Here is a 54779-nt window from a genome sequence, read left to right as displayed (position 1 = left end):
AATATGGCCGATAGCTGACCTATTTGAATTAATCAAAAAGGTCAGCTATCGTGCCCGATATCGTGGGAGAGGGCATTGAGAAAAGCGACAGGATCTGGTGCGGCTCTGCTTGCGCTTGCGGGGGCGATCTTCGCCTTGCCGGCGATGGCGCAGGCAAGTGATGCGCCCCGGCAACCGGAAGTCGTCCGCCAGTATGTGCCGTTGAGCGAGGAACGGCTGAGCCAGATGGTGCCCAAGCATCCCGGCTATCTGGGCGCGCTGGCGCCCGCCAATCTCAATGCGCCGCGCCCGCCTGCTCCGATCAATATCACCGGCACCTGGTTCATCGATCTGTCGGAGGGCTTCCTGCACTTCCTGTTCGGGCCGCCTTATCCGCAGTTCGGCCCCGAAGGGATCGAAGCGCTGATCGAGGCGCCGCTGGCGCAGGCCCGGAACGAGACCTACCGCGATTCGATCGGCCAATGCTACCCGCCGGGTATGCCGATGATCATGACGCGGGTGTGGCCCCATGCCTTCATCCAGCTGCCGACCGCGATCTACATGATTTCCGGCTTCAACAACTCGGTCCGCACGATCTTCCTCGATGGCCGCGAATTCAGCAATCCCGACCTGGTCGTTCCCGGCTACAATGGCGAGAGCATCGGCCATTTCGAAGGCGACACGCTGGTTGTCCGCACCAAATACATGGAAGCCGATAACCACTGGATCGATTACGGCATCCCGGTGTCCTACGATTTCGAGATCGTCGAGCGCATCCGCCTGCTGGAAGACGGCACGGTGATGGAAATCGAATACATCATGACCGACCCGCAGATGTGGGAAGGCGAGTGGCGGTCGACCAAGCGGTTCACCCGACAGGACTATACCGACATCAACGAGAGCAATTGCATCCTTGCCTATAACGCCAACCTGCCCGGCACCGATCTGGGCCGGGATACGGCGGAGGAGCGGGGGCAGAGCAATGTGGAAGGCGTGAGCGATGATGAATAGACGAACCTTTGCCGGCGCCATCGGCGCGGCGGTGCTGGCCGCATTGGCTGGCCCCGCGCTGTCGCACCACAGCTTTGCCATGTTCAACCAGCGCGAGATCATGACCGTGCAGGGCACCGTGGTGGAGTTCCAGTGGACCAATCCGCACGCCTTCATCGAACTGGAGGAGCGGCGCGGCAATTCCACCCGCCACTGGAGCATTGAGCTCAACAGCCCGAACAATCTGGCCCGCTATGGCTGGCGGCGCAATTCGCTGGTTTCGGGTGAACGGATAACCTTGCGGATGAATCCCTTGCGCGATGGTTCGCCGGGCGGCCTGTTCCTCGATCTGACGAAGGCCGATGGCACCGTGCTCGATTCCGGCCTGCCCAAGAACGGGCAGCCCGTGAATGTGCCGCAATTCTGACAAGTTCGGGGGAGGATATTCTGCCATGACGATCACTCGCAAGTTCATGCCCGCCCTGCTTGGTGCAGCCGTTCTCGCCGCTCCGCTGGCGCTGCCCGCATCGGCGCATCATTCCTATTCGATGTTCGATATGCGCCGCACCGTGGTGCTGGATGCAACCGTGGTGCAGTTCCGCTGGCAGAACCCGCACGCCTTCATCCGCGCGACCGTGCAGGCCGGCGGACAAACCGAGGAATGGTCGATCGAGATGACCAGCCCCAATAATTTGACGCAGGAAGGCTGGACGCGCACCAGCCTGCGCCAGGGCGACCGGGTGCAGATTTATGTCCACCCGCTGCGCAGCGGCGCGCGCGGCGGCAGCTATGTCGGCGTGCGCAAGGCCGATGGCACCGTGCTGGGGACTGTCGAATGAGGCGCCTCGGACTTGGCCGATTCGCCGTGCTTGCGGCCCTGTCCCTCGCGGCCGGTGGCGCCGCTCAGGCGCAGATGGGGCCGATCACCTCGGAACCGGCGCAGGGGCTCGCCTCGCCGGAACAGAGCGCCGGCTTTCCCAAGGGGCGTTATCACGAGCTCGACCAGCTGCCCGATTGGGGCGGCATCTGGTTCCTCAACCGGCGCGATCCGGCGGCAGGGCCAATGCCGCAACCCCCGCTGACCGGCGAATATCGGGAGCGGTGGGAGCGGTGGCGCCAACAGGTGCTGGCGAATGACGGCGTGGAGCTTCGCAGCCGTTCCAATTGCAGCCCGCCGGGCCTGCCGCGGATCATGCAGCTGGCGCAATATCCGTATGAATTCCTGTTCACGCCGGGCCGCGTCACGATCAACCAGGAAGCCTGGATGCAAACCCGCACCATCTGGACCGATGGGCGCGGCCATCCCTCGCTCGACGAATTCACCCCCAGTTTCCACGGCCATTCGATCGGTCATTGGGAAGGGCAGACGCTGGTGGTGGACACGATCGGCATTTCCGACGCGCTGGAAGTGGGGGAAGGCGGCAAGCATTCCGACCAGTTCCGTCTGGTCGAACGCATCTATCTCTCGCCCGATGATCCCGATGTGCTGATAAACGACATGGTAATGACCGATCCTGTGGCCTTTTCGGGCCCGTATGCGGTATCGGTGAGTTACCGCCGCGACCGGCATGGCGTGCTGATTGAGTTCCAGTGCGCAGAAAACGATCGCAATCCGATCAACGAGAATGGTGAGACGCTGTATCTGTGAGCGATGAGACAGGGCAGGCTGCGCGGCAGGGCCCGACCGACTCAGGCAATTTGGTTGTCGGGCAGCCGGCGCTGGCCAGCCTGGTGTCGATGCGCGTCATCACGCTGTTCGTGCTGATGCGGCGCAGCCTCAACCAGCGCTATCGGCGCGAATTCAACCTGACCGAACTCGAATGGCGGATCATGACGCGATTGAGCGCCGACACGGCCTCGTCGCTGGGTGCGCTGGCGACCTTCCTGATGCAGGATCGCGGGCAGTTGAGCCGCGCGGTCAAGGGGATGGTGGCGCGGGGCCTGCTCATCAGCCGGCGCAAGAAGGGCGGGCCGGAAATTGCCATCTCCCTGTCGGAGGAAGGGCTTGCCCTGCGGCAGGAGATGGAGCGGCGCGTGCTGGAGCGCGAGGAATTCCTGACCAAGGGCCTGCCCAAGGAAGACCTGGAAATTGTCAGCCAATCATTGGCGCACATGATCGACCGGGCGCAGTCTCTGCTTGACGACAACGGGCCAGGCTGATTGCATCCCTTGCGCGGCACCGTGCGGCTGGCGAGGCAAAGTAGGAGCGTATTACTTGGCACATCTGGGAAATCCGGCCGAACGTTACAGCCGGGGCGCAATTCTGCTGCACTGGATCATCGCGGGCCTGCTGGCGGTGAATATCGCCATCGGTTTTGGCATGGGCGATGATGCCGGTTCCTTTGCGCTGGTGCAGTTCCACAAGAGCCTGGGGATATCGATCCTGCTGCTGACGCTGGCGCGGATCGCCTGGCGCATCACGCACAAGCCGCCGCCGCCTGCGGAAAAGGGCCCGCTGGGCGCGCTGGCGAAGGGGGTGCATTTTCTTCTCTATGTGTTCATGCTGGGCGCGCCGCTGACCGGCTGGGCGCTGGTCTCCACATCATCGCTGAATGTGCCCACCATGCTGTTCGGCGTGGTGCCGTGGCCGCATCTGCCGCTTGACCCGGCGATCAATGACGGCGTGACGGAAGCGCACGAACTGCTTGCTTTCCTTGGTATCGGACTGTTCGCCCTGCACCTTGCGGGCGCGCTGAAGCATCATTTTGTCAACCGGGATGGCGTGCTGATGCGCATGGCACCGGGCGGGTCGGCGCGGTCCGCCTTCGTCTTGCTTGCCGCCGTGCTGGTGGCGGGCGGGGCGACCTTTGCCATGATGCCGGGTGGCGCTGAGCACGATCACGATCACGACGAAGCGGAAGGCGTTGCGGCCCCCTCAGCCCAGCCATCGGAAGCTGTGGCCGCCGAAGCTCTGGAGGACGAAGCCGAAGCAGAAGTGGCCGAAGCAGCCGCAGAGGAGGAACCCAGCGCCGAAATTGCCGCCGCGCCGCCGCCGGACTGGGCCATCCAGCCGGGCGGTTCCCTGCGCTTTGTCGCCAGCAATGCGGGCAGTGCGCTGAGCGGCACCTTCCGCCGCTGGGACGGTTCGATCACGATGGATCCGGACAATCCCGCCGGCTCGCGCATTGCGATCGAGATTGACCTCACCAGCGCGACACTGGGCGATGCGACGCAGGACGGGATGCTGGCGGGCAGCGAGTTCTTCGCCGTGTCGAGCTTTCCAACGGCTGTGTTCCGGTCAACCGATGTGCAGAAGACCGGCGGCAATGCCTACCGTGCGCGCGGCACGCTTTCGATCAAGGGGGCAACGCGGCCGCAGACGATCACCTTTGCCCTGGCAGGAAGCGGAAACAGGCGCTCGGTCACAGGCAGCGCCACGGTGGACCGCAACGCCTTTGGAGTGGGCACGGGCGAGGCGGCCGGCGGCATCGCGGCCGATGTGCGGGTCGAGTTCGCCTTTGATGCCGTGCAGCGTTAGTGCGGCAGACGGGGGTGAGTTTTTCGGAAGGATAATTCCACTGGTCGGGACGACAGGATTCGAACCTGCGACCCCCACACCCCCAGTGTGATGCGCTACCAGGCTGCGCTACGTCCCGTATCCAGTGGAAGCGCGCCTATAGGCAGGGGTTTCGGGCTTGGCAAGCCGCTCGATTGCCCTTGCCTGGCAATGCTGCTAGGCGCGGCGCACTTATTCGGGGAGGAAGTAGGAGCGGCGCTGATGTTCGGACTTGAGGCCAAGTCTTGAACGGGCATGATTTGCCGCCATCTACCGCCTTTCGAACGTATCCATGCCCCCATACCCAAGGATAATCATGAGGCTGCTCCATGCTTGATTTTCTCGCCGCCGGTTCCGGTTCCGCAGGCCAGGGCCTGATCGGTTTCATTCCCATCATCGGCATGGTGCTGATCTTCTGGTTCCTGATCATCCGCCCGCAGATGAAGCAGCAGAAGGCCCACCGGGCCAAGATCGGCGCGGTGAAACGCGGTGACCAGATCGTTACCTCCGGCGGCATCATGGGCAAGGTCACCAAGGTCGATGAGGATTATGTCGAAGCCGAGATCGCGCAGGGCGTGAAGGTGAAGGTGGTCAAGACCATGATCGGCGATGTCCTTGCCCCCGGCGGCACGCCGGCCAACGACTGATCGCCCTGTCACTACCGCCGAAAGCGCTGCCACCATGCTCGATTTTCCGCTCTGGAAGAAGAATTTCCTCTGGGCCATCACGCTGATTGCCGTGCTGGCAGCGCTGCCTTCGCTGGCCACGATGACCAATCTGCGCTGGCCGGCGTCCCTGCCCAACCCGACTGTCAGCCTGGGACTGGACCTTGCCGGCGGCAGCCACATCCTGCTCGAAGCCGATCAGGCGCAGGTGGCGCGCCAGCGTCTGGAAAACATGGAAGAAGGCGTGCGCGCCGCGCTCAGCAGCGCGCGCCCGCAAATCCGCTTCAGCGATGTCTCCACGGCCGATCAGCGCCTGTCTGTCACGCTGGACGATCCTTCGCAGGTCGATGCCGCGCGCGAAGTCCTGCTGCCTTTGATGAGCGGCACCGGATTGACCAGCGAATGGTCGCTCGAAGTGCTCGACGGCAACCGTCTGGTGCTGACGCAGACCGAAGCGGGCGTGCGCAACGCCGTGACGACCGCGATGGACAGCGCCACCGATGTGGTGCGCCGCCGTATCGACTCGCTCGGCACGCGCGAACCGACGATCATTCGGCAGGGCGATACCCGCATCGTGGTGCAGGTGCCGGGCCTGCAAGACCCGGAAGAGCTGAAGGCGCTGCTGGGGCAGACCGCGCGGCTGGAATTCAAGCTGCTCGATACGCAGGCGACTCCGGCGCAGATCCAGTCGGGCATTCCCCGGCCGGGCAGTGAGCTGGTGCCGGGCGCGGTGGGCGGCGATTACGAAGGCACTGTGCTGGCAGTGCGCCGCCTTGGCGGGGTGCGCGGCGATTCGCTTACCAACGCCCAGCAGACCTTCGATCCGCAGACCAATGAACCTGCCGTCTCCATCACTTTCGACACGGCTGGCGCGCAGCGTTTCGCGGCGTTGACCACGCAGAATGTCGGCCAGCAATTTGCGATCATCCTCGATGGCGAAGTGCTGTCCGCCCCGGTGATCCGCGAACCGATTTTGGGAGGCACATCGCAGATTTCGGGCGGCTTTACCCTGCAAAAGGCGACCCAGCTTGCCCGTGCTCTCGCATCGGGCGCGCTCCCGGTCGATTTGACCGTGGTGGAAGAACGCACCGTGGGCCCTGACCTTGGCGCCGAATCGATCCGCACCGGCATGATCGCGATGGGCGTGGGCACGGGCCTTGTCATCCTGCTGATGATATCCGCCTATGGCCGGTTTGGCGTGTATGCGACGATCGCGCTGGTGTTCAACGTGCTGATGATCCTGGGCATCATGGCGATGGTGGGCACCACGCTGACCTTGCCCGGCATCGCCGGTTTCGTGCTGACCATCGGTGCGGCGGTGGACGCCAATGTGCTGATCAACGAACGCATCCGTGAAGAGCGAAAACGCGGCCGCCGGGTGATTGCGGCAGTGGAAAACGGCTACCGCGAGGCAAGCCGCGCGATTTACGACGCCAATGCCACCAACTTCATCGCGGGCGTGCTGCTGTTCCTGTTCGGCTCCGGCCCGGTAAAGGGCTTTGCCGTGGTGTTGATCATCGGCCTGTTCACATCCGTGTTCACCGCTGTCACGCTGACCCGGATGTGGGTGGCGGGCTGGCTGCGCAAGGCACGGCCCGCGGATCTGAATCTGTAAGGGCCGGGAGAGAGACTCATGCGACTTCTGAAACTCGTCCCCGACGATACCAACATCAAGTTCCTGCGCTGGCGCTGGCCGTTCTACATCGTCAGCATCCTGCTGATGATCGCCAGCTGGGGCGCGGTTTATGTCAACGGCCTGAATTACGGCGTGGACTTTGCCGGCGGACAGGAAGTGCGCGTTACCTTTGTGGGCCAGGAAGAAGCTCCGGTGGAGGCGCTGCGCGCGCAGATTGACGGGCTGGGTCTGGGCAGCCCGGTGATCCAGCGCTTTGGCGATCCCAATTCGGTGTCGATCCGCGTGCGCCTTCCCGAAGGCACCGAGGACACGCCCGGCGCCGCCGCTGAAATCGGCAACCGCGTGATTTCCGCGATCCAGTCCGAATACGACAATGTCCGCCGCGATGCGAACGACACGGTATCGGGCAAGGTGGCAGGCGAATTTCGCCAGACCGCGCTGCTGGCCTTGCTGTTCGCGATGATCGCCATCGCCATTTATATCTGGATCCGGTTCGAATGGCAGTTCGGCGTGGGCGCGCTGTTCGCGCTGTTCCACGACGTGTCGCTCACCATGGGGATGCTGGCGATCTTCCAGTTGGAGTTCAACCTGCAGATCATCGCGGCGATCCTGGCGATCATCGGCTATTCGCTGAACGACAATATCGTGGTGTATGACCGGGTGCGCGAGAACCTGAAGAAATACCGCAAGATGCCGCTGCCCGAACTGCTCGACCTGTCGGTGAATGAAACGCTGGCGCGCACGGTGATGACATCGCTGACGCTGCTGGCCGCGCTGTTCCCGCTGCTGATGTTCGGCCCGTCCACGCTGTTCGGCCTGACCGCCTGCATCACGCTGGGCATCTTTGTCGGCACGTACAGCTCGATCTACATGGCAGCGCCGATCCTGATCTGGCTGCGCGTCACCTCGGACAGCTTCGTGCCCAAGGAAGACGCGGTGGACATTCAGGAAAAGAAGGCGCGCGGGGAAGCCTGAGCCTTCAGGCGATAAGCCCTGCGTAATATTCCGCCAGCGCCGCCGCATTCGCTTCCCAGCTGAAGCGCGCGGCGTTGGCGGCCACCTCTTCGGCGGGGAGGGCGGCTGCAAGAACATCGCGCACTCCCTGCGCTATTCCGGCTGCGTTGCGTTCCACAATCCGGCCCGCGCTGTCATCGACAACCAATTCGCGCGCGCCGCCCGCATCGGTGATGACCAGCGGGGTGCCGCAGGCCAGCGCTTCCACCCAGGCATTGGCAAGCCCCTCGCTGGCCGATGGCAGAACCATTGCATCGGCCGCGCTGAGCACCACGGGCAGGCTGGCATGGTCGAGCGAGCCGAGGAAATGCACCCGGCTTTCCACGCCCAGATCGCGGGCCGATTGCTCCAGCATGGCCTTGTCCGGCCCTTGCCCCACCAGCACCAGATGCGCATCGGGCAGGGCGGGGAGCGCCTCGATCACGAAGCGCTGCCCCTTGCGCGGGATGAGCGCGCCTACGCTCGCAAGCAGCGGCCCATGTGCCGGTATGCCGCGTTCCTGCGCCAATTGCGCGCGGCAGGCCGTGCGGCCGAGCGGGTGAAAGCGGCTGCGATCAAGGCCGGTGTAGTGGACGGTAATCTTCTCCGACGGCAGGCCGATCGCCGCCATGTCCTGCGCCAGCGCCCGGCTGACCGCCAGCAATCCGCTTGCCTGATCAGCGGCGGCACGCATCTTGCGCAAGGCATAGGGCTTTGCCCCCCAATGCGAGATATCGGCGCCGCGCGCCTTGATCGAAAGCGGCAGGCCCAGCGCCGCCGCAATGGCAGCGGCGGCGGGCCCATCGGGGTAGAAGAACTGCGCATCGACCAGATCGAAGGGCTGCGCCGCGTGCAAGGCTTGCGCAATCGGCAGAGCGGCGCGGCAGATCATCGCCGGGTTGAACGGCCCGCCCACCGCCGGGATCAGCGTGAAACGCGGGCGGTGAACCGTGACGCCGTTCTCCTCCCCGCTGATCAGGGCATCGAGCAGCGGGGCATAGCGGCCCATGGCAATGGGTGGCAGGCCAATGGGGTTGATCACATCTACCGCCCAGTCCCCGCGCGCGGCCAGCGCCTCCAATTGGCGGGCAACAAAGGTGCCGAAACGCGGGGTGTGCGCGTTGGGATAGAGCGTGGCGATGGAGAGCAGGCGCTTCACGGGAGGTAATCTCGGTGTCAGAGCTTGCGCACCAGCATTTCGGCCACCGCCAGCCAGGCGGGGCGGTCGATCACGATCTGCCGCTGGCCGATGCCCGGCGGCAGCAGCGCCACCATGCTGCCCTGCCGGTCGATCAAACGGCCAAAGGCGTAACGCCCGCCACTGCGCGGGGCGAGGACATCGCGGTTGAGGATGGCCGCGGCCTGTTCGGGCGAGACCTGCCGCATCCACAACTGGTCGCCGCTGCGGTATTCGCCCTGCGGCGATTCCACCGAGAGGCAGACAAGCTGCGCACCATCGACCAGTTGCGTGGGCAGGATGGCGTTGCGCGTCCGGCTGAGCGGTTCGGCCCCCTGATCGGTCAGGCGGGCAACAACCTTGGGCGTGGTTTCCTCCGTCCCTTTTACCAGAAGTTCCGGATCGACGCCAAGGGCTGCACCAATCCGGTTCATCCAGACAAGGGACAGATTGCGCATTCCGGTTTCGAGTCGCCCGATCGTCTGCGCCGTGGTGGGCGGGGAGCACGCGGCCGCCACTTCGGCCAGCGTCATGCCCTTTTCCTTGCGGATGTCGCGGATGCGGTTGATCACGGGCATGGCCTCCTTCTTTAACCTAATCGGTTTTCTCTTTCCTACAGATTGTTCCATCTGGCAAGCCCCGCCGTCATCGCAGCAGGGGAGATTCGCATCCGTGAAGCAGCATCTGGTCGAACGGGAACTGACCGCCGAAGGCCCGCGCCGCCGCGCCGGGGCCACCGGGCCAAGCCGGCATCGCCGCGTCACCGTCAACATTGCCGAAAGCCCGCTTTCGTGGCTGCACGCGCACGGCCACATCGATGAACGGCTGTTTGATGCGGGCGAGCGGCTGCGCGCCGATTACGAGCGCGCGCAACTTGGCCCCAATGTCACGATGCGCTGGGATCCGGTGCGCATCAAGGGCAGCGGTGATCAGGGCCTGTCGGTAACCGAACGCGTCATCGCGGCGCGCACCCGCTTTCACGGCGCGCTGGCACAGGCGGGGCGCGGGCTGGAGGATATCCTCTGGCGCGTGGTGTGCGCGGGCGAGAGCCTGCCGGTGGCCGAAAAGGCGCTGGAATGGCCCGCGCGCAGCGGCAAGCTGGTGCTGAAACTGGCGCTGGACCGGGTGGCGGATTACTACCGCATCACCTGATCGGCCTTACCCCTCCACCATTTCCGCCAGTTCCAGCCAGCGTTCCTCTGCTGCGTCCTTTTCGGCGCGGGCCAGTTCGAGGCTCTTGGTAATGCGCGCGAATTTGTCCGGGTCGCTGGTGTAGAGCGCGGGGTCGGCCAGCGCCGCCTCGCCATTGGCGATCAGCCGCTCCAGCTCCTCGATCCGGGCAGGCAGCAGCTCGTAATCGCGCTGGTCCTTGTAGGAGAGCTTGGCTCGGCCCACCCCGCTGCGACTAGCCTCGCCTGAAGGCTCGTCAAGTCTCGCTCCCCTCCCGCTTGCGGGAGGGGCCGGGGGTGGGTTTTTCGCCTTCGCCGCCGCGCTGCGTTCCTTGCGGCGGGCCACCCAATCCTCGTAACCGCCCGCCACCACGTCCACCGTGCCGCTGCCATCAAGGCCCAGCGTCACGGTGACCGTGCGGTCGAGGAAGTCGCGGTCGTGGCTGACGATCAGCACGGTGCCTTCGTAATCGGCGATCACTTCCTGCAGCAGATCGAGCGTTTCGAGGTCGAGATCATTGGTCGGCTCGTCCAGCACCAACAGGTTGGATGTGCGGGCGAATTCGCGCGCGAGCAGGATGCGGCTGCGTTCCCCGCCGGAAAATGTCCCGATCTTGGCATCCACAACAGAGGGGTCGAACAGGAAGTCCTTGAGGTATCCCTGCACGTGTTTGCGCACCCCGCGCACATCGATCCAGTCGCCGCCTTCGGCCAGCACCTGCCGCACGGTCTTTTGCGGGTCGAGCAGCTTTCGTTGCTGGTCAATCATCACGCCTGACAGCGTCTTGGCAAGCGTGACGCTGCCGGTATCGGGCGCAAGTTCGCCGGTGAGCATTTTCAGCAGCGTGGTCTTGCCTGCGCCATTGCTGCCGACAATGCCGATCCGGTCGCCGCGCTGGATGCGCAGCGAGAACGGCTTGATGATCGTGCGCTCTCCGAACGATTTGGAGATATTCTCCGCCACGATCACCGATTTGGATTTGAACTCGCTGTCGCTTGCCAGATTGAGCTTTGCCGCGCCCGCCGGGTTGATCATTGCGGCGCGTGCGGCGCGCATCTCCCACAGTTTGGCCAGCCGCCCCTGGTTGCGCTTGCGCCGCGCGGTCACGCCGCGTTCCAGCCAGTGCGCCTCGATCTTCAGCTTGGCGTCGAGCCGGTCGGCATTGCGCGCTTCCTCGGCATAGACCTGTTCTTCCCACGCCTCATACCCGCCAAAGCCGACTTCCTTGCGTCGCAGATTGCCCCGGTCGAGCCACAGCGTCGCGCGGGTCAGCCGTTTCAGGAAGGTGCGGTCATGGCTGATGACGATGAAAGCGCCGCGAAACCGCTCCAGCCAGCTTTCCAGCCATTCGATGGCGGCCAGATCAAGGTGGTTGGTCGGCTCGTCCAGCAGCAGCAGGTCAGGATCCTGCGCCAGCGCGCGGGCAAGCGCGGCGCGGCGCTTTTCCCCCCCGCTGGCGGTGGCGGAGAGCGTGTCCATCGCAATGCCCATTTGCCCGGCAATCGCCTCCACCTCGTGCCGGGCGGGCGCGTCTTTACCGGCCAGTGCGAAATCCATCAGCGTGGCATGGGCGGAAAAATCGGGTTCCTGCTGAAGCCAGACGATATTGGTGCCCGGCTTCACCTTGCGCAGGCCGCGATCGCCCTCGATCTCGCCCGTGATGAGGCGCAGCAGCGTGGTTTTCCCTGCGCCGTTGCGCCCGATCAGCGCCAGCCGGTCGCGCGGGCCGATATGCAGGTCGATCCCGGCAGAAGGCGGCGCGCCGAACAGCCAGCCGCCGCCCTGCTGCAAGCCCAGCCCTTCCCAGGAAAGTATTGGTGGTTCCGCCATGATGGCGCTGCACCTAGTGGCCGCAAACCTTGCTGGCAAGGAACCGCGGGGTTCAGCCCTGCGTAATGCGTCCGGGGCCATGAGCTGCCCCCTGATTGCAGGAGATTTTGCATGACCCGTATTGCCCATCCGCTTGCCGCCGCCGTCCTTGCCGCTTCGCTGGGTGCCGCGCCCGCTTCTGCTGCCGAAGTGCAGATGCAGGTGACCGGCCCCGTGGTGGAACTGGCGGTGACCGAAGCGGTGCCTTCCGCGCCCGACATGGTGATGCTGGATGCGGGCGTGACCACGCAGAATGTCAGCGCCACCGCCGCCATGGCCGCCAATGCCCGCGCCATGAATGCGGTGATCGCGCGGATCGCGGCATCGGGCGTGGCGCGCGATGATATCCAGACCAGCGGCATCTCTCTCCAGCCCGAATATGAATGGGACGAAGCGACCCGTGCGCAGCGATTTTCCGGATACCGCGTCAGCAACCGGGTGCAGGTGAAGCTGCGCGCGATCGATCGCACCGGTGAGGTTCTGGATGCGCTCGTGGCGGCGGGCGCGACCGATCTGGGTGGTATCAATTTTGCCCTCTCCGATCCTGCCGCCGCGCAGGATCAGGCGCGCGTGCGGGCCATGGCGACCGCGCAGGAACGCGCGATGCGTTATGCCGGCCTTGCAGGCTACACCGGCCTGCGCCTGCTGGAAGTGAGCGAGAATGTGGAGCCGTTCTTTCCGCAGCCCATGCTCCGCACAGTCTCTGCTCAGGCCGAAGCGGCGCCCACCCCGGTTCTTCCCGGTCAGGTGCAGTCGGGCGTGACCGTCACTGTGAAGTATGAAATGACCCGTTAAGCTTTATCCCAACCTTTCTGAACGGTAAGGCTTGCATTCACAGCTTGTTCAAAGCAGCGCCACTAGGCAAAAGGCCATGATGAACCGGATTCTCGCATCTCTTGCCGCTGTGGCGCTGCTGGCCGGGCCGGCCTTTGGGCCGACGCTTGGGCCATTGGGCAGCGCCGAAGCGCTGGCGCAGGCGCGTTCGCTGCAACCCAATCCCAACGGGCCGGGGGCTGAACAGGCGCGGGCGCGCGAACAGATGCAGGCCGGGCGCAATATGCCCATTCGTGATATCGAACGCCGCATTATCCCGCAGATGGAGCGGGGCGACGAATATATCGGTTTCGAATATGATCCGGCGGCGCTGGCTTACCGGCTCAAGTTCATTCGCGAAGGGCGGGTGATCTGGGTCGATGTGGATGCCCGCACGGCGCGGATCTTGCGCGTGTCGCGGTAAGGGTTTTGGGGCGCTGCGCAGGATGGATGATCCCGCGCACGCAAGACAGGGGAATGATGGATGCGCATCCTGATTGTTGAGGATGAACCCACGCTGGGCCAGCAGCTCAAGAACACGCTGGAACAGAACGGTTATGCGGTGGACCTGTCCACCGATGGCGAGGACGGGCACTTCATGGGCTCGACCGAGGATTACGATGCCGTTGTGCTCGATCTGGGCCTGCCCGAGATTGACGGCTTGACCGTGCTGGGGATGTGGCGGCGCGAAAAGCGCAATTTCCCGGTGCTGGTGCTGACCGCGCGCGACAGCTGGAGCGACAAGGTGGCCGGGCTGGATGCAGGCGCGGACGATTACCTTGCCAAGCCGTTCCAGACCGAGGAACTGATCGCCCGCCTGCGCGCGCTGATCCGCCGCGCATCGGGCAATGCCAGCAGCGAACTGACCGCAGGCGATGTGCGGCTGGATACCCGTTCGGGCCGCGTCACCCGCAATGGCGAACCGGTGAAGCTGACCGCGCAGGAATACAAGCTGCTGTCCTATCTGATGCACCACAAGGGCAAGGTCGTCAGCCGCACCGAATTGATCGAGCATATTTACGATCAGGATTTTGATCGGGATTCCAACACGATCGAAGTTTTCGTGACGCGTATCCGCAAGAAACTGGGCGCTGATGTCATCACCACGATCCGCGGCCTTGGCTACAGTCTCGACGACCCGGCCTGAGGCTCTTGCCAGTGATGGCAATGCCAATGCCGGCACCGGCGTGATCGAGCCTTCGGTCGCGCCCTTGCCGCATACGGGCAGCATTTCGCGCCGCATGATGCTGATCGCGGCGGGGTGGATTTTCATCCTGCTGAGCCTTGGCGGTGTGGCGTTGGATCGCGCCTTGACCCGGCTGGTGTCCGACCAGTTCGATGCCGAACTGGAACAATCGCTCACCGCGATGATCGCCTCGGCGGAAATCGACCCGCTGGGCGAGGTGTTCTTCAACCGCATCCTGGGCGATCAGCGCTTTCTGGAGCCGAACAGCGGCTTTTACTGGCAGATTTCGGGCGGCGGTTACCAACCCTATCTTTCGCGGTCGCTGTGGGACAGCACGCTGGATATCCGCGAAGATGTCAACGCGGCCGAACCCATATTCTACGATTCCGACCAGTTCCCCGAAGAACGCCTGCGCATTGCCCAGCGCACGGTGGGACTGCCGGGCAGCGATGTGCGCTGGCAATTCGTGGTGGCCGGATCGCGTGAGGAGCTGGATGCGCGCCTGAACGAAATCCGCGCCATTCTGGCCTGGTCGTTCGCGGTGCTTGGCATTGGCCTGCTGCTGATGGCGATGCTGCAAAGCTGGTATGGCCTTGGCCCCTTGCGCCGCATCCGCCGGGCCATTGCCCGCATCCGCACATCGGGCGTCAACCGCGTGACCGATCCGCTGCCGCTGGAAGTGCAGCCCATGGTGGAGGAACTGAACGCGCTGCTTGCCCATTCGGAACGGCAGGCAGAAGAGGCGCGCACCCATGCGGGCAATCTGGCCCATGCGCTGAAAACGCCGCTGACGGTGCTGACCAATGCCGCATCCGCCCATTCACCCGATCTGGACGAGACGGTGCTGCGCGAAGTTGCCGTGATGCGGCGGCAGGTCGATCACCATCTGGCCCGCGCCCGCGCGGCGGGGCGGCGCGCGGTGGGCCTTGCGCGCACCAATGTGATGGACAGCGCGGTGGCGGTGCAGCGCGCGGTGTCGCGCCTTTATCCGCAAGTGCGCTTCGATATTGACGGATCGGCCGAGGCGCGCGTGGTGATCGAGCGGCAGGATCTGGAGGAAATGCTCGGCAACCTGATCGAGAACGCCGCCAAATATGGCGGCGGCAGCGTGTTTGTGACGGTGGACGCCGAGGCATCGGACGAAGCGGGGCGCGATTTCGTCTCCATCTGGGTGGAGGATGACGGCGTGGGCATCCCCCCGGAAAAGCGCGGCGAATTGTTCAGCCGCGGGGCGCGGCTGGATACCGAAAAGCCGGGCACTGGCCTTGGCCTTGCCATCGTGCGCGACGTAGCGGAAATCTATCAGGGCAGCGTGGAACTGGCCGAAAGCGAGGATCTGGGCGGATTGCTGGTCAAGCTTCGCCTGCCGCGCGCGAAGGCGGAGTAGGCGTTACAGCACCCGGTCGGGTAGCCCGTCGAACTGGGGCAGGGCATTGTCGAGCTTGTCCCAGGCCACACGGTCTTTCACATAGATGATGTTTTGCGGGCTGACCTGTCCCGGATCGTCCAGACTGCCCGCCTGCACCATGATGTGATCGCCCGGCAAATCGCCCGATGTGTAAAGCCGCCCCGCGCACCGCCCGCAGAAATGGCGTGTGACCTTTCCGCCGGTCGCGCCCGTATTGGTGAAGGTGGCGGGCGTGCCGTGCAGCCGCAGCTGATCCTTGTGGATGCCGATGATCGTGGTGTGGCCGGTGCCGGTCGCCTTCTGGCAATCCTTGCAGCAGCATTGGCTGACGAACAGCGCCGGCGGGGCGATTTCGTAGCGGATGTCGCCGCACAGGCAGCCGCCGATCAGGGGTGCATCGCTCATTTCATCTTGCCCCTATTTGCCCTGTGCCCGCTGATGGTGGCGGATCACCTCGTCGATCACGAAACGGATGAACTTTTCGCTGAATTCCGGGTCCAGTTCGGCCTCTACCGCCAGCGCGCGCAACCGCTCGATCTGCCGCGCCTCGCGCCCCGGATCGCTGGGCGGCAGATTATGCGCCGCCTTGTGCGCGCCCACCGCCTGCGTGATGCGAAACCGTTCGGCCAGCATATGAATCAGCGCCGCGTCGATATTGTCGATGCTCTTGCGGTAACCGGCCAGAACCGGGTCAGGCGCAGCGGCGGGAGGAGGGCTGGGGGAAAAGCGGGCGGGCGGTTGCGTCATGCTGCCCTGACTAGCAGCAAATGCAAACTTGCCAAGACGGGCCTGTTTGCCCATGGGTTTGTGCACCATGAACGGCAATGTCGTCCCCCTGAAGCGCGGTTCTGCGCCCGCTACACCCAGTCTGGCCCCGATCCTGTCCTTGACGCAGGCGGCGATGAACAGTGTCAACCAGGTCATTCTTGACCGGATGCAGAGCGAGATTCCGCTCATCCCGGCGCTGGCCGGCCATCTTATCAGCGGCGGCGGCAAGCGGATGCGCCCCATGCTCACACTCGCCGGGGCCGAGGTGATCGGGTATCAGGGCACGCGCCACCACAAGCTGGCCGCTGCGGTCGAATTCATCCACACCGCCACGCTGCTGCACGATGATGTGGTGGACGGCAGCGAGACGCGCCGGGGCAAGGAAACCGCCAATATCGTGTTCGGCAACCCGGCCACCGTGCTGGTGGGCGATTTCCTGTTTTCGCGCGCGTTCGAACTGATGGTGGAGGATGGCAGCCTGAAAGTGCTCAAAATCCTCTCCAGCGCCAGCGCGATCATCGCGCAGGGCGAGGTCGATCAGCTGGTCAGCCAGCGCCGCATTGAAACGAGCGAGGAGCGCTATCTCCACATCATCGGCGCCAAGACCGCCGCGCTGTTCGCCGCCGCCAGCCGCATCGCCGCCGTAGTGGCCGAACGCGGCGAGGAGGAAGAGCGCGCGCTGGACGATTACGGGCGCAATCTGGGCGTGGCCTTCCAGCTGGTTGACGATGCGATCGATTACGATTCGTCGGCCGCCGAGATGGGCAAGGAACGGGGCGACGATTTCCGCGAAGGCAAGATGACGCTGCCGGTGATCCTCGCCTATGCGCGCGGGAATGAGGAGGAGCGCCGGTTCTGGCGTGACGCCGTGGCGGGCTTCACCAATTCCGACAAAGACCTCGCCCACGCGGTCGAATTGATCCGCAAGCACGACACAGTCGCCGCAACCCGCGAACGCGCCCGCCATTTCGCGCAGCGCGCCTGCGATGCGCTGGCGATCTTCCCCGACAGCGAAGCGCGCCGGGCCATGGTGCAGGCGGCGCAATTTGCGGTGGCGCGGGGGTATTGAACTGACGCGTCCGCTCACCCTGAGCTTGTCGAAGGGTGCCTGCGCCAGCTAAGCGCCAGACGTGCTTTGACTTCGCTCAGCACGAACGGATTTCCGCTATTGTCGTCAAACCTCCCCATCCACGCCGTTCTGCCCGATCTGCTGGCCGCCCTGCGCACGGGCAATTCTGCGGTGCTGATCGCGCCGCCGGGCGCGGGCAAGACCACCAGCGTCGCGCCGGCCCTGCTGAGTGAGCCATGGTGCACGGGGCAGGTCATCCTGCTCTCCCCCCGCCGCGTGGCGGCGCGCGCCGCGGCGGAGCGCATGGCCGAATTGCTGGGCGAGGAAGTCGGCGGCACGGTCGGCTATCTGACCCGGCTGGACAGCAAGACCTCCGCCAGAACCCGGCTGCTGGTGGTGACAGAGGCGATTTTCGTCGCCCGTATCCTCGCGGATCAGGAGTTGGCAGGCGTGTCCGCCGTGCTGTTCGACGAAGCGCATGAACGGCATCTCGACAGCGATCTGGGCCTCGCGCTGGCGCTCGAATCGCAAAGCGTGCTGCGCAATGATTTGCGCCTGCTGGTGATGTCCGCCACGCTGGATGGCGCGCGCTTTGCGCAGCTACTGGGCGATGATGCGCCGGTGATCGAAAGCGAAGGCAAGGCCTATCCCCTGGCGATCACATGGCTGGGCAGCAGCCCCGAAAAGCGGCTGGACGAGGCGATGGCGAGTGCCGTGCTCACCGCGTGGCGCGAGCAGGAGGGCGATATCCTCGCTTTCCTGCCCGGCGTGGGGGAGATCGAACGGCTGCGCGAGAGGCTGGTTGAGCGCCTGCCCAACGTGCCGATCCTGCCGCTGCATGGGCAGGTGCTGCCCCCCGATCAGCGCGCCGCCATCCGCCGTGATCCGGCAGGCCGCCGCCGTATCGTGCTGGCGACCAGTATTGCGGAGACCTCGATCACGCTCGACGGGGTGCGCGTGGTGGTGGATAGCGGCCTGTCGCGCCGCGCCCAGTTCGATGTCGCGGCGGGCGTCACACACCTTGTCACCACCCGCGCCAGCCAGGCCAGCGCGGCGCAAAGGGCGGGGCGCGCGGCGCGGCAGGGGCCGGGCGTTGCCTATCGCCTGTGGGAAGAAGCCGGCCATGCCGGGCGCGAAGCCTTCGACCCGCCCGAAATGCTTAACCGCGATCTGGCGCCGCTGGTGCTGGCGCTGGCGCAATGGGGGGTGGAGGATGCCGCCACCCTGCCATGGATCGACCCGCCGCCTGCGCCTGCACTCGCCGCCGCGCGCGAACGGCTGCGCGCGCTCGATGCGCTGGCCCTTCGTCAGGCTCAGGGTGAGCGGCGGTGGGAAATTACCGAAACCGGGCGGCAGATCGCCGCGCTGCCGATGGAGCCGTGGCAGGCGGCGATGCTGCTTTTCGGGGCGCGGCATGGCGCAGGGCGGCAGGCGGCGCGGCTGGCTCTGTTGCTCCAGGAACGCGGGCTGGGCGGGCGCGGAGAGGATCTGGCCGCGCGCCTGCAACGCTGGGACGGCGAAAGATCGGGCCGGGCGGAGGCCGCGCGCAAGCTGGCGGATGGCTGGGCGCGGCGGGCAGAGGGGCTTCGACAGGCTCAGCCTGAGCGGCTTTCCAGCATGACCAAAGGCACCGCTCGCCCTGAGCCTGTCGAAGGGCGCGAACCACCCCTCGGCATCCTGCTTGCCCATGCACTGCCCGACAATCTGGCGCGGCGGCGCGATGCGTCGGGGGAAAGCTGGCTGTCGGCGGGCGGGCGCGGCTATGCGCTCGACCCGGCATCGCCGCTGGCGCGCGCGGAATGGCTGGCGATTGGCGATGCGCAGGGGCGCGCAGGCGCGGCGCGGATTACCGCTGCAATTGCGCTCGACACCGCCGAAGTCGAGCAATGGCTGGGCGAGCGGATTACCCGCCGCCACACCGCGCGCTGGAACGCCAGCGAAGGCCGGGTGGAAGCGCGGCTAGAACGGCGGCTGGGCGCGATCACGCTGGCGAGCGGCCCCGATCCGCAGCCTGATCCGCAGACGATTGTGGATATCCTTGTGGACAAGGCGGTGGAACAACTGGGGGAAATCCTGCCGCGCGGCCTGATTGCGCGCGCCCGCTTTGCCGGGCTGGCGGCGTTGTCGCCGGATCGTTTGGCGGCAGAGGCAGGCGATTGGCTCGCCCCCCTGCTCACCGGGCGGCGCGATCTGGATGTGCCGAAAGCTGCTCTGGTGGAGGCCCTGCTGAACCGCCTTTCGTGGGAGGAGCGCCAGACGCTCGACCGGCTGGCTCCGCGCGATTTTGCCAGCCCGGCGGGAACGCACCACGCGATCGATTACGAGGGCGATGATGCGCCAAGCGTGGAGGTGCGCGTGCAGGCGGTGTTCGGGCTGGACGCGCACCCGATGATCGGCAGCACGCCGCTGCTGCTCAAGCTGACCGATCCGGGCGGCAAGCCGATGCAGGCCACGCGCGATCTGCCCGGCTTCTGGCGCGGATCGTGGCGCGATGTGCAAAAGGACGGCAAGGGCCGCTATCCCAAGCACCGCTGGCCCGATGAGCCGTGGGCGGAGAAACCCAGCCTCAAGACGAAAAACGCCTTCAACCGCACTTGATTTGCGCGCCCGAAATCCGCAAAGGAACCACCATGCAGGCACGCATCTATCAACGTCCGAAAAACGCGATGCAGAGCGGCAAGGCTCTGACCGATCAGTGGATTCTCGATTTCGCCCCGGCGCAGGCCAAGCGGCCCGATCCGCTGATGGGCTGGGCGGGCAGCGGCGACACGCAGGCGCAAGTGCAATTGAAATTCCCCACGCGTGAAGCGGCAGAAGCCTATGCCGCCAAGCACGGCATTGATGCCGTGGTTCACATCGTGCCACCCAGGCGGCTGAAAATTCAGGCCTACGCCGACAATTTCCGCTGACGATCCACGCAGCGGGCGTTCTGGCCCGTTGGTGGTTGAACTCCGCCCGTTTTCGCGCCATATGCAGCGCGGGAGTCGGGTGGACGTTCGCGTCTGCTCACCTGGTCAGGTCCGGAAGGAAGCAGCCAAGGTAGATTGCAGCGGGTCGCCCGGCTCCTTTTTCATCCACATCGCAGGGTTTCCTCCACGTCGCGCAGGCCATGACATTCGGGGCGCGAACGCCTACCTAGATGCGCATGGGTGATTCACCGGATGACGAGACCCCGCCTTGGGCTTTGGGCGAGGGTGAGGGCGAGGGCAATCCGCCTTCCGCTGCCGAATTGGAAGCGGCGGGGCAGTCTGCGCTGTTTGGTGCGCTGGATGTGCCGGCAAAACCTGCTGAGCCGGCTTCTGCGCCTGTTCAGGCCCCTTCAGTTCTCGCCACTCCACCCGACTCGCCTGCGCAGCCTTACCGCGTGCTGGCGCGCAAATACCGCCCCCAAACCTTCTCCCAGCTTCTGGGGCAGGAACCGATGGTGCGCACGCTGGCCAATGCCATTGCGCGGGGTCGGCTGGCGCACGCTTTCCTGATGACCGGGGTGCGCGGGGTGGGCAAGACTTCTACCGCCCGGCTGATCGCCAAGGCATTGAATTGCATCGGGCCAGACGGGCAGGGCGGCCCCACGATTGATCCGTGCGGCCAATGCGAACCCTGCCGCGCCATTGCCGAGGGGCGCCATATCGACGTGATCGAGATGGACGCCGCCAGCAATACCGGCGTGGACGATGTGCGCGAGATTATCGAGGCGGTTCGCTATGCCGCCGTGTCGGCGCGCTTCAAGATCTATATCATCGACGAAGTGCATATGCTCTCGCGCAATGCGTTCAATGCCTTGCTCAAGACACTTGAGGAACCGCCGCCGCACGTAAAGTTCCTGTTTGCCACCACCGAAGTCGACAAGCTGCCCGTCACCGTCCTGTCGCGCTGCCAGCGGTTTGACCTGCGCCGCATCCCGGCATCGCTGCTGGCGGAGCATTTCGGGCGCATCTGTGCAGCGGAAGGGGTGAGCGCGGAAGACGAGGCGCTGGCGATGATCGCGTCCGCCGCCGAAGGGTCCGCGCGCGATGGGCTTTCCATCCTCGATCAGGCGATTGCCCATGCCGATATGGACGCGGCCGAGGACACGCGCGTCACCGCCGCCAAGGTGCGCGAGATGCTGGGCCTTGCCGACAAGGGCGCGCAAAGGCGGCTGTTCGCCTGCCTGCTCGATGCCGATCCGGCGGGCCTGCTGGATGCGGTGGAAGACCAGTTCGCGCTGGGGGTGGAGCCGCTGGCGCTGATGCGCGCGCTGATGGAACTGACGCACCGCGTGGCCTTGGCGCAATTGGCCAAGGGCGAGGCGGCGGGCGTTTCGGAGGAGGAGCGGCAGGCGATTGGCGAATGGGCCACGCGGCTTTCCGCAGGGCAGGTGCACCGCCTGTGGCAATTGCTGCTGAAAGGGCATGACGAAGTGCGCGCGGCCCCTGATCCGCTGATGGCAGCGCAGATGGCGCTGCTGCGCGTGCTGCACGCGGTGGAACTGCCCGATCCCGGATCGCTGGAAAAGCTGCTGAAGGATGCCGCCTCGCGCGGCGTTGGCACGGCGGCTCCTGCTGCTGCTGGCGCGCCCTCAGCCGGCACTGCCGCTGCCGCGCCCGCCGCGCTCTCGGCGGACATTGCGATGGAATGGAGCATCCTGTGCGACAGGGTTGAGCAGGAAGGCCTGCTGCGCGTCACGCAGATCATGCGCGATTATGTGCAGGTGATAGACCTTGCGCAGGGCCGCCTCACCTTTACCACGCCCGCCGATTTCACCGACGATATCACGGGCGAAGTGCGCGATGCGCTGCGCCGCGCCACGGGCGAGATGTGGGAGGTGCAGCGCGGCAGCGGCGCCGCCATGCCCTCGCTACGCGAACGCGAACTTGCCGCTCGCGCTGCCGAGCAGGCACGCATCCGCAACCACCCGCTCGTCACCGCTACGCTGGCCGCCTTTCCCGGTGCGGAATTGGTCGAGGATGGCGAGGTGGCCGAAGTCAACCGCTACAGGCAAAGAAGGTAATCCCCCATGCAATCGATGGAAGAAATGCTCAAGGCCGCGCAGGCTGCTGCGGAAAACATCCAAAAGCAGATGAACGAAGCGCAGGTGAAGCTGGATTCGGTGGAAGTCGAAGGCTCCTCCGGCGGCGGGCTGGTGAAAATCCGCGCCACCGCCAAGGGCCGCATTCTGGGCGTGGCGATTGACGACAGCCTGATGGTGCCATCGGAAAAGCAGATCCTCGAAGACCTCGTCACCGCCGCCTTCAACGACGCGCGCGACAAGGCCGACCGCGCGGCGAATGCGGAAATGCAGCAGATGCAGGCCGGGCTGGGCCTGCCGCCGGGGTTCAAACTGCCGGGGATGTGAGGGGATAATGCGTCGTGATATGGATCTTGTCCGTTCCATACTCCTCAGGATTGAAGAGTCGGAATTACCATATCACGACGGCATCTTGGAGATCGAGGGATGGTCGGAAGGTGAGATAATCTACCATCTGAATCTCCTTATCCAAGCGGGTTTCGTGAATGCTTTGGAATTGGGTGATGTAAACACGCCATTTGGTTATCAATTTCAAGATGCGTCGCTGACATGGTCAGGACATGAATTTTTGGACAAAGTGCGTGATCCTGAAATTTGGAAAAAGACCAAAGAGGGTGCGGCAAAGGTCGGAACATGGAGCGTTTCGATCATCGCCGAAATCGCAAAAGGTTTGATGTTTCAGAAGGCGAGAGAATTGAGCTTGCCAATTTTGTAGGTGGTTCGAAGAGATATTTGGGTCACTTCCGGATCCCTCTGATCATGGAGAGCGCAGTCTCGCAGTTTTCCTTGCCTCCATACCCGCCCCAAGGCCCCATCCACACCCTTGCATCGCCCCTGAGTTGCACCCGCGCGAGTGCCTCCCCATATTCCCAACATGACTACACCTGCACCTGACAGCCCGCTGGCTGTTCTCCCGCTTCTTCCCCTGCGCGACATTGTCGTGTTTCCCGGCATGGTCGTGCCGCTCTTCGTCGGCCGCGAGAAGTCGGTTGCCGCGCTCGAAGCCGCGATGGAGGGGGACAAGGATATCTTCCTCCTCGCCCAGCTTGATCCCGCTTGCGATGATCCCACCAAGGATGACCTCTTCACCATGGGCGTGGTGGCGCAGGTGCTGCAAATGCTCAAACTGCCCGATGGCACGGTGCGCGTGCTGGTGGAAGGCACGGCCCGCGCCGAACTGGTCGAACTGCGCCCCAGTGAAAATCTGGTGCTGGCGCAGGTGCGTCCCGTGGCCGAAACCGCCGCCATCGGCAGCGAGGCCACCGCGCTGGTGCGCACAACGCTGGAGCAATTCGGCGATTACGCGCGCCACAACAAGAAGCTGCCCGATGATGTCGAGGCCGATCTGGCGCAGATCGAGGATGCGGGGCGGCTGGCCGATGCCATTGCCGGCAATCTTGCAGCCAAGGTTTCGACCAAGCAGGAAATCCTGAACGAGACCGATCCGGTCAAGCGGCTCGAACTGGTCTATGCCGCGATGGAAGGCGAGTTGTCTGTGCTTCAGGTGGAGCGCAAGATCCGCGGCCGCGTGAAGCGGCAGATGGAAAAGACGCAGCGCGAATATTACCTCAACGAACAGCTGAAAGCGATCCAGAGCGAACTGGGCGGCGGTGAAGGCGATGGCGACGAGATTGCCGAGCTGCAAAAGAAGATCGAAAGCCTCAAACTGCCCAAGGAAGCGCGCGCCAAGGCCGATGCCGAGCTGAAGAAGCTGCGCACCATGCAGCCGATGAGCGCCGAGGCGACAGTCGTGCGCAATTACCTCGATGTGCTGCTGGGCCTGCCATGGGGCAAGAAGAGCAAGCTCAAGAAGGATATCGCCAAGGCGCAGGCGATCCTCGATGCCGATCACTACGCGCTCGACAAGGTGAAGGACCGGATCATCGAGTATCTGGCCGTGCAGGCGCGCACCAACAAGCTGAAAGGCCCGATCCTGTGCCTTGTTGGCCCGCCGGGCGTGGGCAAGACCTCGCTGGGCAAGTCCATTGCCAAGGCTTGCGGACGCGAATTCATCCGCCAGTCGCTGGGCGGGGTGCGCGACGAGGCCGAGATCAGGGGCCACCGCCGCACCTATATCGGCTCCATGCCGGGCAAGATCGTGTCGAACCTGAAAAAGGCGGGCACGTCCAACCCGCTGTTCCTGCTGGATGAGATTGACAAGCTGGGGCAGGATTTCCGCGGCGATCCCGCCTCGGCGCTGCTCGAAGTGCTCGATCCGGAACAGAATGCCAAGTTCCAGGACCATTATCTGGAGCTGGATCTGGATCTGTCGGACATCATGTTCGTCTGCACGGCGAACAGCCTCAACCTGCCGCAGCCGCTGCTCGACCGGATGGAGATCATCCGGCTGGAAGGCTATACCGAGGACGAGAAGGTCGCGATTGCGCAGCGCCATCTGGTCGCCAAGCAGGTGGAAGCGCACGGGCTGAAGGCAGGCGAGTTCACCTTGACCGAGGAGGCACTGCGCGACCTCATCCGCTATTACACCCGCGAAGCCGGCGTGCGCACGCTGGAGCGCGAAATTGCGCGCCTGTGCCGCAAGTCCTTGCGCCGGATTCTGGAAGGCAAGGACACCGCAGTAACCGTGACAAGCGAGAACCTTGCCGATTTTGCCGGGGTGCGCAAGTTCAAGCACGGCGTATCGGAAGCCGAAGCGCAGGTGGGCGCGGTGACGGGCCTTGCCTGGACGTCCGTTGGCGGCGAATTGCTGACCATTGAAAGCGTCACCACGCCGGGCAAGGGCGAAGTGCGCACCACGGGCAAGCTGGGCGAGGTGATGAACGAAAGCGTTGCCGCCGCCTTCAGCTTCGTGAAAGCGCGCGCGCCCGCCTATGGGATCAAGCCGTCAATCTTTGCCCGCAAGAATGTGCATATCCACTTGCCCGAAGGCGCGGTGCCCAAGGATGGCCCCAGCGCGGGCATCGGCATGGTCACCTCGATCGTCTCCACGCTGACCGGCGTGCCCGTGCGCCCCGATGTGGCGATGACCGGCGAAGTGACGCTGCGCGGGCGCGTGCTGGCGATTGGGGGCCTCAAGGAAAAGCTGCTGGCGGCACTGCGCGGCGGCATCACCACGGTGCTGATCCCGGACGAGAATGTGAAGGATCTGGCCGAGATTCCGGACAATGTGAAGCAGGGGCTGGAGATCATTCCGGTTTCCCATGTCGATCAGGTGCTGGAGCACGCGCTCACCGCCATGCCGCAGCCGATCGAATGGACCGAGGCCGACGATCTGGCCAGCCAGCCTGCGCCTGTGCCTGCCCCCGGCACCACCGCGCATTGATCGCGCGGTGGCGACCGGTTTTTTGCGGCGCAGCGAATCGTCTGCCCTCTGTTAGCGCTATCGCGCACGGCAGGCTGCCGGCAAGAGCGGGCAGGGGGCAGGGCGGCTGCAAAGCATCCGCTGGCCCGCAAAATTGCAGCATTTGCCTGCCACAGGCGGTCAAGGCCCTAGACATCGGTGTGAAAACTCGCTCAATTCCCCGCCCATCGCAGCGCGAATGCACAGGCAAGGCAAACGACAACACGATTGAGGGGGATTTCCAGGGCCATGAACAAGAACGAACTGATCGGCGCCGTCGCGGAATTGAGCGGCTTGTCACGCAATGATGCCACCAAAGCGGTGGAAGGCGTGTTTGAAGCAATCACCACCACGCTTTCCAAGGGCGACGAAGTGCGTCTGGTCGGTTTCGGCACCTTTTCGGTGGCGCGGCGCAAGGCGTCCACCGGCCGCAATCCGCGCACCGGCGCGCCGATGAAGATCCCTGCCTCCAGCCAGCCCAAGTTCAAGGCGGGCAAGGGGCTGAAGGACGCGGTCAACTGATCCGCATCAGGTTTCTTCCGTAAGGTTGAGGCGAACAAAAGGGGCTGCTGCATCACGCCGCGGCCCCTTTGCCTTGCTCATTCCGGGCGCGTTGCCACCGCATAAAGCGCAATGGCTGCCGCGTTCGATACGTTGAGGCTTTCCATCGCGCTGCTGATCGGAAGCCGCGCCAGCGTATCGCAATGCGCGGCAATGTTGTGGCGCAGCCCTTCGCCTTCCGCGCCCAGCACGATCGCCACCGGGCCGGCCGGCAGGACGGATGCGAAACTGGCATCGGCTTCACCGGCAAGTCCGATGCGCCAATATCCCGCCTCGGCCATTTCTTCCAGCGCACGGGCCAGATTGACCACGCGCACCCAAGGAACGATCTCCAGCGCACCCGAAGCCGATTTGGCCAAGGCGCCGCCTTCAGCCGGGGCATGGCGGTCCTGCGTGACGAGGGCAGCCGCGTCGAACGCGGCGGCAGAACGAAGGATCGCGCCCACATTGTGCGGATCGGTAACCTGATCGAGCACCACGATGGGGCGTCCGTCATCCTCGTCCAGCACTTCGGACAGGTGCAGATCCTCCAGCGGATCGCATTCCAGAACCAGCCCCTGATGCGGCGCATCGCGCGGCACCATGCGGGCCAGATCCTCTGGCCCTGCATATTCCAGCGGGAAACCGGCAGGCAATTCGCCGTCGAGCGATTCGATGCCGTCATGCGTGGCCCACAGCTTGCGATGCTGGCGCGCCGGGTTCATCAGCGCGGCCTCCACCGCGTGGCGCCCCCACAGGCGCACCGCCCCGCCGCCCGTGCGGCCCGATCCGCGCCCGCCCTGGTTGCGGCCCGCCCGGCCGCGCAGTGCGCGCTTGTCGCCCTTGCGGCCTTCACCCTTCCTGTTCATGCCCGATATCCTTCGCTGTTGGCGCGCTCCTGCCAGCCAGACCATTGACAGGCAAGCGCAGCTTCGCCATTGGGGCGCCTCTCGGCTGGACCGGGCCCTTTACGGGGCTCATCCCTTGCGGGTTTTATCCCGTTTCCGGCACCGGTGGACAGGTGGCCGAGTGGTTAATGGCAGCAGACTGTAAATCTGCCCGCGAGAGCGTACGCTGGTTCGAATCCAGCCCTGTCCACCACCGCCGCCTCTTTCGCGAAGCCAAATCCAATCGTTTTGCGCAACGCTTGCGCGGAACCAGCCTAGAGCGGTTGCGAAGCAGACGCACGCTGGGGCGGGGCCGGAGCGAAGGGCAGGCGGCCAAAGCAAAGCGGCGGCCAATCCAGCCCTGTCCACCGCCGCCGCCGTCAAAACCTTGCGCCTTGCCGTTGCCACAGCCCGCTTTGCGGCCCTCCAGCCTTGTGCCGCGCGGCCTCAGTCCCTAGAGGAAGGGCATGGCCGGAGAACTGAAAGACAATCGCGGGCGCGGCGAAGCACAATGGCGCTGGCCCTCCATCCACCCCGAAGGCCGCAAATTCGGCCTGATTGGGGTGGCGCTGGCGCTGCTGGTGCTGCTGTGGCTCGATTGGGAGATCATCGGCTGGCCCCTGCTGGGCCTCGCCATCTTCACCTTCGCCTTTTTCCGCGATCCTGAACGCGTGGTGCCGCAAGGTTCCAACCTGATCGTGTCGCCGGCCGATGGTCTGGTGTCGCTGATCGTGCAGGTGCCGCCGCCGCCCGAATTGCAGGGCGATGACGAAGGCGGCCGCGGGCTGGGGCTGGAGCCGGTGACGCGCGTGTCGATCTTCATGTCGGTGTTCGATGTCCACATCAACCGTGCGCCGGTGGCCGGAACGGTCAAGCGCGTGGTCTATATTCCGGGCCGTTTCCTCAATGCCGATCTCGACAAGGCGAGCGAGGAGAACGAGCGCCAGCACATCCTGATCGAAAGGGCTGACGGGCGGGCGATTGGTTTCACGCAGATTGCCGGATTGGTGGCGCGGCGCATCATTCCTTTCGTCAAGCCGGGCGATCTGGTGGCCAGCGGGCAGCGCATCGGCCTGATCCGCTTTGGCAGCCGGGTGGATGTCTATTTGCCGGCAGGCACGGATTCCAAAGTGCTGCTGGGCCAGAAGGTCGTGGCAGGGGAGACTGTGCTGGCCGAAATCGGGCAACAGGCCTTGATTGAAGGTGTCAGCCTGTGACGCAAGCAGGCGGTTCAGGTCATCCGGAATCCCGGCACAGTGCCGAGGACGAAGCCTGGATCGGGCCGCGTGCCAGCGAGGAAGATCTGCCTGAACCGGTCGTGCGGAGCGGGACGCGCGGGCTTTCCGTCCGGTCTGTCATTCCCAATGCGATTACCGCGGCGGCGCTGTGTTCGGGCCTTACCGGCATCCGCTTTGCGATTGTGGACGATTGGGAAAAGGCGCTGTTCGCCATCGTGCTGGCAGGCGTGCTCGACGGGATCGACGGACGCATTGCCCGCTTGCTCAAGGCGCAATCGCGTTTCGGGGCTGAACTGGACAGCCTGGCTGATTCGCTGAGTTTCGGGATGGCGCCGGCGCTGGTGCTGTTCCTGTGGGCCTTGCAGGATCTGCCGCGCTTCGGCTGGTTCGCCGCGCTGGGCTTTGCGATCTGCTGCGCGCTGCGGCTGGCGCGCTTCAATGCCCAGATCGATACGGAGGATCAGCCGCACAAATCGGCTGGCTTTCTGACCGGGGTTCCCGCGCCGGTAGGGGCGGGGCTGGCGTTCCTGCCGATGTTCCTGTGGCTTGCCACCGGCAATGACTGGTTCCGCGAACCTGTGCTGGTTGCGGTCTGGACGGCGCTGATCGCCTTTCTGATGATTTCCAATCTTGCCACGATGAGCTGGAAATCGATCCGGCCGGGCAAGAATCTGCGGCTGGGCGTCATCGCGCTTGGCGGCCTGATTTTTGCCGCGCTGCTGACAGAGCCGTGGTGGACGCTGGTGATGATCTGCGCGGTCTATCTGGCGCTGATGCCGCTGGGTGTTGCCCGCTATGCCCGCGTCAGGCGGCTGCGCGAACAGGCCGCGAAATAGCGAAGGCGGCGCGGCTGCTGCCTGCTTCACGAAGGGTCAGGCGCGGCTGCGCCGGACGGAGCCGCATCACCACCTTTGCTGGCCGGGCTTGCCGTGCAGGCGCTGCGTCCAAGGCCGCAAGTTCGCGCAAAATGGCGCGGCCGCGCGCCACCCCCGTGATCACCGAATGGCCGACCACGCCAAGAGCGATCAGCCCCATGGCCGAGAAAAAAAGCGTGATTGCAAACGCAGAAAGCATGGGCCTTGACCTCTCGCATGACGTCCGGCGTGCGTGACCCGGACAAACGGGAAAAACGGGAAACCGGGAAACGTTCCTAAGTTCGCTATATGTTCTCTTGTTCTCATTTCGTTCCGATGCTGTCAAGTGATTCGGCAAGGCGCGGCTGCGGAGTGCGGGCCCCGACGCATTTTCGGGGTAGCTTTTGCGCCTTCTTGGCATTAAGGGCCGCGGCGTCGACGGGGGCGTGTCGCAGCGGCGCGCATCCTTCGGCGATTTCGCATGGAAGGCACACATCACCGGTGCCGTTCGCAACAGGGTTCTCCCACCTGCGTCCGGTTCCCCGTCTTCCAGAGGCATAACCGGAAAGGAATTATCTATGGCGGCACCTGTCGTCACCATGCAGCAATTGATCGAGGCCGGCGCGCATTTCGGCCACCAGACCCACCGCTGGAACCCGCGGATGAAGCCGTATATCTTCGGCGCCCGCAACGGTGTTCACATCATCGACCTGTCGCAGACCGTGCCGCTGTTCGCGCGTGCGCTGGATTTCGTGCAGGCCACTGTCCGTTCGGGCGGCAAGGTGCTGTTCGTGGGCACCAAGCGCCAGGCGCAGGAGCCGATTGCCCAGGCCGCGCGCGCCTGCGGTCAGCACTTCGTCAACCACCGCTGGCTTGGCGGTATGCTCACCAACTGGAAGACCATCAGCCAGTCGATCAAGCGCCTGAAGGCTCTGGAAGAGCAGCTGGGCAGCGGGATGTCGGGCCTGACCAAGAAGGAAGTGCTCCAGCTCACGCGTGAAAAGGACAAGCTGGAACTTTCGCTCGGCGGCATCCGCGACATGGGCGGCATTCCGGACGTGATGTTCGTGATCGACGCCAACAAGGAAGAGCTGGCGATCAAGGAAGCCAATGTTCTGGGCATTCCGGTCGTCGCCATCCTCGACACCAATGTTGACCCCAACGGCATTGCTTTCCCGGTTCCGGGCAATGACGATGCCAGCCGCGCCGTGCGCCTCTATTGCGATGCCATTGCGCAGGCGGCGATGAAGGGCCGCGGCGAAGGCGTGGTGGATTCGGGCGCCGATGTGGGCGCCATGGATGCCCCGCCGGCTGAAGCCGTGCTGGCCGAAGAAGCGCCCGTTGCCGAGGAAGCGCCCGCGCAGGCGTAAGCCGCCGGTCACAATTCCCCATTAGCGCGCCGGGCCTTGCAACAGCGGGGCCCGGCGCGGCTCACTATTTGAAGAAGGAACACAAAGATGGCTTTTACCGCCGCTGACGTGAAGAAGCTTCGCGAAATGACCGGTGCCGGCATGATGGATGCCAAGAAGGCGCTGGAAGAAACCAATGGCGATATCGAAGCCGCCGTGGACGCGCTGCGCGCCAAGGGTCTGGCCGCCGTGCAGAAGAAGTCCAGCCGCACCGCTGCCGAAGGTCTGGTGGGCATTGCTGTCACGGGCACCAAGGGCGTGGCCGTGGAAGTGAATTCGGAAACCGACTTCGTCGCCAAGAACGACCAGTTCCAGGATTTCGTGCGCAAGACCACCGAGGTCGCGCTCACCCTGTCGGCAGACGATGTCGACGCGCTGAAGGCCGCGGCCTATCCCGATGGCGGCACCGTGGCCGACAAGCTGACCAACAATGTCGCCACCATTGGTGAAAACCAGCAGGTGCGCCGCATGAAGAGCGTGTCGGTCGCAAACGGCCTCGTCGTGCCCTATATGCACAACGCTGCTGCCCCGAACCTCGGCAAGATCGGCGTGCTGGTCGCGCTCGAATCCGAAGCCGGTGCCGACGTGCTCGAACCGCTGGGCAAGCAGCTGGCCATGCATATCGCCGCCGCTTTCCCGCAGGCGCTGAATGCCGAAGGCCTTGATGCCGATGTGATCGCGCGCGAGCGCAAGATCGCCGCTGAAAAGGCTGCCGAAACCGGCAAGCCCGCCGAAGTGCAGGCCAAGATGGTGGAAGGCGCGGTCGCCAAATATGCCAAGGAAAACGCCCTGCTCAGCCAGGTTTTCGTGATGGACAACAAGACGCCCATCGCCGAAGTCGTGGCGCAGGCCGGCAAGGCCGCCGGCACGCCGATCGTGCTGAAGGACTATGTCCGCTTCCAGCTTGGCGAAGGCATCGAGAAGGAAGTGACCGATTTCGCCGCCGAAGTGGCAGCGGCAGTCAAGGGCTGATCTTTCGCCCAATTGCCGACAGGTTGCGAACCCCCGCTTTGCCTTGGCAGAGCGGGGGTTTTCCTTTGGGGTATTCCTTTGCGGGCCCTTGGCAGGAAAGGCGCGCTGACTATAAGGGCGCATCACGAAATCGCCCTGACAGGATTTGCCGTCCCCATGCTGCTCCCCAACACCAAACGTATCCTGCTCAAACTGTCGGGCGAGGTGCTGATGGGCGACCAGCAGTTCGGCATTGATCCCGCCGTGGTGGCGGCGCTGGCGGCAGAGGTTAAGGCAGCCAAGGAAACCGGCCTGCAAATCTGCCTTGTCATCGGCGGCGGCAATATCTTTCGCGGCATGGCCGGCGCGGCGCAGGGGATGGACCGGGCGCAGGCCGATTACATGGGGATGCTCGCCACCGTGATGAACGCGCTGGCGATGCAGAACGCGCTGGAACAGCTGGGCGTGCAGACGCGGGTGCAGAGCGCGATCCAGATGGACGCCGTGTGCGAACCGGTGATCCGCCGCCGGGCCGAACGGCATCTGGAAAAGGGCCGCGTGGTCATCTTTGCCGCAGGCGTGGGTGCGCCCTATTTCACGACCGATAGCGGCGCCGCCTTGCGCGCGGCGGAAATGAAGTGTGACGCGCTGTTCAAGGGCACCAGCGTGGATGGCGTGTATGACAGCGACCCCAAGAAGAACGCCTCTGCCATCCGTTTCGAAACCGTCAGTTACGACCGTGTGCTGGCAGATAATCTCAAGGTGATGGATGCAAGCGCCGTGGCGCTGTGCCGCGACAACGCCATTCCCATCGTGGTCTTTTCGATCCGCGAAAAGGGCAATCTGGCGCGCGTGCTGGCGGGCAACGGCGTGCAGACACTGGTACAGAAGGAAGGTTGAGCGATGCCGAAATATGACAAGGCCGATGTCGAGCGCCGCATGGCTGGCGCGGTGGAAGCGCTGAAAAGCGATCTGTCGGGCCTGCGCACGGGCCGCGCCAATACCGCGCTGCTCGATCCGGTGGTGGTGGAGGTCTATGGCGCGATGATGCCGCTCAACCAGGTGGCAACCGTTTCCGCGCCCGAACCGCGGATGCTGAGCGTGCAGGTCTGGGACCGCGCCAATGTGACCGCAGTGGAAAAGGGCATAGCCCACGCCAATCTGGGCCTCAACCCGATGATCGACGGCAACACGCTGCGCCTCCCGCTGCCTGATCTGACGCAGGAACGGCGCAAGGAGCTGGCCAAGCTGGCGGGCAAATATGCCGAGCAAGCGAAGATCGCGATCCGCAATGTCCGCCGCGATGCGAACGAAGCGCTGAAGGAAGACGAGAAGAAGAAGGACATCTCGGAAGACGACCGCAAGCGCCTGGAGGAGGAAGTCCAGAAGATGACCGACAAATTCGTGGCCGAGGTGGATGCCGCCGCCGCCGCGAAGGAGAAGGAAATCCTGACCCAGTGATTGCTGGGGCCTCCCAGGACGCGATGCAATCATGACGGCCTCTGCCGAAACCCCCCGCCATGTCGCCATCATCATGGATGGCAATGGCCGCTGGGCTGCCAAACGCCATCTGCCGCGCGCCATCGGCCACCGCGAGGGCGGGGAGGCGGTGCGCCGCGCGGTGAAGGCGTGCCAGGTTCTGGGGATCGAATGTCTCACACTCTACGCCTTCAGTTCCGAAAACTGGAAGCGTGACGAGGAGGAGATTGCCGACCTCATGAAGCTGATGCGCCGCTTCATCGAGGCGAACCTTGATGACATGGTGCGCCAGGGCGTTCGGCTGAAACTGATCGGGGAATGGCGCGCCTTTGCCCCCGATATCGTCGAAAGGCTGGAATATGCGCTGGCAAAGACAGCGGGCGGCACGCGCACGCTGGCGGTGGCGCTGAATTACGGCGCGCAGCAGGAGATCGCCCGCGCGGCGGCCAAGGCGGCGCAAGCGGGCGCGATCACGCAGGAAAGCATCGAGGCCAATCTCGACACGGCCGACCTGCCGCCACTCGACCTGCTGATCCGCACCAGCGGCGAGGTGCGGTTGTCGAATTTCCTGCTGTGGCAGGCGGCCTATGCCGAAATGCTGTTCATGGATGTGCTCTGGCCCGATTTTGGCGAAGAGCATTTGCGGGAGGCCTGCGCGGAGTTTGCCAAGCGGGAGCGGCGCTATGGCGGGCGGTAGTATGTTGTCGGCCCATAGCCCAAGCCCGTTCATCCTGAGCCTGTCGAAGGATGCTGCGCTGACTTTGCCGCTTCGTGGAAAAGCCGCGCGAGGCCCTTCGACAGGCTCAGGGCGAGCGGGTGTGGGTGTGCAGGTATGAACCAAGCTCCCGCCGCGAAATCGGATCTCGCCGTGCGTGCCGCCTCTGCCGTGGTCATGCTGGCCGTGGCGGGCGGGGCGCTGTGGCTGGGCGGCTGGTGGTTCGACACGCTGGTTGTGTTGGTTGCGCTCACCTGCTTTGGCGAACTGGCGCGGCTGGTGATGAAGGCGACGCCGTCGCTGGCATGGCGGGTAATCGGAATTGCAGCGGGCGCGGTCTATATCGGCATGGCCGCGCGCGCGCTGGTGATGCTGGAGCGCGAAATGATCGTGGGCATCCTTGCCCTCGTCATCGCCACCGATATCGGCGCCTATTTCAGCGGTCGCACGATCGGTGGGCCGAAGATTGCGCCCGCCATCAGCCCGTCCAAGACCTGGGCGGGCCTTGGCGGCGGAATGCTGGCCGCCGCGCTGGTAACGGTGGCCTTGTTCTATTCCAATGTCGGCGCGCGCGCCTTCGATGAATTGCGCGTGATGACGGGGGTGGCCTTCGTCCTTGGCGCACTGCTGGCCGTGGTGGCGCAGGCGGGCGATTTTCTGGAAAGCTGGCTGAAACGGCGGGCAGGGGTGAAGGATTCCTCAGCGCTGATACCGGGCCATGGCGGGGTGTTTGACCGGGTGGACGGCTTGCTTCCGGTGGCTATCGTCGCGGCCGAACTGTGGTATCGCGGGCATCCATGACACGCAGCCTTACGATATTGGGCGCAACCGGCTCCATCGGCACCTCCACGCTCGACCTCATCCGGCAGAGCCGCGACAACTGGCGAGTCAAGGCGCTTACCGCCAATTGCAGCGCGCGCGAATTGGCCGCGCTGGCGATCGAATTTGGCGCGGAAATGGCGGTCGTTGGTGACGAGGCTTGCCTGCCAGACCTGCGCGAGGCGCTTAGCGGCACCGCCATCAAGGCCAGCGGCGGCGCGCAGGCCTTGTGTGAGGCTGCCGCTTCCGGCGCGGACGTAACCGTCGCCGCCATTGTCGGCTGTGCAGGGCTTGCCCCCGTCATGGCAGCGGTGGAGCAGGGCGGGACCCTTGCGCTTGCCAACAAGGAGGCTCTTGTCAGCGCGGGCGACATCCTGATGGATGCAGTGGCGCGCCACGGGGCGACGCTGCTGCCCACCGACAGCGAGCATAATGCGATCTTCCAATGTCTTCAGGGCAACGACATCACCGAGGTGCGCTGGATCACGCTCACCGCCAGCGGCGGGCCGTTCCGCGAATGGAGCGCCGAGCAACTCGGCAAGGCCACCCGCGAACAGGCGCTGAAGCACCCCAACTGGGACATGGGCGCCAAGATCACCGTGGACAGCGCGACCATGTTCAACAAGGGGCTGGAACTGATCGAGGCCTGGCACCTGTTCCCCGTCGGGCTCGACCGGCTGCGGATCGTGGTGCACCCGCAAAGCGTGATCCATTCGATGGTGGAATACCGCGACGGATCGACACTGGCGCAGCTTGGCCCCAGCGATATGCGCGTGCCCATCGCCAGCTGCCTTGCCTGGCCCGCCCGCATGGACACGGCGTGCAAGCCGCTCGACCTGCCGACAATTGGAACACTGAGCTTCTTCGAACCGGATGAGGAGCGCTTCCCCGCGACAAGGCTGGCGCGCGCGGCGGCGCAGGCGGGCGGGGCGGCCCCGGCGGTGCTCAATGCGGCGAACGAGGTGGCGGTAGCGGCATTCCTTGCCGGTCAGATCACATTCACGCAAATTTCGGCAATTGTCGCCAGAACGCTGGATGAAGGCGTGCCGCCTGCACCCACCAGCCTTGCAGAAGTGCTTGCGGTGGACGCCGAAGCGCGCCAGCGTGCGTCGCGCCTGATGGAGATTGCCTGACACCATGCCCCACGTGTTTGAATCGGTGCCCGTGTGGATGATGATCGCGGGGTTCCTGCTGGTGCTGGGGCCGCTCGTCACCTTGCACGAATTGGGGCATTACCTCGTCGGGCGCTGGTTCGGCGTGAAGGCAAATGTGTTTTCGGTGGGTTTCGGCAAGGAACTGGCGGGCTTTACCGACAAGCGCGGCACACGCTGGCGGCTTTCTGCCCTGCCGCTGGGCGGATATGTCCAGTTTGCCGGGGACATGAGCCCCGCCAGCCAGCCAAGTCCCGAATATCTGGCGCTGCCCAGGCACGAGCAGGAGCAGTGTTTTCAGGCCAAGCCGCTGTGGCAGAAATCGCTGATTGTGGCGGCCGGGCCGGTCACCAATCTGCTGATCGCGGTCATCATCTTTGCCGGCTTCGCCATGGTCTATGGCCGCCCCGTGGTGCCGCCGGTGATCGCGGATTTTGCCGACAATTCGCCTGCATACGCCGCCGGGCTTGAGGCGGGCGACCGAATCGTTGCGGTAAATGGCGAGCGCGTGACCGATTTCGAACAGGTGCGCGCCTTCGTGCTGCCCTATCCGGGCCGCACGATCACGCTGACTTACGAACGCGAAGGCGTGCAGGCGACCGTTCCGGTGAAGGTGGACAGCGTGGAGATGACCGACCGGTTCGGCAATACTTCGCGTCTGGGCATAATCGGCGTCTATTCCAATCCGGGCGAATTCCAGGCCGCAGGGCCGCTGTCCGCGCTTGGCTTTGCGATGGATCGCAGCTGGAACGCGCTGAAAATGATGGTCACGGGCATCGGCCAGATCATCATGGGCGAACGGTCGGTTGAGGAACTGGGCGGGCCGATCAAGATCGCCAAGTTTTCGGGCGAGCAATTGAGCCTGGGGCCGCTGGCCTTTGTCGAATTTGTCGCCTTCATCTCGCTTAATTTGGCATTCATCAACCTGCTGCCAATTCCGGTTCTCGACGGTGGGCACCTGGCATTCTACGCGGCTGAGGCGATCCGCCGAAAGCCTGCCAGCCCGCGCAGTCAGGAATGGGCGTTCCGCACCGGGATGGCACTTGTGCTTGGCCTGATGCTGTTCGTCACGATTGTGGACATTGCCTCCCTGCCGATATTCGGCAGCTAGGCGGGGAAAAGGATGGCTCTGGCGACACGAAACCCTGCCTGATCGCTTGATGAAGCGGGCCGTATCGGGCAAGGGGCGCCTCTCACCCATGTGGTTGCAGCTTTTCGGCCGGAATGTTCCGGCACGGGCGGATGGTTTCGGGATGGAACCGCACAGTCACACTCACGGGTAAAGGCGCAAAGGCCGCAGGGAATGAACGCATGAAGATTTCAAGCGCACACAGCACGACAGCCTCGCACTTTGCCGCGGCCCTGATGGGGTGCACCATCCTGGCTGGTCTGCCCGCTGTGGCCATGGCGCAGGATGCCGCCCCGCCGGCCGAAGCGGCGCCTGCCGCGCCCGCGGCCGCACCCGCCGAACAGGGCGACGTGATCCGCACCATCGCGGTGTCGGGTGCGCAGCGGCTGGAGCCGGAAACGATCCTTTCCTACATTCAGCTGCGCCCCGGCCAGGTCTATACCGCCGCCCGCGCGGACCAGGCGCTGATCGACCTTGCGGCAACCGAACTGTTCTCGGACTTCTCGGTCACCAACAATGCCGGCAATGTGGTGATCACGGTGGTCGAAAACCCGATCATCAATCGCGTGCTGCTCGAAGGCAACCGCCGCATCAAGGACGACAAGCTGCGCGAGGAAATCCAGCTTTCCCCGCGCCAGATCTTCACCCGCAGCCGCGTGCGCGCCGATGTGGCCCGCATTATCGAGCTGTACAAGCGGCAGGGCCGCTATGCCGCGGTGGTCGAACCGCAGATGGTCATGCTCGACCAGAACCGCGTGGACGTGATCTTCGAAATCAACGAAGGCCCCAAGTCCAAGGTGCGCCAGATCAACATCATCGGCAATTCGGCCTTTTCCGATGGCGATCTGAAAAGCGAAATGGTCACCAAGGAATCGGGGCTGCTGAAGATCTTCAGTTCCAACACCAGCTACGATCCCGACCGCCTGCAATATGACCAGCAGAAGCTGCGCCAGTTCTACCTGACGCAGGGCTATGCCGATTTCCGCGTTGTTTCGGCCGTGGCGGAACTCACGCCCGACAAGCGCGATTTCATCATCACCTATGTGCTGGAGGAAGGCGAACGCTACCGTTTCGGCACAGTGGACGTGGTCAGCCAGCTGCGCGATTTCGACAGCGACCGCCTGACCCAGTCGCTGCGGATCCGGGAAGGCGATTGGTATAACGCCGAACTGGTCGACAACACGATCGAACTGCTGACCGAAACCGCGGGCGCGTTCGGTTATGCCTTTGCGCAGGTGCGGCCGACCTTCACCCCCAACCGCGAAAACCGCACCATGGATGTGCGTTTCACGCTGACCGATGCGCCGCGCGTCTACATCGAATCGATCGACATCAACGGCAACACCATCACCCAGGACAAGGTGATCCGCCGCGAATTCCGCCTGGTGGAAGGCGATGCGTTCAGCTCGCTCCAGGTCTCCCGATCGACCGCGCGCATCAATTCGCTGGGCTATTTCCAGCAAAATTTCGAAGTCGAGCAGGTCGAAGGCAGCACCCCCGACCGTGTGGTGCTGCAGGCCAATCTGCAGGAAACCCCCACCGGGGAACTGACGCTGTCGGCAGGCTTTTCCAGCCTGGAAAGCTTCATCTTCCAGGGATCGATCCGGCAGAACAATTTCCGCGGGCGCGGACAATCGGTGGGCCTGTCGCTCAACTATTCGCGCTATTCGCGTTCGGGCTCGATCAGCTTTGCCGAACCTTACCTGTTCGACCGCAATATCTCGGCCGGGATCGACCTTTACCGGCAGGACTATAACAACGGCTATTTCAACCGCCGCAATGCAACCTATGAGCAAAGCACCACGGGCATCGCGCTGCGGGCAGGTATTCCGCTTACCGAATACACCTCGCTGATCGGTCGCTACACGCTCAACTTCGAAAATGTCACGATCGACGAAAACCAGTTCTTTGCGGATTTCGACGGCGACGGCACGCGCCAGTGCGAGCCCTTGCTGGCCGGGCGCTATCTGTGCGACGCCATCGGCAACCGGGTCAATTCGATCCTCGGCATCTCGCTGGTGCGCGATACGCTCAATTCGCGTCAGCGCCCCACCAATGGCAATCTGCTCAGCTTTACGGTCGATTTCGCAGGGCTTGGCGGGGATACCCGTTACATCCGTGGCCGCCTGAACGCGGCGCAGTTCTTCGACCTGGGCAGCAATTTCATCTTCTCGCTGCGGGGAGAGGCCGGTGCGATTACCGGGCTGGGCGATCAGGTGCGCCTGACCGACCGCTTTTTCCTGGGCGAACCGGATATCCGCGGTTTCGACATTCGCGGTATCGGCCCGCGCGTCGTGCGCCGCTTCTACATCTTCGATGACGACGGTAACCGCGTGCTGCGTCCGCTGGGTGATCGCAACAACCAGGACGATTCGCTGGGCGGCCGCTATTACTATTTCGGCCGGGCCGAACTGGAGATCCCGCTGGGCACCGGCGCGCGCGAAATGGGTATTCGCCCCTCGCTGTTTGCCGATATCGGCTCGGTCTTCGGCATTCGCAGCCCGCAGCTTACCATCAGCCCGCCGCCCGACGGCCTGTTTGTGCCGCAGCGCAATTCTTCCGGCTTGCCGCTGTACACGCAGATCGACGCTGCGACTGTCAACACGGCAGGCAGTTGCGTGCCCACCGCCGTTTCGCAGGTCACCAATCCGATCAACCCCAATCCGCCGGCCTGCCTGACCAGCGCCAACAATTCGCCCATCGGGTTGCAGCTGCCGCCCTTCGTGGAAGAATTCTACGGCAACAGCCCCCGCCCGCGCCTTTCGGTGGGCGCCGGCATCAACTGGAATTCGCCCTTCGGCCCGTTCCGCATCGACCTTGCCTACGCCCTCCTCAAGCAGGAAGGCGATGAAACCAAGACCCTGTCCTTCAACGTAGGAACTGCATTCTGATGTCCAAGATGTCCTTCAAGGCGGCGCTGGTCGCTGCCGTTCTTCCCGCTGCCGCTCTTGCCAGCCCGGCCGCTGCCCAGGTCAACGGCATGGCCGTGACCGAGCCTGCCGTGGCCGTTGCCAGCTCCACCGCGCTGCAGACCGGCTTCCAGCAGGTCGGCACCACCTATGCCGCGCAGATCCAGCAGATCGACCAGCTGAGCCAGCAGCGGATGCAATTGCTCCAGACGCTGGACACCAACCGGAATGGCCAGATTGACGAGGCCGAACAGGCCGCGCTCACCGAAACCAACCCCACCGTGGTGCAGATCAACACGATCGATCAGCAGATCAGCACCGCGCAGGCGCCGATCCAGCTTGCCCGCCTGTATGTGGTCAGCCAGGTGGCCCAGCAATATGCCGCCGCCGTGCAGCAGGTGATCGCGGATCGCGGCATTCAGGTCATGCTGTCGCCCGAAGCCATCGTCTACGCCGCCGATGGCATGGATGTGACCTCGCTTGTCGCCACCGCGCTGAACGCCCGCGTGCCTTCGGTCACCATCACGCCGCCCGCCGGTTTCCAGCCGAACGAAGCGGTGGTGAACCTGTATCAGCAGGTGCAGCAGGTCTTTGCCATGGCCCGCGCGCAGCAGCAGGCGGCTGCCGCCAATGGCGCTGCCCAGCCGGCTGTTGAAGGCCGCTGATCCTTCGCAGGATCGCTGGTTGATCGGGCCATATGGTGATGAGCGAAGCTGACGCACCTTTCGACATTCCGCGCATCCTGAAGGCCTTGCCGCATCGCTATCCGATGCTGCTGGTCGACAGGGTGGCGGAACTGAAGAAGGGCGAGGAGATTACCGCGATCAAGGCGGTGACGTTCAACGAGGGCTTTTTTCAGGGCCATTTCCCCGGCCGCCCGATCATGCCCGGTGTCTTGCAGATCGAGGCGCTGGCGCAGGCGGCGGGGATCCTGGCGGTGGAAACGCTCGACCTCGCCGGATCGGGCAAGCTCGTCTATTTCATGGCGATCGAGGAGGCCAAGTTCCGCGCTCCTGTTGAACCGGGCGTGCTGCTGGAGCTGAAGGCCGGCTTCCTTCAGCAGCGCAGCCGCGTGTGCAAGTTCTGGGGCAAGGCAAGCGTAGAGGGCAAGCTCACCTGCGAGGTGCAGTTCACCGCCATGATCGCGGACGCGCCGCAGAGCTGAACGGCGCGCACGCTCTGGCGTTTGCTCTTGATCTTGAAGGGGGTGGCCGTTATGGGCCGCCGCTTACCGATTTACCCCAATGCAAGCCGGTCGGAACCGGCAGCGCGCAAAGGATATATGCCATGAAGGCCGATACGCACCCCGATTACCACTTCATCACCGTCAAGATGACCGACGGCACCGAATTCCAGACTCGCTCCACCTGGGGCAAGGAAGGCGATGTGATGACGCTGGATATTGATCCCACCAGCCACCCGGCGTGGACAGGCGGTCAGCGTCAGGTCGATCAGGGCGGCCGCGTGGCGCAGTTCAACAAGCGTTTCGGCGGGCTCAGCCTCAAGAAGAAGTAAGCTTCGCACTGCTTCGGCACGGAAGCGAAAGGGCGGCTCCGCTGGGGTCGCCCTTTTCCATGGCGTTTCAGTCGTCGGCCGCCGGCTCGAACCGCAGCGTTCCGGCAAGGCGCGCTTTGCCGCCGTGGTCCTTCATGTGGTGCACCCCGTCATTGACGCGGATTTCGGGAAAATCCTCGTACACGCGCACCCCATCCAGCGTGGCCGCGTTCAAGGTGTAAATCGTGGGGTTTGATCGCGGGCGGTGATAAATGTGGATGCCGCAATTCGTGCAGAACCAGTGTTCGGCCACGCGCGTGTTGAACTGGTAACAGGCAAGGGCATCTGCGCCTTGCTCAATGGTCAGATCAGCCTGCGCGATATGCACCATCGCCACGCCCTTCATCGCGCAGATCGAACAATTGCAGCGCCCCGCGCGCAAGGGTTCGGGCACGTGGGCGTGGTAGCGCACCGCGCCGCAATGGCATCCGCCGTGGCGTGTCGTCATCTGCCTACTCCCAGCCCCAGGGGCGCTCGCGGTACCATTTGGTGATGACATATTTCACGCCGCTGCGCACCTTCATCCCGTGGTGCAGCGTGTTGGGGTTGAGCCGCCCGTCGGCGCGCTTGTTGTTCCAGCAGACCAGCTTGCCCGTTTCGGGCTGGAAGGTCTTGCCGATCACCTTGAAGCGGGTGGCGCCGCCCGCCTCCACCTGGTTGAGATAGATCATGAAGGTCCAGGTGCGGTTGCCCGCGACCGAGCAGAAGCGCGCGTAATCGGGAAAATCCGGCTCGAAATAGTCGGTATGCGCCTTGAATTCCTGCCCCACGGCATAGCGCTGCCCCTGCACGGGCTCGCCATGCGCGGGATCGATTCCGTTCAGGGCAAACAGCAATGCCTCCAACTCCTTCACCGCCGGCTCCTCTGCCGAAAGATCGCAGGTTTCGCTGGTGCGGAAGGCGTAATCCCCGTTGCTGTCAGCCAGCGTGGAGGGGCGGCGTTCCCGTTCGATCAGCGCAACCAGATCGGCGCACAGGGCAGGCGGGAGGAAGCCGGGGCAATCGAACAGCTCCAGCCGGTCGGTCGGCACGCGCCGCACGCCCGGCCGGGAGAGCAACTGGGCGGCGGATGTCTCGCCCGGATTCGGCAGCACGGATTGCATGGCCCGATTGATACGCCGCGCCGCTGTGCTGGCAAGCGGGAAAGAATCCGGCAATGCGGGCGTGTTTGCGCGCATTTTTCGCTTTGCAAGAGGGCAGGCTTGTGCAAGAGGCAGCCGCCCGCACGGCAGGGGCTTGACCTTGTGCCAAAGCGGCCTATCAGCCGCGCATCCTGGTATGCGTGCTGGGATATGGCGATCGTAGCTCAGTTGGTTAGAGCGCCGGTTTGTGGTACCGGAGGTCGCGGGTTCGGATCCCGTCGATCGCCCCATTTCCCCTGATTTACCGCGCATGACAGGCGCAAACGGGCAGATACTCCTGACATGACAGCTTTCTGGGCCAGCGCCGATTGGGATGAGCATGAGCGCGTGGAGCTGGTGCACGACCGTGCATCGGGCCTCACCGCAATCTTCGCCGTGCATTCCACCCATCTTGGCCCCGGCGCAGGCGGGGTGCGCTTCTGGCATTACGCCGATCCCGCCGACGCGATGACCGATGCGCTGCGCCTGTCGCGCGGCATGAGTTACAAGAACGCGATGGCGGGCCTGCCCATGGGTGGGGGCAAGGGCGTGGTGCTGCTCGATGCCGAACGCAGCCGCACCCCTTCCATGCTGGCGGCGCTGGGAGACGCGATCGAGGCGCTGGGTGGCCGCTATGTCACGGCCGAGGATGTGGGGGCGAGCGAGGCGGATATGGTCGCCATCGCCCAGCGCACCGGCCATGTCAGCGGCCTGCCTGTCGGGCCAGGCGTTGCGGGCGGCGATCCCGGCCCGTTTACCGCGCGCGGCATTTTCCTGGGGCTGAAGGCGGCGGTGGAGCACCGGCTGGGGCGTGACAGCATGGCGGGAGTTCATGTGGCGATTCAGGGCTGCGGCAGCGTGGGCGGTGGCCTTGCGCGGTTGCTGGCAGCAGAGGGCGCGCGGCTGACGCTGGCGGATATCGACCCCTTGCGCGCCAACCGGCTGGCGGCTGAACTTGGCGCGCAAGTGGTGGATGCGGGGCAGATCATGGCGGTGCCTTGCGATGTGTTCAGCCCCAATGCGCTGGGCGCGGTGCTCGATGCGCGCGGGGTGGAGCAGCTCGATTGCGCGATTGTCGCGGGCGGGGCGAACAACCAGCTGGCGCGGCCGGAGGATGGTGCGGCGCTGGCGCGGCGGGGCATCCTCTATGCGCCCGATTACGTCATCAATGCCGGCGGCATCATCAATGTCAGCGTCGAATATCTGGCGCGGCAAAAGGGCGAGGCGGGCGATCTGGCCGAAGTGGAGCGGATGATCGCCGCCATTCCCGATCGCCTGCGCGCCATCTGGCAGGAAAGCGAGGCGACCGGCCTTGGCGCTGATCTGGTGGCCGACCGGATGGCGCAAATCCTGATCGGGCGCGCCTGAAACAGAAAGCAACCTAGAGCGACACAGCGCCCCCGATTGGCCCAGAACCGCGAAAACACGCGGCCTAGGCCGCTGCGTTGCTCCGGTTATGCTTGAGGTTGGGCCACGCACCTGCCAAAGGGACAAACGCAATTTCGCGAGCAGACTTTCGGCACCAGGCCACCCTTTGTAACCATGCATGGCTTTGCCAATCCCGCCCGTTTCTTGAGGCTTGCCCGCTGGCTCACCCCGCTCTTGCTGGCGGGGGGGCTGGTGCTTGTCGCCGGTTCGCTGATCCATTCCTATTTCAATATGCCGCCCGACCGGCTGATGGGCGATTCGGTAAAGATCCTGCCGCTCCATGTCGCCACCGCGTGGCTGGGCATGGGCGGGTGGACCACCATTGCGATTGCCAGCCTTGTGGAACTGGTGTGGCGGCATCCGCTGGCTGCGATTGCGGCGCGCGCGGCCGCCGTGCCGGGCGCGGTGTTCACCTTTGTCTGCCTTGCCACCGGATCGATCTGGGGGCGGCCCACCTGGGGCACATGGTGGGTGTGGGACGGGCGGCTGACATCGATGCTGGTGCTGCTGTTCCTCTATTTCGGCTATATCGCGCTGTCGGGCGCGCTGGCGCGCGAAGGGGCCAGCAGCCGCATTGCCGCTATTTTCGGGCTGGTGGGCGCGATCAATATCCCCATCATCAACCGCAGCGTGGTGTGGTGGAATTCGCTGCACCAGCCGCCCAGCATCACCATGGGCAATTCCGCGATTGATCCTGTGTATCTGTGGCCGCTGTTGGTGGCGGTGGCCGGATTCTCGCTGCTGTTTGGCGGGGTGGTGCTGGCACGGATGCGCACCATATTGGCCGATATGCAGGCCGAGGCGCGGCTGCGGCGCAAGGCGATGCAAGTGGCAGAAGGGCTGGAGTGACCATGCGCGAAGCACCCGACATGATGGCTTTTGTCGATGCCGCCTTTGCGGTGGGCATTGCGGCCACGCTGATCATGGTGGTGTGGAGCTGGATCGCGATGCGCCGCGCGGAAGCGCGGCGAGAGGAGACGCGCGGGAAATGAGCCTTTCGGTGAAGCCCAAACATCAGCGGCTGGTGCTGCTGGTCATCGCGCTGGTCGCGCTGGTGGGTGCGGGCCTGCTGGCGGCATGGGCGCTGCGCAGTCAGGCAAGCTATTTCTATCTGCCCAGCGAAATCGTGGCCGAGGCGCCCGATCCTGATCGCGGCGTGCGCCTGGGCGGCATGGTGGAAAGCGGTTCGATCAAGACCGCGCCCGATGGCGTCACGATCACTTTCGTGGTGGGCGATGGCACAGCCCGCGTGCCGGTCACCTTTGCCGGAATTGCGCCCGCGCTGTTTGTCGAAGGGTCGGGCGTGGTGGCCGAAGGGCGCATGGGCGCGGACGGCACCTTCGTGGCCGACAATCTGCTCGCCAAGCATGACGAGAATTATATGCCGCGCGAACTGGAAGGCATGACCACCGACGACGTCCGCGCGCAGATCGAGGCGACGCTGCAATGATGGCGGAACTCGGCCTTGCCGCCCTGTGGCTGGCCGCCGCGCTTGCGGGGCTGCAATTGCTGGCCGGGTTTATGGCGCTGCGTCCGGGGCACGAAGCGGTGGGCGTGCTGGCGCGCCCGGCAGCATTGGTGCAGGCGCTGCTGTGCGGCCTGTCCTTCCTCGTCCTGCTCTATCTGTTTGCCGTCACTGACCTTTCGGTGAAGCTGGTGGCCACCAATTCGCATTCCGACAAGCCGATGATTTTCAAGCTGTCGGGCGCTTTCGGCAATCACGAAGGCTCGATGCTGCTGTGGGTGACCGTGATGGCGCTGGCGGGCGGGCTGATCGCGGCGGTGGAGCGCCGGCTGCCCGAACGCACCATGCTGGCAACTTTGGGCGCGCAAGCCTTCGTCGCGCTGGGCTTTTACGCCTTCCTGCTGTTGTCCTCCAACCCGTTTGAACGCCTCAGCCCCGTGCCCGCGCAGGGCAGCGGTCTCAACCCGCTGTTGCAGGATATCGGCCTCGCCTTTCACCCGCCTACGCTCTATTTCGGCTATGTCGGCCTGTCGGTCGCGTTCAGCTTTGTCGTCGGCGCGCTGATGACGCGGCAGGTGACGCCTGAATTCGCGCGCGTGATGCGGCCGTGGATTCTGGGCGCGTGGGTGCTGCTCACCATTGGTATCACCGCAGGCTCCTATTGGGCCTATTACGAGCTGGGCTGGGGCGGCTGGTGGTTCTGGGACCCGGTGGAAAATGCCGCGCTGATGCCGTGGCTGGCGGCCACCGCGCTGCTCCATTCGGCCAGCGTGCTGGCCGCGCGCGATGCGCTGCGCGCCTGGACGGTGCTGCTGGGCGTGGTGGCTTTTTCGATGAGTATGCTGGGCACCTTTCTGGTGCGATCGGGCATTCTCACCAGCGTGCACGCCTTTGCCGTCGATCCGGAGCGGGGCACGTTCATCCTCGCGCTGCTCACCCTATACATCGGTGGGGCGCTGGTGCTGTTCGCGCTGCGGGCGGGCACGGTGGCGGAGGGGGAACGCTTTGCCCTGACCAGCCGTGAGGGTGCGCTGGTGGTGAACAATGTCGCGCTCTCCGCCATTCTGGGCATCGTCCTGCTGGGCACGCTTTATCCGCTGCTGACCGAGGCGTTCGATGTGCGCGTTTCTGTCGGTCCGCCCTATTTCAACCCGGTATCCGCGATCTTCTTCCTGCCCATGCTGCTGGTGCTGGCGGTGGGGCCGCTGCTCAACTGGCGGCGCGACAGCTTCGCGCGCATTCGTGTGCCGGTGCTGATCCTGTCGGGCCTCGGCGTGGGTGTGCTGGCGGGCGTGTGGCTGGCCACCGATATCGGCATTCTCCCGCTGCTCGGCCTTGCACTCGCGGCGGTGGTCGCGGTGGCGAGCGTGCTGCCGCTGAAAGGGCGCCGGCTGGCGCGCGTGCCGATTGCGATGTGGGGCATGGTGGTGGCGCATCTGGGTGTGGCGGTGGCACTGTTCGGCATGGCCGCCGACACCGCGTTTCAGCAGGAGCGGCTGGTGGCCGCCAATGTGGGCGATGTGATCGAGGTCGGCCCGTGGACGGCGCGGCTGGAAAGCGTGCTGCCCGTATCCGGCCCCAACTGGCAGGCGATCGAGGCTTCGCTGACGGTCCAGCAGGGGCAGGGCCGCGTCACCATGACGCATCCGCAGGCGCGCGTATTCTGGTCGCCGCCCACCGAAACGAGCGAGGTGGCGCTCGTCACGCGCTGGAACGGGCAGCTTTACGCCGCGCTGGGCAATCAGGCAGAGGATGGCCGCTGGCAGGTGCGCCTGTGGTGGAAGCCGTTTGTCACCTGGATCTGGTATGGGGGCCTGCTGATCGCGCTGGGCGGCGCGCTGGCGCTGCTGGGGCGGCTGTCGGTCGATATCCGCCGCCGCGTGGCGATGCGCAAGATCGCGGTGCGCCGCGCCGATCAGGCCGAACGCGGCACGCCGCCGCCGCCGGAGCCGGCGGAATGAAGCGGCTGCGCATATTCCTCTGGGTGCTGGTAGGCGTCGCCGCGCTGGCTTTTGGTCTGTTCGCCTATCAATTGCGCCAGCCCAAGGATGAGTTTGTAGCCAGCGCCATGGTGGGCAAGCCCATTCCGCCGTTTCAACTGCGTCCTGCCGTGGAGGGGCAGCCGGGCCTTTCCAGCGCCGATCTGGCCGATGGGAAGCCGCGCCTTGTCAACATCTTCGCCAGCTGGTGCCTGCCCTGCCGCGCCGAGGCGCCGCATCTGGAAACCCTGCGCGAACAGGGCGCAGAGATCGTCGGCATCGCGATCCGCGACCGGCCGGAGGATGTGGCCGCGTTTCTGGCGGTCTATGGCAATCCGTTCACCCGCATTGGGGCGGACGACATCAGCGAAGTGCAATTGTCGCTCGGCTCCTCCGGCGTGCCCGAAACCTTTGTGGTCGATGGCAAGGGCGTGATCGTGCACCAGCATATCGGTGATATTCGGGCCGAACACGTGCCGAATATCCTCGCCAAACTGCGCGAGGCCGGGGCATGAGGGGCGCAGCGCTCATCCTGGCACTTGCCATGCTGGTGGCATCGCCCACGCTGGCGCAGGACAGCCTGCCGCCCGCGCCCTATGCCTATCAACAGCTCGACGACCCGGAGCAGGAAGCGCAAGCGACCGCGCTGATGCACACGCTGCGCTGTCTCAAATGCCAGAGCCAGTCCATCGCCGACAGCGATGCGCCAATGGCCGGCGATATGCGCCACCAGGTGCGCACGCGCATTGCGGCGGGCGAAAGCCCCGAACAGATCCGCGCGTGGATGGTCGAGCGCTATGGCGACTATGTCAGCTACGAGCCGAAGCTGGGGGCGAACACCTGGCCGCTTTTCGCGCTGCCCTTGCTGATGCTGGCGCTGGTCGCTTTCGTGCTGCGCGGGCGGTTGGGCCGGGCGAAGGGCGAAGGTGAGACGGGGAGCAAGCCGCAATGATCTGGATCATGGTGGCAGCGCTGGCGCTGGCCGCTTTTGCCGTGGCGGTTCTCGCGTTCCGCCTGCCGCGCGTCACATGGACAAGCCTCGCGGCGGCACTGGTGTTCGGCCTTGCCGGTTACACCTTGCAGGCCAGCCCGCAATTGCCCGGTGCGCCCCGCGCGAACATGGCGGCCAGCTACACCGACGAATGGCAGATGCGCGATGCGCGCGTGCTCTTGGTGGGGGAAAGTCTGAAATCGCGCAGCAATGCCATGGTCACCTCCGATGCCTTTGCGCAGCGGGGCCAATTCACCAATGCGGTGGGATTTGCCGACATTGCGATCCGTGAAAATCCGCAGGATTTCGAAGCGTGGCTGGCGCTGGGCAATGCGCTGGTGGAACAGGCCGACGGCGCGCTGACGCAGCCCTCGCTCTATGCCTACCGCCAGGCCAGCGCGATTGCGCCCGACAATCCGGCGCCGTCCTATTTCCTCGGCCTGTCGCTGATCAGGCAGGGGCGGATGCTGGAGGCCTATCAGATCTGGCGCGGCGCGCTGGAACGGATGGGTGAGGGGGGGCCACCTGCGCAAGCCTTCATGGCGGAACGCGTGGCGCGGCTGGAATCGATGCTGGCCCAGGCGGGGGCGCTGCCGCCTGCCCGTGAAGCGGCTGCGGATCAGGGCGAATAGGCACGCCGAGTCGGCGGCTTGCCGCGCCTCCGGCACACTGCTAGAGGCCGCGCTTTCCGCCCGGCTATAGCGCCGCTGGCGGGCCAAAGGCGGGACAAGGGGCGTAAATCCCGATGAGTGCACCAGCAACCGGCCACAAGCCGCTTTCCGCCAAGGCAAAACTGGCATTTGGTGCCATTGGCATCGTGTTTGGCGATATCGGCACCAGCCCGCTCTATGCTTTCCGCGAGACGTTTCGCGGCGCGCATCACCTGCCGATCGACGATCTGCACATCCTGGGCGTTGTCAGCCTGATCTTCTGGTCGATGACGCTGGTCGTCTCGATCCAGTATGTCTCGATCCTGATGCAGGCGGATAACAAGGGGCAGGGCGGCAGCCTGGCGCTGGTGGCGCTGCTTTCGCGCCATGTCGGCAAATCGCGCCATGGCTGGCTGATCGTGCTGCTTGGCGTGTTTGCTACCGCGCTGTTCTATGGCGACAGCATGATCACGCCCGCCATTTCGGTTCTGTCGGCGGTGGAAGGGCTGACCGTGGTGAATGAGGGGCTGCGTCCGCTGGTCATCCCCATTGCTTTGGGATTGCTGGTGGGCCTGTTCGTGATCCAGAAACGCGGCACGACCAAGGTGGGCAATCTGTTCGCGCCGGTGATGCTGGTCTATTTCTGCACGCTGGCGGTGCTGGGTTCGATCCAGATTTTCCACACGCCGCAAATCTTCTACGCGCTCAATCCGTGGTATGCGGTGAATTTCTTCATCACCGACAAGTGGTTTGCCTTTCTTGCGCTGGGCAGCGTGGTGCTGGCGGTGACGGGCTCGGAAGCGCTGTATTCCGACATGGGCCATTTCGGGCGCGGGCCGATGCGGTTTTCGTGGTTCGGCTTTGTCATGCCGTGCCTGCTGCTCAACTATTTCGGTCAGGGCGCGATGATCATGGGCCTGCCCGATGCCGATGCCGAAGTGGCGATTCACAACCCGTTCTTCTTCCTGGCGCCGGAAAGCCTGCGTCTGGCGCTGGTGTTCCTCGCCACGGCGGCCACCTTCATCGCCAGCCAGGCGGTGATTTCGGGCGCGTTTTCGATCACCCATCAGGCGATCCAGCTGGGCTTCATCCCGCGCCTGTCGATCCGGCATACCAGCGGCGAACATTCGGGCCAGATCTATATCCCCTTCATCAACTGGGCGCTGATGATCTCGGTCATCGTGCTGGTGCTGACTTTTCAGAACTCGTCCAACCTTGCTGCGGCCTATGGCATCGCGGTGACCGGCGCGGTCACGCTCGACACGCTGCTGATGGGCGTATTGTTCATCAGCGTGTGGAAGTGGAAGACGTGGATCGCGCTGCCGGTGGTGGCGCTGTTCCTGATTGTCGATGGCGCCTATTTCGCCGCCAACCTCACCAAGGTGGCCGATGGCGGCTGGTTCCCGCTGCTGGTTGGCGCGGTGGCATTCACCCTGCTCACCACCTGGTCAAAGGGGCGCAAGCTGATGCGCGAGCGGATGACCGAGATCGGCCTGCCGCTCGATATCTTTGCCAAAAGCGCGCACAATTCATCCAAGCGCGTGCCCGGCACTGCGATCTTCATGAATTCCGGCTCCTCCGGCACGCCTTCGGCGCTGCTCCACAATATCAAGCACAACAAGGTGCTGCACGAACGCGTTGTGGTGCTGACCGTGCAGATTGCCGATGTGCCCTATGTCGATGAAGCGAACCGGATCGAAACGCACGATCTGGGCGAAGGCTTCTACCGCGTGATCCTGCATTACGGCTTCATGCAGGAAACCGATGTGCCCGCCGCGTTGAAGAAGGTGGAAATCTGCGGCGGCAAGTTCGACATGATGCAGACCAGCTTCTTCCTGTCGCGCCAGACGCTGCTGTCTGCCGCCCGGCCCGGCATGGCGATCTGGCGCGAACGCCTGTTCGCCTGGATGATGCGCAACGCGGCAACGCCGATGGAATTCTTCCGCCTGCCCACCAACCGCGTGGTGGAACTGGGCAGCCAGGTCGAGATTTAGCGAACACAATGCAAAAGGGCGCCCCGGCCATTGCCAGGGCGCCCCTTTCCTTTTGGCCCGAACGGTCAGCCCAGATTGGCGCTGACCATTGCATAAAGCATCGGCAGCGAGAGCAGCGCGTTGGTGCGGCTGGCGATCAGCGCGCGCGGTGCGGCCTTGGCCTTTTCCTCGTCGCTCGCCTCGACAATGCCCAGAATCTTCTTCTGCGCGGGCCAGATGATGAACCAGACATTGAACGCCATGATCAGCGCCAGCCACATCCCGATGCCGATCAGCAGCACTCCGCCCGTGCCCGACAGCGACAGCGCGGCGGCGAGATAGCCGTTATGCCCCGCCACGGCGAGGCCGGTCAGCACGGTCAGCAGCGCGGCCCAGCGGAAGAAGAAGAACACTTTGGGCGCGATATGCCCGGTGATCGCCTTTTTCATCTCCGCCGGGATGGCGGGCATGGTGGGCACCTGCACGAAGTTCAGGTAATACAGCAGGCCGATCCACAATATGCCGAAGAAGGTGTGCAGCCAGCGCATCACATCATTGGCGATTTCCTTGGCCCCTTCGCCTGTCCAGCCGGTGAAGGCCACGATCAGCGCGATTGACGCCACCAGGCCAACCGCCAGCACGGCGTGCAGATTTCCGAAAAATTTTGTCATTGCTTGCCCCCTCGTCCATTTGAACGGGGCCGAGTGTAAGCCCAAGGCGGTGCAGGGGGCAAGGGGGCCGGATGGCCGGGCCATTTCCGGGGTTGGGAAGCGCGTCTGATCAGGCACCCTATTCGTGCGGGGGGTTCTGCGCCACCTTCTCCTCCTCGCCCAGTTTCAGCCCGTGCTTAAGCAGCATGGGAATCTGGGTGAAGGTGAACAGGAAGGACAGCGGCATGAACAGCCACAGCTTGGCCGCCAGCCACGCCTCGAAACTGATCGTGTAGATCATCACGGTGTTGATCACCGCCAGCACCAGGAAGAACACGCCCCAGTTGAACGACAGCTTCAGCCAGCCTTCGTCCGAAAGCCCTTCAAACGCGGCCTCCAGCAGGTATTTGAGCAGCGCGCGGCGCTTGAACCACCCGCCGATCAGCATCACCGCAAAGCCGACATAGATGATCGTCGGCTTCCACTGGATGAAACGCTCGTCATGGAAATAGATCGTCAGCCCGCCAAAGCCCACGATCAGCACGGTGGATAGCCACAGCATGGGCGACACTTTGCCAAGCCGGATGCGCGACACCGCCAGCGCCACCAGCGCGGCAACGATAAACGCGCCGGTGCCGTTGATCACGGCGAGAATCTCCCCCGCCGTATCGCCTGCCTCGTCGGGCGAGAAATATTTGTAGGTCAGGAAGAACACCAGCAGCGGGCCGTAATCGACCGCCACATTGATCCAGCCCGATGCCGGTTTCGATTTGCCCGTCTCGGCCATCACGCCACTCCTGCAATCACGCGGGCCACCAGATCGGGGTCGAAGGGCCGCAAATCGTCGATCTTCTCGCCCACGCCGATCGCGTGGATGGGCAGGCCATATTGCTCGGCCGCTGCCACCAGCACGCCGCCGCGCGCCGTGCCATCCAGCTTGGTCATGATAAGGCCGGTTACGCCCGCCACTTCCCTGAACACATCGATCTGCGCCAGCGCGTTCTGCCCGTTGGTGGCATCGAGCACCAGCACCACATCATGCGGCGCCTCGGGGTTCAGGCGGCCCAGCACGCGGCGGATCTTGGCGAGTTCGTCCATCAATTCGCGCTTGTTTTGCAGGCGTCCGGCGGTGTCCACCACCAGCGCATCGATCCCGGTATCGGTCGCCAGCTTGACCGCATCGAACACGATGCTGGCCGGATCGCCGCCTTCCGGGCCAGTCACGATAGGCACGCCGATGCGGTCGGCCCAGACCTTCAGCTGGCCGATGGCGGCGGCGCGGAAGGTGTCGCCGGCGGCCAGCATCACGCCGTAGTCATCCTCCTGAAACAGATGCGCCAGCTTGGCGATGGTCGTGGTCTTGCCGCTGCCGTTGACGCCAATGACGAGAATGACCTGCGGGCGGGGAAAGGCAGTGATTTCCAGCGGCTTTGCCACCGGGCGCAGAATCTCCGCGATCTCCTCGGCCACGGCTTCCTTCAGTTCGCGTTCGGTCAGCGTCAGGCCAAAGCGCTTTTCGGCCAGCTTGTCGCGGATGCGGCGCGCGGCGCGCGGCCCAAGGTCGGACATGATCAGCGCGTCCTCGACCTCGTCCAGCGTGGCATCGTCCAGCCTGGCCGTGCCGACTACGGCGGTGAGGTTTTCGGCCAGGCGTTCCGAGGTCTTGCGAAAACCGCCGAACAGCCGCTCGGTCCAGCTCGGCCCGCTCATTGCAAGCTTCCTTGGGTGACGCGGGTGGGGGTGATGGTCATGATCGTTCCGGCAGGGGTGGAGGCGGGCAGGGCCACCCGCGCGAATTCGGGAGAATAGCCGCTGCCATCCCGCTCTGTAAGCACGGCAAGCGGCCTTCCCACAAGCGATTGCAGAAATGCGGCGTGTTCGCGCGCCACATCGGCCCGCAATTCGGCGGCGCGTGCACGGATCGTGGCCTTGTCCAGCTGCGGCATTCGTGCCGCGGGCGTGCCGGGGCGGGGCGAATAGGGAAAAATGTGGCCATGCGCGATGGCAAGATCGGCAATGATCGCGCGGTTGTCCGCATGGTGCGCCGGCGTTTCGGTGGGGAAGCCCGCAATCAGATCCGCGCCGATGGCCAAGCCGGGCCGCCGGGCTTTCAGCCGCGCCACCAGATCCACCGCATCGGTGCGCAGATGGCGGCGCTTCATCCGCTTCAGGATCAGATCGGCCCCGTGCTGAAGCGAGAGGTGCAGATGCGGCATCACCCGCTCCTCCCCGGCCAGCAGGTCGAACAGCAGCGGATCAATCTCCACCCCATCGACCGAGGAGAGGCGCAGCCTGCGGAGCGCCGGGAAGGCATCCAGCACTGCCTGCACCAGCACGCCCAGACGCGGGGCGCCGGGCAGATCGTGCCCCCAACTGGTGAGATCCACACCGGTCAGCACCACTTCGGCCGCGCCCTGATCCAGATGCCGTTCCACCTCGGCCAGCACGGCGGCGACGGGCAGCGAACGGCTGGCCCCGCGCCCCTGCGGGATCACGCAGAAGGTGCAGGCATGGTCGCAGCCGTTCTGCACCGCGATGAAGGCGCGGGTGCGCGCCGAAGGCAGGGGAGCAGGTTTTTCGGGCACATTCCATGCGCGCGCGTCCAGCTTGGCCGCATTGGGGATTAGCCCGTCCACCTCGGCCATGGCGGCAAGTGCGGCGCGTTCCACTTCGGCGGCGCAGCCGGTCACCAGCAGGCGTGCGGCAGGCCGTTCGCGGCGGGCGCGGCGGATCGCCTGCCGCGTCTGGCGCACCGCTTCCGCCGTGACGGCGCAAGAGTTGATGACGACCACATCGCCGCTTTCGCCCAGCAGGCCGCGGATGCGCTCGCTCTCGGCAATGTTGAGGCGGCAGCCGAGGGAAATCACCTTGGGGGAGGCAAGCACCTGAACGCTCACGCAAAATCCGCCCATTCGAAACTGCCGCGAAAGCTTTCCGTGGCCGGCCCGGTCATGGCAATGCGGTTGTCCGCGCCCCAGCCAATGGTCAGCGCGCCGCCGGGCAGCTGCACCTCCACCTCGCGCTCGACCAGCTTGCGGCGCATGGCGGCAATCGCGGTGGCGCAGGCGCCCGTGCCGCAGGCCAGCGTCAGGCCCACGCCGCGTTCCCACACGCGCAGGCGGATATGACGCGCATCGATCACGGTCGCGACATTCACATTCACGCGGGCAGGGAACAGCGGATCATGCTCGATCAGCGGGCCGAGCCGTTCCAGATCGACTGCGTCGCAATCGGGCACGAAGAACACCGCATGGGGGTTGCCCACATTGACCGCTGCGGGGGTTTCGAGCGTTTCCCAGCCGACAGGCAGGGACAGCGTATCCAGCGCATAGGCAAGCGGAATGGCGTCCCACTCAAAA

General features: G+C 64.6%; 59 protein-coding genes, 3 tRNA genes and 1 other RNA gene (1 of these 63 cut by a window edge). 48 read left to right on the top strand and 15 right to left on the bottom strand.

The annotated features are described in order from the left end of the window. The first annotated feature begins 144 nt into the window (after positions 1-144). The 6 genes from WFP44_RS12100 to WFP44_RS12075 are packed head-to-tail and all read left to right on the top strand — an operon-like array spanning position 145 to position 4447. Positions 145-990: a hypothetical protein gene (locus WFP44_RS12100; protein WP_336926813.1), complete on the top strand. Its 846-nt coding sequence runs from the start codon at positions 145-147 to the stop codon at positions 988-990. Continuing rightward, positions 980-1396, top strand: a complete 417-nt coding sequence (locus tag WFP44_RS12095; protein WP_336926812.1) for a DUF6152 family protein — start codon at positions 980-982, stop codon at positions 1394-1396. The genes WFP44_RS12100 and WFP44_RS12095 overlap by 11 nt, the downstream gene beginning before the upstream one ends. A 25-nt stretch (positions 1397-1421) precedes the next feature. After that, positions 1422-1808, top strand: coding sequence for a DUF6152 family protein (locus tag WFP44_RS12090; RefSeq protein WP_336926811.1), 387 nt, complete (start codon positions 1422-1424; stop codon positions 1806-1808). Next, positions 1805-2617, top strand: a complete 813-nt coding sequence (locus tag WFP44_RS12085; RefSeq protein WP_336926810.1) for a hypothetical protein — start codon at positions 1805-1807, stop codon at positions 2615-2617. The genes WFP44_RS12090 and WFP44_RS12085 overlap by 4 nt, the downstream gene beginning before the upstream one ends. Beyond that, the gene (locus tag WFP44_RS12080) at positions 2614-3129 is read left to right on the top strand and encodes a MarR family winged helix-turn-helix transcriptional regulator (RefSeq protein WP_336926809.1); all 516 of its coding nucleotides are present in this window, start codon (positions 2614-2616) and stop codon (positions 3127-3129) included. The genes WFP44_RS12085 and WFP44_RS12080 overlap by 4 nt, the downstream gene beginning before the upstream one ends. 55 nt (positions 3130-3184) lie before the next feature. Continuing rightward, positions 3185-4447 carry a cytochrome b/b6 domain-containing protein gene (locus WFP44_RS12075; RefSeq protein ID WP_336926808.1) on the top strand — a complete coding sequence of 421 codons (1263 nt, stop codon included), beginning with the start codon at positions 3185-3187 and terminating at the stop codon, positions 4445-4447. Positions 4448-4488: 41 nt separating this feature from the next. Here the strand turns inward: WFP44_RS12075 and WFP44_RS12070 are convergent. Further along, positions 4489-4565 (bottom strand) — tRNA-Pro (locus WFP44_RS12070). Positions 4566-4794: 229 nt separating this feature from the next. Here WFP44_RS12070 and yajC point away from each other — a divergent pair. From yajC to secF, 3 genes are read left to right on the top strand one after another with little or no spacing between them, the layout of a single operon-like run. Beyond that, entirely contained in the window at positions 4795-5112 is a 318-nt protein-coding gene (gene yajC / locus WFP44_RS12065; protein WP_336926807.1) for a preprotein translocase subunit YajC, read from the top strand. 34 nt (positions 5113-5146) lie between these two features. Beyond that, positions 5147-6745: a protein translocase subunit SecD gene (gene secD, locus WFP44_RS12060; RefSeq protein WP_336926806.1), complete on the top strand. Its 1599-nt coding sequence runs from the start codon at positions 5147-5149 to the stop codon at positions 6743-6745. A gap of 18 nt (positions 6746-6763) precedes the next feature. Then, positions 6764-7741, top strand: a complete 978-nt coding sequence (gene secF, locus WFP44_RS12055; RefSeq protein ID WP_336926805.1) for a protein translocase subunit SecF — start codon at positions 6764-6766, stop codon at positions 7739-7741. Positions 7742-7745: 4 nt separating this feature from the next. On the opposite strand, the gene WFP44_RS12050 is transcribed toward secF, so the two are convergent. Together WFP44_RS12050 and WFP44_RS12045 are read right to left on the bottom strand one after the other, a co-directional pair. Beyond that, the gene (locus WFP44_RS12050) at positions 7746-8918 is read right to left on the bottom strand and encodes a glycosyltransferase (RefSeq protein WP_336926804.1); all 1173 of its coding nucleotides are present in this window, start codon (positions 8916-8918) and stop codon (positions 7746-7748) included. A gap of 17 nt (positions 8919-8935) precedes the next feature. Continuing rightward, positions 8936-9508: a helix-turn-helix domain-containing protein gene (locus tag WFP44_RS12045; protein WP_336926861.1), complete on the bottom strand. Its 573-nt coding sequence runs from the start codon at positions 9506-9508 to the stop codon at positions 8936-8938. Between the two features lie 100 nt (positions 9509-9608). Here WFP44_RS12045 and WFP44_RS12040 point away from each other — a divergent pair, with 100 nt between their 5' ends. Then, entirely contained in the window at positions 9609-10088 is a 480-nt protein-coding gene (locus WFP44_RS12040) for a DUF6456 domain-containing protein (protein WP_336926803.1), read from the top strand. A gap of 6 nt (positions 10089-10094) precedes the next feature. Here the strand turns inward: WFP44_RS12040 and WFP44_RS12035 are convergent, their stop codons facing one another. After that, positions 10095-11936 carry an ABC-F family ATP-binding cassette domain-containing protein gene (locus WFP44_RS12035; protein ID WP_336926802.1) on the bottom strand — a complete coding sequence of 614 codons (1842 nt, stop codon included), beginning with the start codon at positions 11934-11936 and terminating at the stop codon, positions 10095-10097. Between the two features lie 111 nt (positions 11937-12047). On the opposite strand from WFP44_RS12035, the gene WFP44_RS12030 reads away from it, so the two are divergent. The 4 genes from WFP44_RS12030 to WFP44_RS12015 all read left to right on the top strand — a co-directional run bounded on the left by WFP44_RS12030 (position 12048) and on the right by WFP44_RS12015 (position 15361). Then, the gene (locus WFP44_RS12030) at positions 12048-12770 is read left to right on the top strand and encodes an SIMPL domain-containing protein (protein WP_336926801.1); all 723 of its coding nucleotides are present in this window, start codon (positions 12048-12050) and stop codon (positions 12768-12770) included. A gap of 76 nt (positions 12771-12846) precedes the next feature. Beyond that, positions 12847-13212 carry a hypothetical protein gene (locus tag WFP44_RS12025; RefSeq protein ID WP_336926800.1) on the top strand — a complete coding sequence of 122 codons (366 nt, stop codon included), beginning with the start codon at positions 12847-12849 and terminating at the stop codon, positions 13210-13212. A 60-nt stretch (positions 13213-13272) separates the two neighbouring features. Next, on the top strand, positions 13273-13935 hold the full coding sequence (locus WFP44_RS12020; RefSeq protein ID WP_336926799.1) for a response regulator transcription factor: 663 nt from the start codon (positions 13273-13275) through the stop codon (positions 13933-13935). Further along, positions 13883-15361 carry a sensor histidine kinase gene (locus tag WFP44_RS12015; protein WP_377923015.1) on the top strand — a complete coding sequence of 493 codons (1479 nt, stop codon included), beginning with the start codon at positions 13883-13885 and terminating at the stop codon, positions 15359-15361. Before WFP44_RS12020 ends, WFP44_RS12015 begins: the two co-directional genes overlap by 53 nt. Positions 15362-15364: 3 nt before the next feature. On the opposite strand, the gene WFP44_RS12010 is transcribed toward WFP44_RS12015, so the two are convergent. Together WFP44_RS12010 and WFP44_RS12005 are read right to left on the bottom strand one after the other, a co-directional pair. After that, positions 15365-15787 (bottom strand): GFA family protein, encoded by a 423-nt coding sequence (locus WFP44_RS12010; protein WP_336926798.1) that lies wholly within the window; start codon positions 15785-15787, stop codon positions 15365-15367. A gap of 12 nt (positions 15788-15799) precedes the next feature. Next, entirely contained in the window at positions 15800-16129 is a 330-nt protein-coding gene (locus WFP44_RS12005; RefSeq protein WP_336926797.1) for a chorismate mutase, read from the bottom strand. Between the two features lie 67 nt (positions 16130-16196). Here WFP44_RS12005 and WFP44_RS12000 point away from each other — a divergent pair, with 67 nt between their 5' ends. The 9 genes from WFP44_RS12000 to WFP44_RS11960 all read left to right on the top strand — a co-directional run bounded on the left by WFP44_RS12000 (position 16197) and on the right by WFP44_RS11960 (position 26050). After that, the gene (locus tag WFP44_RS12000) at positions 16197-17219 is read left to right on the top strand and encodes a polyprenyl synthetase family protein (RefSeq protein ID WP_336926859.1); all 1023 of its coding nucleotides are present in this window, start codon (positions 16197-16199) and stop codon (positions 17217-17219) included. A 99-nt stretch (positions 17220-17318) separates the two neighbouring features. After that, positions 17319-19817 carry an ATP-dependent helicase HrpB gene (gene hrpB / locus WFP44_RS11995; RefSeq protein WP_336926796.1) on the top strand — a complete coding sequence of 833 codons (2499 nt, stop codon included), beginning with the start codon at positions 17319-17321 and terminating at the stop codon, positions 19815-19817. 32 nt (positions 19818-19849) lie between these two features. Then, positions 19850-20128 (top strand): ETC complex I subunit, encoded by a 279-nt coding sequence (locus tag WFP44_RS11990; protein ID WP_336926795.1) that lies wholly within the window; start codon positions 19850-19852, stop codon positions 20126-20128. 68 nt (positions 20129-20196) lie between these two features. Next, positions 20197-20291: signal recognition particle sRNA small type (ffs, locus tag WFP44_RS11985), an RNA gene on the top strand. Between the two features lie 73 nt (positions 20292-20364). Beyond that, entirely contained in the window at positions 20365-22209 is a 1845-nt protein-coding gene (locus WFP44_RS11980; protein ID WP_336926794.1) for a DNA polymerase III subunit gamma/tau, read from the top strand. A gap of 6 nt (positions 22210-22215) precedes the next feature. After that, positions 22216-22554 carry a YbaB/EbfC family nucleoid-associated protein gene (locus WFP44_RS11975; protein WP_336919499.1) on the top strand — a complete coding sequence of 113 codons (339 nt, stop codon included), beginning with the start codon at positions 22216-22218 and terminating at the stop codon, positions 22552-22554. Positions 22555-22561: 7 nt separating this feature from the next. After that, complete coding sequence (locus WFP44_RS11970; RefSeq protein WP_336926793.1) at positions 22562-22942, top strand: DUF2513 domain-containing protein; 381 nt, start codon at positions 22562-22564, stop codon at positions 22940-22942. Positions 22943-23101: 159 nt separating this feature from the next. Continuing rightward, positions 23102-25510 (top strand): endopeptidase La, encoded by a 2409-nt coding sequence (gene lon / locus WFP44_RS11965; RefSeq protein ID WP_336926792.1) that lies wholly within the window; start codon positions 23102-23104, stop codon positions 25508-25510. Positions 25511-25777: 267 nt separating this feature from the next. Next, positions 25778-26050 carry an HU family DNA-binding protein gene (locus WFP44_RS11960; RefSeq protein ID WP_336926791.1) on the top strand — a complete coding sequence of 91 codons (273 nt, stop codon included), beginning with the start codon at positions 25778-25780 and terminating at the stop codon, positions 26048-26050. Positions 26051-26127: 77 nt separating this feature from the next. On the opposite strand, the gene WFP44_RS11955 is transcribed toward WFP44_RS11960, so the two are convergent. After that, positions 26128-26937, bottom strand: coding sequence for a TrmH family RNA methyltransferase (locus WFP44_RS11955; RefSeq protein ID WP_336926790.1), 810 nt, complete (start codon positions 26935-26937; stop codon positions 26128-26130). Positions 26938-27083: 146 nt separating this feature from the next. On the opposite strand from WFP44_RS11955, the gene WFP44_RS11950 reads away from it, so the two are divergent. The 3 genes from WFP44_RS11950 (at position 27084) to WFP44_RS11940 (ending at position 29029) form a co-directional block, all read left to right on the top strand. After that, positions 27084-27169, top strand: a tRNA-Tyr gene (locus tag WFP44_RS11950). 253 nt (positions 27170-27422) lie between these two features. Next, a complete protein-coding gene (locus WFP44_RS11945; RefSeq protein ID WP_336926789.1) occupies positions 27423-28172 on the top strand; it encodes a phosphatidylserine decarboxylase in 750 nt (249 codons plus the stop codon). Positions 28173-28231: 59 nt separating this feature from the next. After that, positions 28232-29029: a CDP-alcohol phosphatidyltransferase family protein gene (locus WFP44_RS11940; protein ID WP_336926858.1), complete on the top strand. Its 798-nt coding sequence runs from the start codon at positions 28232-28234 to the stop codon at positions 29027-29029. On the opposite strand, the gene WFP44_RS11935 is transcribed toward WFP44_RS11940, so the two are convergent. Continuing rightward, a complete protein-coding gene (locus tag WFP44_RS11935; RefSeq protein WP_336926788.1) occupies positions 28998-29228 on the bottom strand; it encodes a hypothetical protein in 231 nt (76 codons plus the stop codon). The two genes, WFP44_RS11940 and WFP44_RS11935, sit on opposite strands and share 32 nt — an antisense overlap. A 397-nt stretch (positions 29229-29625) precedes the next feature. Between WFP44_RS11935 and rpsB the strand changes: the two genes are divergently transcribed. The 12 genes from rpsB to rpmE all read left to right on the top strand — a co-directional run bounded on the left by rpsB (position 29626) and on the right by rpmE (position 41124). Continuing rightward, positions 29626-30417 (top strand): 30S ribosomal protein S2, encoded by a 792-nt coding sequence (gene rpsB, locus WFP44_RS11930; RefSeq protein WP_336926787.1) that lies wholly within the window; start codon positions 29626-29628, stop codon positions 30415-30417. An 87-nt stretch (positions 30418-30504) separates the two neighbouring features. Next, entirely contained in the window at positions 30505-31428 is a 924-nt protein-coding gene (tsf, locus tag WFP44_RS11925) for a translation elongation factor Ts (RefSeq protein WP_336926786.1), read from the top strand. Between the two features lie 156 nt (positions 31429-31584). Beyond that, positions 31585-32307 (top strand): UMP kinase, encoded by a 723-nt coding sequence (gene pyrH, locus WFP44_RS11920; RefSeq protein ID WP_336926785.1) that lies wholly within the window; start codon positions 31585-31587, stop codon positions 32305-32307. 3 nt (positions 32308-32310) lie between these two features. Beyond that, positions 32311-32868, top strand: a complete 558-nt coding sequence (gene frr / locus WFP44_RS11915) for a ribosome recycling factor (protein WP_336926784.1) — start codon at positions 32311-32313, stop codon at positions 32866-32868. 31 nt (positions 32869-32899) lie between these two features. After that, positions 32900-33583, top strand: a complete 684-nt coding sequence (gene uppS, locus WFP44_RS11910; protein ID WP_336926783.1) for a polyprenyl diphosphate synthase — start codon at positions 32900-32902, stop codon at positions 33581-33583. Between the two features lie 135 nt (positions 33584-33718). Next, the gene (locus WFP44_RS11905; protein WP_336926782.1) at positions 33719-34402 is read left to right on the top strand and encodes a phosphatidate cytidylyltransferase; all 684 of its coding nucleotides are present in this window, start codon (positions 33719-33721) and stop codon (positions 34400-34402) included. Further along, on the top strand, positions 34399-35553 hold the full coding sequence (gene dxr / locus WFP44_RS11900) for a 1-deoxy-D-xylulose-5-phosphate reductoisomerase (RefSeq protein ID WP_336926781.1): 1155 nt from the start codon (positions 34399-34401) through the stop codon (positions 35551-35553). Before WFP44_RS11905 ends, dxr begins: the two co-directional genes overlap by 4 nt. A gap of 4 nt (positions 35554-35557) precedes the next feature. Next, positions 35558-36682: an RIP metalloprotease RseP gene (gene rseP, locus WFP44_RS11895; RefSeq protein ID WP_336926780.1), complete on the top strand. Its 1125-nt coding sequence runs from the start codon at positions 35558-35560 to the stop codon at positions 36680-36682. A 254-nt stretch (positions 36683-36936) separates the two neighbouring features. Next, positions 36937-39591 carry an outer membrane protein assembly factor BamA gene (gene bamA / locus WFP44_RS11890; RefSeq protein WP_336926779.1) on the top strand — a complete coding sequence of 885 codons (2655 nt, stop codon included), beginning with the start codon at positions 36937-36939 and terminating at the stop codon, positions 39589-39591. Further along, the gene (locus WFP44_RS11885) at positions 39591-40274 is read left to right on the top strand and encodes an OmpH family outer membrane protein (RefSeq protein WP_336926778.1); all 684 of its coding nucleotides are present in this window, start codon (positions 39591-39593) and stop codon (positions 40272-40274) included. Before bamA ends, WFP44_RS11885 begins: the two co-directional genes overlap by 1 nt. A gap of 38 nt (positions 40275-40312) precedes the next feature. Continuing rightward, the gene (gene fabZ / locus WFP44_RS11880) at positions 40313-40774 is read left to right on the top strand and encodes a 3-hydroxyacyl-ACP dehydratase FabZ (protein WP_336926777.1); all 462 of its coding nucleotides are present in this window, start codon (positions 40313-40315) and stop codon (positions 40772-40774) included. Positions 40775-40896: 122 nt separating this feature from the next. Further along, positions 40897-41124 (top strand): 50S ribosomal protein L31, encoded by a 228-nt coding sequence (gene rpmE, locus WFP44_RS11875; RefSeq protein WP_336926776.1) that lies wholly within the window; start codon positions 40897-40899, stop codon positions 41122-41124. A gap of 67 nt (positions 41125-41191) precedes the next feature. Here the strand turns inward: rpmE and WFP44_RS11870 are convergent, their stop codons facing one another. Together WFP44_RS11870 and WFP44_RS11865 are read right to left on the bottom strand one after the other, a co-directional pair. After that, complete coding sequence (locus WFP44_RS11870; protein WP_336926775.1) at positions 41192-41611, bottom strand: GFA family protein; 420 nt, start codon at positions 41609-41611, stop codon at positions 41192-41194. A gap of 4 nt (positions 41612-41615) precedes the next feature. Beyond that, on the bottom strand, positions 41616-42266 hold the full coding sequence (locus tag WFP44_RS11865) for a prolyl hydroxylase family protein (protein ID WP_336926774.1): 651 nt from the start codon (positions 42264-42266) through the stop codon (positions 41616-41618). Positions 42267-42458: 192 nt separating this feature from the next. On the opposite strand from WFP44_RS11865, the gene WFP44_RS11860 reads away from it, so the two are divergent. The 10 genes from WFP44_RS11860 to WFP44_RS11815 all read left to right on the top strand — a co-directional run bounded on the left by WFP44_RS11860 (position 42459) and on the right by WFP44_RS11815 (position 50791). Beyond that, positions 42459-42535 (top strand) — tRNA-His (locus tag WFP44_RS11860). Positions 42536-42587: 52 nt separating this feature from the next. Beyond that, complete coding sequence (locus WFP44_RS11855) at positions 42588-43652, top strand: Glu/Leu/Phe/Val family dehydrogenase (protein ID WP_336926773.1); 1065 nt, start codon at positions 42588-42590, stop codon at positions 43650-43652. Between the two features lie 174 nt (positions 43653-43826). After that, the gene (gene ccmC, locus WFP44_RS11850; protein WP_336926772.1) at positions 43827-44561 is read left to right on the top strand and encodes a heme ABC transporter permease CcmC; all 735 of its coding nucleotides are present in this window, start codon (positions 43827-43829) and stop codon (positions 44559-44561) included. A gap of 2 nt (positions 44562-44563) precedes the next feature. Beyond that, positions 44564-44704, top strand: a complete 141-nt coding sequence (locus WFP44_RS11845; protein WP_336926771.1) for a hypothetical protein — start codon at positions 44564-44566, stop codon at positions 44702-44704. Beyond that, a complete protein-coding gene (ccmE, locus tag WFP44_RS11840) occupies positions 44701-45162 on the top strand; it encodes a cytochrome c maturation protein CcmE (protein ID WP_336926770.1) in 462 nt (153 codons plus the stop codon). The genes WFP44_RS11845 and ccmE overlap by 4 nt, the downstream gene beginning before the upstream one ends. Beyond that, a complete protein-coding gene (locus WFP44_RS11835) occupies positions 45159-47138 on the top strand; it encodes a heme lyase CcmF/NrfE family subunit (RefSeq protein WP_336926769.1) in 1980 nt (659 codons plus the stop codon). Before ccmE ends, WFP44_RS11835 begins: the two co-directional genes overlap by 4 nt. Beyond that, entirely contained in the window at positions 47135-47671 is a 537-nt protein-coding gene (locus WFP44_RS11830; RefSeq protein ID WP_336926768.1) for a redoxin family protein, read from the top strand. The genes WFP44_RS11835 and WFP44_RS11830 overlap by 4 nt, the downstream gene beginning before the upstream one ends. Then, positions 47668-48108 carry a cytochrome c-type biogenesis protein gene (locus WFP44_RS11825; protein WP_336926767.1) on the top strand — a complete coding sequence of 147 codons (441 nt, stop codon included), beginning with the start codon at positions 47668-47670 and terminating at the stop codon, positions 48106-48108. The genes WFP44_RS11830 and WFP44_RS11825 overlap by 4 nt, the downstream gene beginning before the upstream one ends. After that, entirely contained in the window at positions 48105-48779 is a 675-nt protein-coding gene (locus tag WFP44_RS11820; RefSeq protein ID WP_336926766.1) for a tetratricopeptide repeat protein, read from the top strand. The genes WFP44_RS11825 and WFP44_RS11820 overlap by 4 nt, the downstream gene beginning before the upstream one ends. 113 nt (positions 48780-48892) lie before the next feature. Further along, positions 48893-50791: a potassium transporter Kup gene (locus tag WFP44_RS11815; protein ID WP_336926765.1), complete on the top strand. Its 1899-nt coding sequence runs from the start codon at positions 48893-48895 to the stop codon at positions 50789-50791. A 65-nt stretch (positions 50792-50856) separates the two neighbouring features. Here the strand turns inward: WFP44_RS11815 and WFP44_RS11810 are convergent, their stop codons facing one another. From WFP44_RS11810 to dapF, 5 genes are all read right to left on the bottom strand, one after another. Next, on the bottom strand, positions 50857-51441 hold the full coding sequence (locus WFP44_RS11810; protein ID WP_336926764.1) for a urate hydroxylase PuuD: 585 nt from the start codon (positions 51439-51441) through the stop codon (positions 50857-50859). A gap of 118 nt (positions 51442-51559) precedes the next feature. Continuing rightward, positions 51560-52207, bottom strand: a complete 648-nt coding sequence (ispZ, locus tag WFP44_RS11805) for a septation protein IspZ (protein WP_336926763.1) — start codon at positions 52205-52207, stop codon at positions 51560-51562. Further along, entirely contained in the window at positions 52207-53130 is a 924-nt protein-coding gene (ftsY, locus tag WFP44_RS11800; RefSeq protein ID WP_336926762.1) for a signal recognition particle-docking protein FtsY, read from the bottom strand. The genes ispZ and ftsY overlap by 1 nt, the downstream gene beginning before the upstream one ends. Next, positions 53127-54332, bottom strand: coding sequence for a MiaB/RimO family radical SAM methylthiotransferase (locus WFP44_RS11795; protein ID WP_336926761.1), 1206 nt, complete (start codon positions 54330-54332; stop codon positions 53127-53129). Before WFP44_RS11795 ends, ftsY begins: the two co-directional genes overlap by 4 nt. After that, positions 54314-54779, bottom strand: the 3' portion of a protein-coding gene (gene dapF, locus WFP44_RS11790; protein WP_336926760.1) for a diaminopimelate epimerase. Its footprint extends 347 nt past the window's final position; only the last 466 of its 813 coding nucleotides appear in the window; the start codon falls outside the window, past its right edge; it ends in the stop codon at positions 54314-54316. The genes WFP44_RS11795 and dapF overlap by 19 nt, the downstream gene beginning before the upstream one ends.

This window comes from Alteraurantiacibacter palmitatis (assembly GCF_037154115.1).
Classification (GTDB): domain Bacteria; phylum Pseudomonadota; class Alphaproteobacteria; order Sphingomonadales; family Sphingomonadaceae; genus Alteraurantiacibacter; species Alteraurantiacibacter palmitatis.
Note: the sequence above shows the minus strand (reverse complement) of the source record. Positions and strands in the feature narration are given on the sequence as shown.

Excerpts from the sequence above, each read along its gene's own strand:
- ccmE (WP_336926770.1), top strand. The coding sequence starts at position 44,701 with ATGAGCCTTTCGGTGAAGCCCAAACATCAGCGGCTGGTGCTGCTGGTC.
- WFP44_RS12030 (WP_336926801.1), top strand. The coding sequence starts at position 12,048 with ATGACCCGTATTGCCCATCCGCTTGCCGCCGCCGTCCTTGCCGCTTCG.
- secD (WP_336926806.1), top strand. The coding sequence starts at position 5,147 with ATGCTCGATTTTCCGCTCTGGAAGAAGAATTTCCTCTGGGCCATCACG.
- WFP44_RS11960 (WP_336926791.1), top strand. The coding sequence starts at position 25,778 with ATGAACAAGAACGAACTGATCGGCGCCGTCGCGGAATTGAGCGGCTTG.
- uppS (WP_336926783.1), top strand. The coding sequence starts at position 32,900 with ATGACGGCCTCTGCCGAAACCCCCCGCCATGTCGCCATCATCATGGAT.
- lon (WP_336926792.1), top strand. The coding sequence starts at position 23,102 with ATGACTACACCTGCACCTGACAGCCCGCTGGCTGTTCTCCCGCTTCTT.
- rseP (WP_336926780.1), top strand. The coding sequence starts at position 35,558 with ATGCCCCACGTGTTTGAATCGGTGCCCGTGTGGATGATGATCGCGGGG.
- WFP44_RS11970 (WP_336926793.1), top strand. The coding sequence starts at position 22,562 with ATGCGTCGTGATATGGATCTTGTCCGTTCCATACTCCTCAGGATTGAA.
- ftsY (WP_336926762.1), bottom strand. The coding sequence starts at position 53,130 with ATGAGCGGGCCGAGCTGGACCGAGCGGCTGTTCGGCGGTTTTCGCAAG.
- WFP44_RS11830 (WP_336926768.1), top strand. The coding sequence starts at position 47,135 with ATGAAGCGGCTGCGCATATTCCTCTGGGTGCTGGTAGGCGTCGCCGCG.
- WFP44_RS11815 (WP_336926765.1), top strand. The coding sequence starts at position 48,893 with ATGAGTGCACCAGCAACCGGCCACAAGCCGCTTTCCGCCAAGGCAAAA.
- bamA (WP_336926779.1), top strand. The coding sequence starts at position 36,937 with ATGGGGTGCACCATCCTGGCTGGTCTGCCCGCTGTGGCCATGGCGCAG.
- WFP44_RS11990 (WP_336926795.1), top strand. The coding sequence starts at position 19,850 with ATGCAGGCACGCATCTATCAACGTCCGAAAAACGCGATGCAGAGCGGC.
- yajC (WP_336926807.1), top strand. The coding sequence starts at position 4,795 with ATGCTTGATTTTCTCGCCGCCGGTTCCGGTTCCGCAGGCCAGGGCCTG.
- WFP44_RS11935 (WP_336926788.1), bottom strand. The coding sequence starts at position 29,228 with ATGGGGCTGATCGCTCTTGGCGTGGTCGGCCATTCGGTGATCACGGGG.
- dxr (WP_336926781.1), top strand. The coding sequence starts at position 34,399 with ATGACACGCAGCCTTACGATATTGGGCGCAACCGGCTCCATCGGCACC.
- WFP44_RS11810 (WP_336926764.1), bottom strand. The coding sequence starts at position 51,441 with ATGACAAAATTTTTCGGAAATCTGCACGCCGTGCTGGCGGTTGGCCTG.
- rpsB (WP_336926787.1), top strand. The coding sequence starts at position 29,626 with ATGGCGGCACCTGTCGTCACCATGCAGCAATTGATCGAGGCCGGCGCG.
- WFP44_RS12035 (WP_336926802.1), bottom strand. The coding sequence starts at position 11,936 with ATGGCGGAACCACCAATACTTTCCTGGGAAGGGCTGGGCTTGCAGCAG.
- WFP44_RS12085 (WP_336926810.1), top strand. The coding sequence starts at position 1,805 with ATGAGGCGCCTCGGACTTGGCCGATTCGCCGTGCTTGCGGCCCTGTCC.
- WFP44_RS11820 (WP_336926766.1), top strand. The coding sequence starts at position 48,105 with ATGATCTGGATCATGGTGGCAGCGCTGGCGCTGGCCGCTTTTGCCGTG.
- WFP44_RS12100 (WP_336926813.1), top strand. The coding sequence starts at position 145 with ATGGCGCAGGCAAGTGATGCGCCCCGGCAACCGGAAGTCGTCCGCCAG.
- WFP44_RS11955 (WP_336926790.1), bottom strand. The coding sequence starts at position 26,937 with ATGAACAGGAAGGGTGAAGGCCGCAAGGGCGACAAGCGCGCACTGCGC.
- WFP44_RS12020 (WP_336926799.1), top strand. The coding sequence starts at position 13,273 with ATGCGCATCCTGATTGTTGAGGATGAACCCACGCTGGGCCAGCAGCTC.
- WFP44_RS11870 (WP_336926775.1), bottom strand. The coding sequence starts at position 41,611 with ATGACGACACGCCACGGCGGATGCCATTGCGGCGCGGTGCGCTACCAC.
- fabZ (WP_336926777.1), top strand. The coding sequence starts at position 40,313 with ATGAGCGAAGCTGACGCACCTTTCGACATTCCGCGCATCCTGAAGGCC.
- WFP44_RS11980 (WP_336926794.1), top strand. The coding sequence starts at position 20,365 with ATGGGTGATTCACCGGATGACGAGACCCCGCCTTGGGCTTTGGGCGAG.
- WFP44_RS11795 (WP_336926761.1), bottom strand. The coding sequence starts at position 54,332 with ATGGGCGGATTTTGCGTGAGCGTTCAGGTGCTTGCCTCCCCCAAGGTG.
- WFP44_RS11835 (WP_336926769.1), top strand. The coding sequence starts at position 45,159 with ATGATGGCGGAACTCGGCCTTGCCGCCCTGTGGCTGGCCGCCGCGCTT.
- rpmE (WP_336926776.1), top strand. The coding sequence starts at position 40,897 with ATGAAGGCCGATACGCACCCCGATTACCACTTCATCACCGTCAAGATG.
- ccmC (WP_336926772.1), top strand. The coding sequence starts at position 43,827 with ATGCATGGCTTTGCCAATCCCGCCCGTTTCTTGAGGCTTGCCCGCTGG.
- WFP44_RS11825 (WP_336926767.1), top strand. The coding sequence starts at position 47,668 with ATGAGGGGCGCAGCGCTCATCCTGGCACTTGCCATGCTGGTGGCATCG.
- WFP44_RS12015 (WP_377923015.1), top strand. The coding sequence starts at position 13,883 with ATGTCATCACCACGATCCGCGGCCTTGGCTACAGTCTCGACGACCCGG.
- WFP44_RS11855 (WP_336926773.1), top strand. The coding sequence starts at position 42,588 with ATGACAGCTTTCTGGGCCAGCGCCGATTGGGATGAGCATGAGCGCGTG.
- WFP44_RS11865 (WP_336926774.1), bottom strand. The coding sequence starts at position 42,266 with ATGCAATCCGTGCTGCCGAATCCGGGCGAGACATCCGCCGCCCAGTTG.
- WFP44_RS11975 (WP_336919499.1), top strand. The coding sequence starts at position 22,216 with ATGCAATCGATGGAAGAAATGCTCAAGGCCGCGCAGGCTGCTGCGGAA.
- WFP44_RS12010 (WP_336926798.1), bottom strand. The coding sequence starts at position 15,787 with ATGAGCGATGCACCCCTGATCGGCGGCTGCCTGTGCGGCGACATCCGC.
- WFP44_RS11885 (WP_336926778.1), top strand. The coding sequence starts at position 39,591 with ATGTCCAAGATGTCCTTCAAGGCGGCGCTGGTCGCTGCCGTTCTTCCC.
- WFP44_RS12005 (WP_336926797.1), bottom strand. The coding sequence starts at position 16,129 with ATGACGCAACCGCCCGCCCGCTTTTCCCCCAGCCCTCCTCCCGCCGCT.
- WFP44_RS11905 (WP_336926782.1), top strand. The coding sequence starts at position 33,719 with ATGAACCAAGCTCCCGCCGCGAAATCGGATCTCGCCGTGCGTGCCGCC.
- WFP44_RS11945 (WP_336926789.1), top strand. The coding sequence starts at position 27,423 with ATGGCCGGAGAACTGAAAGACAATCGCGGGCGCGGCGAAGCACAATGG.
- WFP44_RS12000 (WP_336926859.1), top strand. The coding sequence starts at position 16,197 with ATGAACGGCAATGTCGTCCCCCTGAAGCGCGGTTCTGCGCCCGCTACA.
- pyrH (WP_336926785.1), top strand. The coding sequence starts at position 31,585 with ATGCTGCTCCCCAACACCAAACGTATCCTGCTCAAACTGTCGGGCGAG.
- WFP44_RS12090 (WP_336926811.1), top strand. The coding sequence starts at position 1,422 with ATGACGATCACTCGCAAGTTCATGCCCGCCCTGCTTGGTGCAGCCGTT.
- WFP44_RS12025 (WP_336926800.1), top strand. The coding sequence starts at position 12,847 with ATGATGAACCGGATTCTCGCATCTCTTGCCGCTGTGGCGCTGCTGGCC.
- tsf (WP_336926786.1), top strand. The coding sequence starts at position 30,505 with ATGGCTTTTACCGCCGCTGACGTGAAGAAGCTTCGCGAAATGACCGGT.
- frr (WP_336926784.1), top strand. The coding sequence starts at position 32,311 with ATGCCGAAATATGACAAGGCCGATGTCGAGCGCCGCATGGCTGGCGCG.
- ispZ (WP_336926763.1), bottom strand. The coding sequence starts at position 52,207 with ATGGCCGAGACGGGCAAATCGAAACCGGCATCGGGCTGGATCAATGTG.
- WFP44_RS12095 (WP_336926812.1), top strand. The coding sequence starts at position 980 with ATGATGAATAGACGAACCTTTGCCGGCGCCATCGGCGCGGCGGTGCTG.
- WFP44_RS11845 (WP_336926771.1), top strand. The coding sequence starts at position 44,564 with ATGCGCGAAGCACCCGACATGATGGCTTTTGTCGATGCCGCCTTTGCG.
- secF (WP_336926805.1), top strand. The coding sequence starts at position 6,764 with ATGCGACTTCTGAAACTCGTCCCCGACGATACCAACATCAAGTTCCTG.